Genomic DNA, 43,032 nt, shown 5'->3' with positions numbered 1-43,032 from the left:
TTCGAGCCATGTGGATATTCTGCAGCACCGCTGATCTTTCGGGAGCGAGCTTGCTCGCGAAGGCGTATTAACGGAACAACAGATTTTTAGCGACTGCATCGGCCTCTTCGTGAGCAAGCCCCCACAGGTCCGAGGTGTTTTCAGGGGTATCAGTGAGGACTAAAGACGGCTCTTCAATCCAGCCCCAAGGCCTCCAGCACCTCATCAACACCCCAGAACAGCCTATCGACGTCAGGCAACTGCGGGCGTTTGAGGATCAGGACGGGCAGGCCGCGTTCGCGGGCGACGTCGAGCTTGGGTTCGGTGGAGCTGCTGCCGCTGTTTTTGCTGATCAGTACGTCGATGCGGCGTTGTTCGAACAACTGGCGTTCGTCTTCCAGCATGAATGGGCCGCGTGCGCCGATCACTTCGCAGCGTTCGTTGCCGGGGTAGTCGTCCAGTGCCCGAAGTGTCCAGAACTGGTGCGGCGGGATTTCGTTCAGGTGCTGCAAGGGCTCGCGACCCAGCGTGAACAGCGGGCGCTTGAAGGGGAGCAGGGCAGTGGTCAGTTCTGACCAGTCAGCCACTTCGCGCCAGTCGTCCTCTGGACCTGCCTGCCATGCGGTGCGGCGCAAGGCCCAGCAGGGAATGCCAGCCAGTTTGGCCGCACGCGCTGCGTTGTGGCTGATCTGTGCGGCATACGGATGGGTGGCGTCCAGCAGCAGGTCGACGCCCTGTTCGCCCATGTACTGCGCCATGCCGTCGGCGCCGCCATAACCGCCGACCTTCATTTGGCAGGCCAGATCAGACGGCACCCGGCCCACGCCCGCCAGGCTGTAGATGTGCTCAGGCCTGAGCCTTCGCGCAATGGCCAGGGCCTCGGTGATACCGCCCAACAGCAGGATGCGTTTCATGTCATTTCTCTCTGTGAGTCAACGCCAGCCTGACCCACCAGCCCGCCCTGACGATCAATGGCGAAGACCTCCACCTGAACGCTCGCAGGCACGATGCTGCGCGCGAAATTCAGCGCGTGGCGACACACTTCGTCACCCAGTGGCACACCTGCCGCAGCGCTCATCGCCAGCGCTTGCTGGCTGGTGTTGGCTTCAAGGATCCGTTGTTGCAGGCCCGCATCCGCGCCGACATCCGCAGCCCAGTGCGCCAGCTGTGGCAGGTCGATGCTGGAATGGCGGCTGTGCAGGTCCATATGGCCGGCGGCCAGCTTGCTGATCTTGCCGAAGCCGCCGCACACGCTCAACTTATCCACAGGCACCTTGCGCAAGTGCTTGAGGACGGCACCGACGAAGTCGCCCATCTCGATCAGGGCGATATCGGGGATTTTGTAGACGCGGCGCATGGTGTCTTCGCTGGCATTGCCAGTGCAGGCGGCGATATGCCGATAGCCGTTGGTGGTGGCGACGTCGATACCTTGGTGGATCGAGGCGATATAGGCGGCGCAGGAGAACGGCCGGACAATCCCGCTGGTGCCGAGAATCGACAGTCCGCCGAGAATGCCCAGGCGTGGGTTCATGGTCTTGAGCGCCAGCGCCTCGCCGCCCTCGACGCCGATCGTGACCTCGAATCCGCCGCTGTAGCCTTGTTCTTCGGCCAGTTGCAGCAAATGCTCGGTCATCATGCGCCGAGGCACCGGGTTGATGGCCGGCTCACCGACTGCCAGCACCAGCCCTGGGCGGGTCACAGTGCCGACACCTGCACCCGCGACGAAGCGCACGCCCGCTGCCGCTTGCAGCCTGACGCGGGCAAACACCAGCGCGCCGTGGGTGACATCCGGATCGTCGCCGGCATCCTTGAGCGTTGCGGCTTCCGCGAAGTTATCCACAAGCCGGCAGAATTCCAGACGCATCTGCACCTGTTTGCCCTTGGGCAGGACGATGTCTACCGCGTCGCTGACCTGCCCGCAGAGCAGCAGTCGCGCTGCCGCCAGGCTGGTTGCGGTCGCACAGCTGCCAGTGGTCAGGCCACTGCGCAGTGGCGCAGGCTGTTCGGCGGTTTCTTCGCGCATCAGGGTTTGACTACGTCCAGCAGGGTGATCGGCAACGCCTGACGCCACGTATCGAATTCACCAAGGGGCTGTGCGTGGGCGACGTGGATACGGGTCAGCTCGCCGCCATGCCGTTCGCGCCAGGCCATCAAGGCGGTTTCGCTTTGCAGGGTGACCGCATTGGCGACCAGTCGGCCGCCTGGGCGCAGCTGTTCCCAGCAGGTTTCCAGCACGCCAGTACGCGTCACGCCACCGCCGATGAAAATCGCATCCGGGCGTTCCAGACCGCTCAGTGCCTGAGGCGCGCTGCCCCGCACCAATTGCAGGCCGGGCACGCCGAGTGCGTCGCGGTTGAATTCGATCAGTTGCTGACGGCCTTCGTCGGCTTCGATGGCCATCGCCCGGCAGGTCGGGTGCGCGCGCATCCATTCGATGCCGATGGAGCCGCAGCCCGCGCCGACATCCCACAACAGTTCGCCCGGCAGCGGTGCAAGGCGGGCGAGGGTGATGGCGCGTACGTCGCGCTTGGTGAGTTGGCCGTCATGTTCGAAGGCGCTGTCCGGCAGACCTGAAATGGGGCTTAGACGGATGGCGCTGGCGTCGGCGCGACAATCGATGGCAACCAGGTTCAGCGCGGCAATCTCGGGGTTGCCCCACTCGCTGGCCAGCCCTTCGACGCGCCGCTCGGCTTCGCCACCCAGATGCTCCAGGACGGTCATGCGGCTTGGACCAAAGCCGCGCTCGCGCAACAAACCGGCAATCACGGCGGGGCTGCTGCCGTCGTTGCTCAACACCAGCAGACGCATGCCATGGTGGAAGTGCGCGTTCAGCGCTGCCACCGGCCGGGCAACCACTGACAGGGTGACGACGTCCTGCAGCGGCCAGCCGAGGCGGGCGGCGGCCAGAGAGTAAGAGGAGGGCGCAGGCAGAATACGCATTTCGTCAATGCTGACCACGCGTGCAAGACTGGCGCCGACGCCGAACATCATCGGGTCGCCACTGGCCAGCACGCAGATCTCGGCACCCCGCTGCTCGAGCACAGGGTTCAACGAGAAAGGGCTCGGCCACGCACGTCGCTCGGCGCGAATGCACGGCGGCAGCAACGCCAGCTGGCGCGGGCCGCCGAACACCTGATCAGCGTGCAGCAGAGCGTGTCTGGCGTTCTTGCCGAGCCCCTTGTAACCGTCTTCTCCGATTCCCACGACTGTCAGCCACGGCGACATGTACCTACCTCAATCCGAACTTCCGACAGAGCGCCTTTTCATGCCTGCGGACAAAGCAGGCATAATACCGCGCCCGACGGGGTACAAGTGCTCTAATCAACGTCCGTTTCCAGCCAGTTCACATCGGGTGACCCATTGAACGAGCAGCAGTCCGCTCGCACATCCTCTGCAACGCTACGCCCCTCGGCCTGTCCGGGGTTGCTGCGTATCGTCCCGGCACTGGACGGCGGTATCTGCCGGATCAAGCTGGCGGGCGGGGTGATCAGCAGTGCGCAGGCCATGGCCGTTGCCGAGGCCGCGCGCACCTATGCACAGGGCGTTATCGAGGCCACCAACCGCGCCAACCTGCAGATTCGCGGCATTGGTGCTGATCATGACGGGTTGATCGGTGCCTTGATGGCGGCAGGGCTCGGCCCCGCCAACCCGGCCAGCGACGATGTGCGCAACCTGATGCTCAGCCCGACGGCCGGCCTGGACCCGCAGATGCTCTTTGATGCCCGGCCCTTGGCGGCGCAGATTCTCGACGCGCTGGAACATCACCCGCGTTTTCATGAGCTGTCCCCCAAGTTCGCCTTGTCGCTGGACGCTGGTGAAGCGCTGGTCATGCTCGAACACCCGCACGACGTGTGGCTGTCGGCGCTGAAACTCGACGACGAAGTGCTGCTGGCGTTCGGCTTGGCCGGCTGCCCGGCCCATGATCGACCGCTGGCCGCTGTTCCTGTGGCTGAGGGTAAGACGCTGGTTGTCGCCCTGCTGGAGCTGTTTCTCGACCTGGCCCGTCCCGAGCACACGCGGATGCGGCATCTGCTGGCCGAGGTATCGACCGCCGATATGCTGCGCGAGCTGTCGATCCGGTCCGGCTGCACAGTGCGGACCGACAAGGCGATCACCGATTGGCAGCGTCCGGCCATTCAAGGCACTCGGCATATCGGTGTTTATCCACAGGCTCAGCCGAATCAGGTGGCGGTGGGCGCTGCAGTACCGTTGGGGCGTCTCGATGCGGCGATGCTTTCCAGCGTGGCGCAACTGGCGGCGGATCAGGGCGACGGCACGCTGCGCCTGACGCCCTGGCAAAGCCTGTTGCTGCCCAACGTGCCGGTCGAGCGCGCGGCAGCGGTGCTGGGCGCGTTGCAGGCATCGGGCTTCGTCGGGGCGGCCGAGCAACCGCTGGCGCAGATGCTCGCCTGTACCGGTTCTGCCGGGTGCGCCAAGGGGCTGGCCGACACCAAGGCCGACGCCCTGCAACTGGCTGCCGGACTGGCTACCGGCCAGGCGGTGCACTTGAGCGGCTGCACGCGCTCCTGCGCCGCCGCCCACGTAGCGCCAGTGACCTTGCTGGCTGTCGCGCCGGGCCGTTACGATCTTTATTTTCGCGATGCAGCGCATGCCGGTTTCGGCGTGCTGCGCGCGCGCAACCTTACTATTGAAGCAGTCGGCGCGCAGTTGAACGCCGGCTCACGGAGCAACATGCATGATTGATTACATCCGCGATGGTCAGGAGATATATCGCAACTCTTTCTCGATCATTCGCGCCGAAGCGCGTCTTGACACGATCCCTGCCGACCTGGAAAAACTCGCCGTGCGCGTGATCCATGCCTGCGGGATGGTCGAAGTCATCGAAGACCTGCGCTTCTCGCCGGGTGCCGGTACCGCCGGGCGCAACGCTCTGGCCGCCGGAGCGCCGATCCTGTGTGATGCGCGCATGGTCTCCGAAGGCATCACCCGCACCCGGTTGCCCGCCAATAACCCGATCATCTGCACCTTGCATGATGAAGGTGTGCGGGAAATGGCCCTGGAGCTGGGCAATACGCGCTCTGCGGTAGCGCTTGAGCTGTGGCGTCCGCACCTGGAAGGCAGCGTGGTGGTCATCGGCAACGCGCCGACCGCGCTGTTCTATCTGTTGGAAATGCTTGATGCCGGTGCGCCGAAGCCTGCACTGATTCTCGGCTTTCCGGTCGGCTTTGTCGGCGCCGCCGAGTCCAAGGCGATGCTCGCCGCCGATAGCCGCGGCGTGCCGTTCGTGATCATGCAGGGCCGTCGTGGCGGCAGCGCCATGGCCGTGGCCGCTGTCAACGCACTGGCCACGGAGATCGAATGATGCAGGCACGCGGTCGATTGATTGGCCTGGGCGTCGGTCCTGGCGATCCGGAGCTGATCACCGTCAAGGCCCTGCGCCTGCTGCGCGAGTCGCCGGTGGTGGCGTATTTCGTGGCCAAGGGTAAAAAGGGCAACGCCTTCGGCATCATCGAAGCGCATCTGCAGGACGTTCAGACCCTGATGCCGCTGGTCTACCCGGTCACCACCGAGGCATTGCCGGCGACACTGTCCTACGAAAAGCTCATCAGCGACTTCTACGACGAATCCAGCCGGCACATTGCCGCGCACCTGGACGCCGGACGCGACGTGGCGGTGATCTGCGAAGGCGATCCGTTTTTCTATGGTTCCTACATGTACCTGCACGATCGTCTGGCCGAGCACTACGACGCTGAAGTGATTCCGGGCGTGTGCTCGATGCTCGGCGGTGCTTCGGTGCTGGGCGCACCGCTGGTGTATCGCAATCAGAGCCTGTCGGTGCTGTCCGGTGTGCTGCCCCACGATGACCTGAAACGCAAGCTGGCCGACGCCGACGCGGCGGTGATCATGAAACTGGGGCGCAACTTTCACAAGGTCCGCGAAGTGCTGACCGAGCTAGGGATGGCCGGGCGTGCGCTGTATGTCGAGCGCGCCACGATGAGCAACCAGAAAATCGTCCCGCTGGATCAGGTTGACCCGATGTCGTCGCCCTATTTTTCGCTGATTATCGTTCCTGGCGACAGGTGGCAAGGCTGATGACCTCCATGACTCCGGCCATCGTCATCCTCGGTAATGGCAGCCTTGCTACCGCGCGGCGCATTCAACAGCTGTTTCCCGATGCGCTGATTCATGGCCTGGCCGAACGCGTGCAGGGGGCCGACCGCACTTACAGCGACTTCGGCGCGACGCTGCGCCAGCTGTATCAACAGAACACGCCGATCATCGCCCTTTGCGCAGCCGGTATCGTTATTCGTACGCTGGCCGCCGTGCTGCTGGAGAAGGGCGCCGAACCGCCGGTGCTCGCCGTGGCCGAAGACGGTAGCGCCGTGGTGCCGCTGCTTGGCGGCCTTGGCGGGGTGAATGTCCTGGCGCGCAGCATCGCCAGCGGGCTTGGCGTTGCGCCGGCGATCACCACCAGCGGCGAGCTGCGTTTCGGCACCTGCCTGCTCAATCCGCCAAGCGGCTATGCGTTGGGCGATCTGGAGCTGGGCAAGCGTTTCGTTTCCGACCTGCTGTCCGGCGAACCCGTGCGCATCGAGGGTGAAGCCCCCTGGCTGGCTCAGGCGCAACTGCCCGAACATCCACAGGCGGCGCTGGCCATTCATGTCGGCAGTGCCCTGCGCGAGCCGTCGCCCCATGAATTGCTGATCTACTCACGTAACGTGCTGGTGGCGGTGACTGGCCTCACCGACGAGCTGGCTGAGCACGTGCGCTCGGCCCTGCACGAGGCACGTATTGCCGGGCAGTCCCTGGCCTGTCTGTTGGCGGCCGAGGAGCAGATGGCCAATCCGCACCTGCACAAGGCTGCCGCCGAGCTGGACGTTGCGGTGCGATTCGTCAGCGCCGCTGCGGCCAGCGAGATGGCCATGAAGGCTGTGCCGCAGCTGTTGCCACCGCTCTGCGTCGATGCCCACACCGCGATTGCCGTCGCGGCGCAACCGCTGGAGGTGCAGAGCATCGGCCGCGGGCGTGGCCGCGTTGCAGTCATTGGTCTGGGGCCTGGCGCTGCAGACCTGATGGTGCCTGCGGTGAAGGCCGAACTGGCACGTGCCAACGATGTGCTGGGCTATGAAACCTACGTGCGCATGGCGGGGCCGTTTCGTGCCGATCAGGTACTGCACTGCACTGACAATCGTGAAGAAATGCAGCGTGCCCGACATGCCTTCGAGCTGGCTGCTCAAGGCCGTTCGGTGGTCGTGGTGTCGTCCGGTGATCCGGGAGTGTTCGCCATGGCGTCAGCGGTGCTTGAAGCGTTGCATGAGTCGGATAATCCTCATTGGCATGCGGTCGAGCTGGAGATTCTGCCGGGTGTCTCGGCCTCTCTGGCCACCGCAGCCCAGGCCGGTGCGCCGCTGGGGCATGATTTCTGTGTGCTGTCGCTGTCCGACAACCTCAAGCCCTGGGAGATCATCGAAAAGCGTCTGGACCTCGCCTGCCAGGCCGATCTGGCGCTGGCGTTCTACAACCCGATATCGCGCTCCCGACCTTGGCAACTGGGGCGTGCGCTGGAGATCGTGCGCCAGCATCGCATCCCTGCAACCCCCGTGACGCTGGGCCGCGACATTGGCCGTCCCGGTCAGACATTGCGGGTTATCACGCTGGGCGAATTGACACCGGAGCAGGTGGACATGCGCACCATGGTGTTGATCGGCTCTTCCCTGACGTGCACCTTTGCGCGCCACGAAGGCGGCAACTGGGTCTACACGCCGCGTTGGTACGGCAACAAACCTACAGGGTGAGCGCGCACGCGTGTCATACCTGCCGCCATCCAGCGTGGGAAAGCGCTGAAGTGGCGATGTCACCTCAAGCCTGCGAGCCAGTGTTTCGACCCACAGGCTTGAGCGAATCGGCTCTCTTCAACCTTCGTCGCCCGTAGTCCGATTCCAGAAACCTCCCCGGAATCTTCGCTTACCTGCGGTATGCCGGGAGGCAGATGGCGGGTCGAGTTTGGCCCTGCGTATCGAGTTCGGTAGTCAAGTGCCCGAAAGCCATCAGAGGGCAACCGGAAAGCGCCGAAAAAAATGCCTGATTTATTTCGTTAGTCTCGATTCAGTCCATCAGGACGCATGAATTAAAGGACTAATTAAATGACACAGGACAAAACCATGAACATCACTGACAACCTCGACTACATTGCCGCCTGCGAGCTGGCTGAATGCCCACCTTCGTTGGGCGCATTCGCGGCCCCCGCAACTCCCGGATTACTTAAGGCAGGTGACGTCACTGACGCACAGTCCGGCAATGAAGGTGCGGTGGTTGCAGGCAGTGTGCTGGCATTTCCCAACGGTATGTCGGCGCAGAGCAAGCAGGACGTGATGAATTCCTTTCTGTTCGCCACCCTTGTGGCCAACAAGGCGTTCAGCTCTGAAACCCAGGGCGATCAGTGGTATGACAAATTCAACGAAGTGCTTTCCAAGGTGGGCTGGCTCTCCACCCATTGGAACTATGCGCGCTATCGTGCCACCCAGCAGCGTTTCACCATGGACGAAGTCGGTCTCGAGATCCTCGGTTCGGCCATTGCAGCTGCCGCGTTACCCGGACCTGCATCGGTACTGATGCTCAAAGTGGCTGCAGATGCCGTCGCCGCACTGCAGGCCAGGAAAGAACCCCTGCGCCTGTTCGAGAGCCAGACCAAGGCACACCGTGGCGGTAGCTTCCGTATCGCCTCCTGTATCGAATCCGAGGACAGCATCGTGAGTCTGGCCATGGCGGCAGTCAGCTTCCAGGCCGACAGTGACGTCACCAATGTGCTGTTCTGGGAATGGCAGGACACCAGTGTCCAGACCTGGAAGGGCGAGGACAACCTGTTGCTCAACACGGCCTTGTATGCGCGCCATCGCGAGCTGATCGAGCAACGGCTTGGCGACAATGTCAGTAATGCGATTGCAGAATACGAAATCTGATCGGAGTGTTGGCGGAGGCGCGGACTGCCTCCGCTTTCGGGATAAAAGGAATTCTCCCATGAAGCAGGAATTGGATGCTGTAGTCGTCAATGCGGGCTGTTTGATGTTTTTCCCCGAGCCGCAGCGGGTCGCCCTGAAAAACGATGTGCTGGACTCGATGCTGTACGTGCAGCTGGCCGCATCGAAACAACACTCGAAGTTTGCTGAAGCCGAAAAATGGAATGAAACCCGTCTCGCCGCTGCGCAGCGTTTCGGCTGGTTGCCGAGTGCCAGCGAACATATCAGCCAGCCCTTGCCGCCAGAATCTGCCGAAACGGCATGGAGTTGCATGGCGCGCGCGCTTGCACCCTTCGTCTCAGCCGATACGCTCCTGCATGCGGAGGCGTTCATGCGCAGGGCAGGTAATCAGTCCGTCGCCAGCGAAGCGCTTCATCTGCTGCGCAGTCAGACGGTACAGAGCGGTTTGAATCACGCAGGAAGATTGCAGGTCAGCGTGGTTCTGCAACTGGCTTTCGTCGACATCCGGCAAAACCTCAAGCTGGCGCAGTTTCAGTTCGCCACACGTCAGCCGTTGTCATCCGGGTTTCTTTTCGAGGTCATCGAGCCGAACAGTGTCTACGGCAACATCGCTGTGACTGTCTATGCAATGCAACTGTTCGAGCAGGTCTATTCACAGTTTCGCGATGGCATCGACACCGCGCTGTCGAGCAAGCGTGCGGGCCTGATCATGCCGCTTGGGGGCAGTCCTGATGTCTGATCCGGATAAAGCCCTGCTGACGGGTGCCAGCCTGCTGTCCTTCGCCGGCAATGTCGAACCTGATTTGCGCCAGGACATAATGGATTGTCTGCAGCATGCCCGACTGGTCGCAGATGATCGCCATTCTTCCAGGATGAACTGGCGTGCATGGCTGGATGCTTACCAGCGCTCGATTGCCGCCACCGGTGGTCCGCGGAGCGCCGGGATCAACGATGCCCGCTTGAAAATCCACAGTTTCAGTGACATCGGAAAACTGCAGCTACCCGTGGTCGATAACGCTGGCGAGCTTCGCCAGCTCTACCGCAGTTCGCTCGACAAGCTATTGAACAGTGATCATGCGACGCGTTTTTTCGGCAGTTGGTTCACGTCCGGGCGTTCTGAAAGCTTCCAGCTCATGCCCTGTGCAATGCGCAATGAGGACGAGGTGTCGATCCTTCTGTGCAGCCTGCAGATGACCACCCTGGCGCTGCGGCCCGCGCGTTATTTCTGGCAGATAGTGGGCGGCGAAATGCAGGTGCATGCCGTCACTACTGCGTTCCGCTTCAGTCGCCAGAGTTTCGAGCCTTTTCGCCAGACGGTGCGGGACGCCCTGGCTGATCGCGCTGCAGCCGAAATCATCAGTCTTTAGCAACCTGGACAAGCCCATGGAAGGGAGTAACGCACATGAATGCAGACACAGGCAACGCGGCCTATCTGGGCACTATCCCCAGTATGGTCGCGTTTTTGCCCGGGCTTTCGAGCGAGGAGCGCACGGATATTCAGAACGTGCTTCTGGACGCCCAGTTGTTCGCGGGCAGGCAGTTTGATTTCAAAACCCAGTGGGGCACCTGGATGCATTACTACCGCAGTCGCCTCAAGGCGCGCGGCATACAGCAAAAGGGCGTGGTCCTTGGGGACTCGCTGGTGGTGAGCAGTGTCGACGATTTACTGCAGGCCACGTTCAAGGTCAGTCATCCTGCGGATCGCAAGCGTCTTGGTGGCATGGTGCAGCGTGCGGTCGCGGCAATGGGGGTGGGGCAGGCCGCAGAGTCGTACTTTCAGAGCGGCTTCGACCAGGGACGGCTGGGCAGTTTTCAGATCGTACCCTGCGAAAAGTATGAACCTGGCCGGATGCTCCTGTTGCTTTGCAGTCTGCACCTGAGCATTGACGACCACGCGCCAGGAAGACGAAGACTGCTGTTTCACTTCAAGGGCGGCAGTTACATCTTTGACAGCAAGGTGTATGCAGCTCATCGTGACGAGGTGATGCGTTATCTGGACGGCAGGGCGCAGGAGCTGGTGCGGGCTGCCAGTATCTGAACCCTGTCAGGGCAGCAGGTAGCCTCTGATGCCGGTGAAAATGATTTGCGCGGCCAGCGCACAGACGAACAGCCCCATCAAACGGCTGACAATCTGCAAACCCTGATCGCCGAGGATGCGTTCGATACGGTTGGAGAGGTAGAGCACGACGCCGACGGTGAGGCTGGCCAGCGCAATACTCAGGATGGCGGTGAGTTTGTCGTCCCAGTGGGGCTGACTGACGCCCATGACCAGCAGCGCACCAATCGTGCCGGGGCCGACGGTAAGCGGGATGGTCAGAGGAACGATGGTTACATCCTGCTGGATATTGTCGGTCTGCACTGCCGACTTGCCTTGGGCCATGCCCAGTGCCGATATGAACAGCACGCTGCCGGCACCAATCCTGAACGCATCCACGGTGATGCCGAATACATCGAAAATCACGCGTCCGAACAGATAGAGCAATACGCTGGAAACCAGTGTCGCCAGTGCCACCTTCCAGGCCAGGCGCCGCTGTTCCTTGCGCGAGTGACCACGCGTCAGGCTGATGAAGCAGGAAAGAACGAAAAACGGGCTGTAAAGCACCAGCATTTTCAGATAGACGCTGAACAACACGTGAAGCATGGCTTCGACTCACAGCAGCAGGTGGATGGCATCGCCAGTCTATCAGGCCACAGGCCTTTCCCGTCGCTGTCAGTTTTGTCGATAGTGTTCGCCTTCCGACGTCAGCCCGCGGGCCTTGTCACGATGCGCTACCCAGTGCTCGACCAGTTCGCGCAACTGGGACAGTTCGATGGGCTTGGCCATGTGGCCGTCCATGCCGGCCTGGCGTGCCCGGTCCTTGTGCTCGGTGAGAATGTGCGCGGTCAGTGCAACGACCGGGGTGCGTACACGCTGATTGCCGACTTCCCAGGCGCGCAATTGCTCGGTGGCCGAGAAGCCGTCGAGTATCGGCATCTCGCAGTCCATCAGCACCAGGTCATAACGCTGCGCCTTCATGGCTCGCAGCGCTTCTTCGCCATTGCTCGCGGTATCGGGGTTGAGGTTGAGCTTGCCGAGCATGCCGCGGATGACTTTGGTCGAAATGCTGTTGTCTTCGGCCACCAGAATCCGGAAGTCGCCGGGGACGTTGACCGGCGGCGTCACGACCGGGCCGGGCTTGCTCGACACAACACCCTTGTTCAACTGGGTCAGCTCATCTGCCAGCGTGGTCTTGAGCGTATAGCCTGCCACCGGTTTGGCCAGAATGCGCTTGATGCCGGAGTTGCGCGCGATGATCTTGCTGGGCGCATTGCTGATGCCGGTCAGCATGATCAACAGAATGTCGTGATTCAGGCTCGGGTCTTCCTTGATCTTGGCGGCCAGTTGCATGCCGGTCATGCCCGGCATGTTCTGATCGAGCAGGACCACATCGAAATAGTCGCGCAGGTGCGCCTTGGTTCTGAGCAGGGCCAGTGCCTCCTTGCCGGACGCCACTGCGCTGACATTCAGGCCCCAGGCGCTGCATTGCTGGACCAGGACCTTGCGGCACGTGTCGTTGTCGTCGACCACCAGCACCCTGGCATCTTTCAGCGGGCTGTCCAGATCGATGGTCGGCTGTTCGAGCAGCTTTGCATCCAGCGGCAGGTTCAGCCACAGCGTATTGCCTTGCGCCCCACTGTTCTGAATGCCGAACTCGCCGTCCATCAGTACGATCAACTGACGAGCGATCACCAGCCCGAGGTGGCCGCCGAGCCGGCTGCTCGCCAGGAAGTTACGGCTGTGCAGTTCGGCGTGCAGCAGCTCTTCACGTTCTTCATCGGAAAGCGATTCGCCGCTGTCCTGAACCGAAATACGCAACCGCGTATTGCCGCTTTTCGAGGACTCAAGGGCGACGGCCAGAAGAATTTCACCTTCGTCGGTCTTCTTCAGGGCATTTTCCAGCAGGCTCAGCAGTGTCTGGCGCAGACGGGTCGGGTCGCCATTGATGACACGTGGCACCTGAGGCTGAATCTGGCTGATCAGCTCGACCTGTTGCTGCTCGGCCTTGGCGCGGAAGATATTCAGGCAGTCCTCGACCAGCGCGCCGATGTCGAACTGCACGTCGTCGAGTTCGATCTGCCCTGACTCGAGCTTGGTGATGTCGAGAATCTCGTTGATCAGCGTCAGCAGTTCGTTGCCGGCACTGTGGATGGTCTGCACGTAGTCGCGCTGCTTGACCGACAGCGGGGTGCCGAGCAGCAGTTCGGTCATGCCCAGCACGCCATTCATCGGGGTGCGAATCTCGTGGCTGATCTTGGCCAGAAACTCGGCCTTGGCGTTGATTTCGGCAGTGCTGGCCGCCTGATCGCGGCTGATGCTGAAACGGTCTTCGGTGATGCTGCGATGGCGTTCGCTGAGCGCCAGGCTCATCAGCAGGCCGCTGATGCAGAACACGCTGAGCAGCGCCAGAATCAGCCATTGTGGCGGCACCAGGCTCAGCCACAGCAGGCCGGGCAGAACCACCATGTAGCCGATATTGAAGGTGATCATCCCCAGGACAAACAGGCGCGCCGAACGATAGCCCTTCTGCCAGTGCCACATCGACACCGCCAGAATGCTCAATGTCGTCAACGAGACCAGGCCGAACGTCAGGAAGTTGATCGGCAGCTTTTCGTCGAACAGCACCAGCAAGGCGCCGATCCCCATGAGCACTGCGTTGCCCAGCAACAGACGATCGAGTTTGCGGGCATTGCGGTGGACGAAGAAACAGTAGGTGTAGATCAGGCCTGCGACAGCGGCCAGCAGCAATGCCAGGTGTGCGCTCGGGGTTTGCGCGATATTCCACGGGTCGATCGGGCGCAGCAGGTTGAGGAGCAACAGGGCACTGAGCCCGAGTAACGATTCGCAGGCGGCCAGCCACAGATTGCTGCGCGATCGGGTGTGTCCGTAACGTGTCAGGTTCTGCACGATCAGCATGGACAGCGCGCCAAACAGCAGACCGAACAGCAGCGGCTGGGTCTCGTTGGCGGCGCTCTCGATGGCCGGTTCAAGGGTGATGCTGGGGCGCATTTTCTGCGCGGAGACCAGCCTCAGGTAGATATCCAGCGGGGCCGAGCTTTGCGGAACCGGTAGCAGGAAATCATTGGACGGCAGTCGCTGATCTTCAATCGGCACGTCATTGCCGGTGCGCACATGGTCAATCTGTCGATCGCCGTCCATGACATACATATCGGCGCTGGACAGGTCCGGGGCGAAGATACGCAGCAGTTGTTCGTGCTGGGTGGGTTGCAGGCGGTAATGCAGCCACACAGCATCGTCGCGATCCGCTGCAGCGACCCGTTCCAGTTCGGTGGGGCTGAATTGATTCTGATAGCGCGCCGAGCGGATTTCATCCAGCGTCAGATGGGCCTTTTCGTCGAGCAGCGTCGACCAGCCTGCACCATGCTCGGCCTGCGCCGAAAGCATGAACAGCAGGGTCAGCAGTCCGACGGTTGAGGCTATGGCAATCCTGAGCCAGCGCACAATGAAATCCCTTCGTGAGTGAATGCCTGGTAAAACCGCGAATACCGGAGCAACCGGCCAGCCTCTGGTTGAAGAGGCCGGTCCGATCGATTATTCCTGGTCTTCGCCACGCTCACGGGCAATGGCACGATAGCCAATGTCCTTGCGGTAGAAACACCCTTGCCAGTCGACTTTTGCGGCCAGCGCGTAGGCATTTTCCTGCGCGTTGCCGACGCTGTCACCCAGCGCTGTGGCACACAGTACACGACCACCACTGGTCACGACACGCTCATCCTGCAAGGCCGTGCCTGCATGGAAAATCTTGCCTTCGAGCTGTGCCGCTGCGTCCAGACCCTCGATGACTGCGCCTTTGGCGTAGTCGCCAGGATAGCCTCCGGCGGCCAGCACGATACCCAGGCTCGGGCGCGGGTCCCACTGTGCTTCGATCTTGTCCAGCGCCTGCGCCAGCGCAGCTTCGACCAGCAGTACCAGGCTCGATTGCAGACGCAGCATGACCGGCTGGGTTTCCGGGTCGCCGAAGCGGCAATTGAACTCGATGACTTTCGGGTTGCCCGCTTTATCGATCATCAGACCAGCATAGAGGAAGCCGGTGTAAACGTTGCCTTCATCGGCCATGCCCCTGACGGTCGGCCAGATCACCAGGTCCATGACACGTTGATGAACTTCGGCGGTGACCACCGGGGCAGGGGAGTAGGCACCCATTCCGCCGGTGTTCGGCCCGCTGTCGCCGTCGCCGACGCGCTTGTGGTCCTGGCTGGTGGCCATAGGCAATACATTCTTGCCGTCGACCATGACAATAAAGCTGGCCTCTTCGCCATCGAGAAACTCTTCGATGACAACGCGCGAACCGGCGTCGCCAAAGGCGTTGCCAGCCAGCATGTCACGTACGGCGTCTTCGGCTTCTGCCAGGCTCATGGCGACGATCACGCCCTTGCCCGCGGCCAGGCCGTCGGCCTTGATGACAATCGGCGCGCCTTTTTCACGCAGATAGGCCAGGGCAGGCTCGATCTCGGTGAAGTTCTGATAGTCGGCGGTCGGGATCTTGTGACGCGCCAGGAAGTCCTTGGTAAACGCCTTGGAGCCTTCAAGCTGCGCAGCACCGGCGGTCGGACCGAAGCAGTCCAGGCCACGGCTGCGGAACAGGTCGACGACGCCTGCAACCAACGGTACTTCGGGGCCGACGATGGTCAGCGCAACGTTCTTTTCAGCGAAATCCGCCAGTTGCTCCAGTGCCAGAACGTCGATGGCCACGTTTTCGCATTTGGCCTCGATCGCCGTGCCCGCATTGCCCGGTGCGACAAACACCTTCTGCACGCGTGGGTCCTGGGCGACTTTCCATGCCAGGGCGTGTTCACGACCGCCGCTGCCAATGATCAAAACATTCATTTCAAAAACCTCGATGACGCTGATTCTGGAGTACGCGGTGTGCCTGAGGCGGCCCAGCCCGCAGTACGAGGCCGCACTGACGCCGCAGACACCTGCGCCAGTGCGGCCGTTTTTCTGATTAGTGCCGGAAGTGACGCATGCCGGTAAACACCATTGCGATGCCGGCTTCGTCGGCCGCAGCGATCACTTCATTGTCACGCATCGAGCCGCCTGGCTGGATGACAGCGGTGATGCCGACCTTGGCCGCGTTGTCGATGCCGTCACGGAACGGGAAGAAGGCATCGGAGGCCATGACTGCGCCCTGAACCTGCAGGCCGGCATGCTCAGCCTTGATGGCAGCGATACGCGCGGAGTTCACGCGGCTCATCTGGCCAGCGCCGACGCCGACGGTCTGGCGGTTGCGGGCGTAGACGATGGCGTTGGACTTGACGTACTTGGCGACTTTCCAGGCGAAGATCAGGTCATGCATTTCCTGTTCGGTCGGCGCACGCTGGGTGACGACCTTGAGGTCGGCCTCGGTGATCATGCCGATGTCACGGCTCTGTACCAGCAGGCCGCCATTGACGCGTTTGTAGTCCCAGGCAGGCAGGCGCTCGCTCCACTGGCCGCTGGTCAGCAGGCGCACGTTGGCTTTGCTGGCGACGATGGCGCGGGCTTCGGCGCTGACGCTCGGTGCGATGATCACTTCGACGAACTGGCGCTCGACGATGGCCTTGGCGGTTGCAGCGTCCAGCTCGCGGTTGAAGGCGATGATGCCGCCAAATGCCGACTCTGAGTCGGTGGCGTAGGCCAGTTCGTAAGCCTGACGAATGCCGCCTTCATCATCCGGGCAGACCGCGACACCGCACGGGTTGGCGTGCTTGACGATCACGCAGGCCGGTTTGACGAAGCTCTTGACGCATTCCAGGGCGGCATCGGTATCGGCTACGTTGTTGAACGACAGCTCTTTGCCCTGCAACTGGGTGGCCGTGGCAATGCCGACCTCGGCAGGTTTGGCTTCGACGTAGAACGCCGCACTCTGGTGCGGGTTCTCGCCGTAGCGCATTTCCTGAGCCTTGACGAACTGGGTGTTGAAGGTGCGCGGGAACTGGCTGCGGCCTTCGGTACTGAGGGTTTCGGCAGTCTGGTCGACGCCGCCCAGGTAGTTGGCGATCATGCCGTCGTAGGCGGCGGTGTGTTCGAACGCCTTGAGCATCAGGTCGAAGCGCTGAGCGTAGGTCAGGCCACCGGCCTTGAGGCTTTCCAGGACCTGGCCGTAATCGCCGGCATTGACCACGATGGCGACGTCCTTGTGGTTCTTCGCCGCGGAGCGGACCATGGTCGGGCCGCCGATGTCGATGTTTTCGATGGCGGTCGGCAGGTCACAACCCGGCTTGGAAACAGTGGCTTCAAACGGGTACAGATTGACCGCAACCAAGTCGATCGGCTTGATGCCGTGCTCGGTCATGATGGCGTCGTCTATGCCGCGACGACCCAGAATCCCGCCATGGATCATGGGGTGCAGGGTCTTGACCCGGCCGTCCATCATTTCGGCGAAGCCGGTGTAGTCAGCCACTTCGACTGCCGCGACACCGTTGTCCTTGAGCAGCTTGAACGTACCGCCAGTGGAAAGAATCTCGACGCCCAGCGCTTCAAGCTCGCGGGCAAACTCAAGGATTCCTGTCTTGTCGGATACGCTGATCAGAGCGCGGCGGATCGGCAGGCGGGTAGTCTGGTCGGTCATCTCGATTTCCATCAAAAGCAAAAGAAGTCAGCAAAAAAAAGCGACCGCGGTGCAAGGTCGCCTTTTCTGTTTTGAATGCTTTAAAGCAGATCGTACTGTTTGAGTTTCTTGCGCAGCGTCCCGCGATTCAATCCCAGCAGCTCGGAGGCCTTCGTCTGGTTGCCCTTGACGTAGTTCATCACGCTTTCCAGAAGCGGAGCCTCGACTTCCGACAACACCAGGTTGTAGACGTCAGTGACGGATGCGCCTTCGAGGTGGGCGAAATAATTGTGCAGCGCCTTCTCGACACTTCCGCGCAGGGTCTGACCCTCTTCGCTCGGCGTGTTGAGGTGCTGTTTCAAATTGACGTTGTCGCTCACGGGTGTTGTTCCACTCACTAAAGTCTCGGTCATCATCGTCATGCGGCCACCTCTTTATCATTCTCGTTATCCGGGCCCTTGCAGCCTTGGCTGAAGAACTCCCGGACGTTGGCGCACTGTGCTTCCGTATCTTCCAAACGATTGAAGTGGGCGCGAAACTCTCTGGCGCCCGGCAGGGTTGCGAGATACCAACTGACGTGTTTGCGTGCAATGCGCACGCCCATCACGTCTCCATAGAAAACGTGGAGCGCTGCCAGATGCTCAAGCAGAATGCGTTCCACTTCACTCGACTGCGGCGCCGGGAGTGTCTCTCCGGTGCGCAGGAAGTGTTCTATCTCGCGAAAAATCCAGGGACGCCCCTGTGCGGCCCTGCCAATCAGTAATCCGTCTGCACCGGTGGCTTTCAGCACGTGCCGGGCCTTTTCCGGTGAATCGATGTCGCCATTGGCAAAGACCGGTATCGACACGGCCTGTTTGATCTGGGCGATGGTGTCGTACTCGGCCTCGCCGGTGTACAGGTCGGCACGGGTTCGCCCGTGTACCGCCAGTGCCGTGATGCCCGCCTGCTCGGCGATTTTCGCCACTGTCAGGCCATTTCGGTTGTCGCGATCCCATCCGGTGCGGATCTTCAGCGTGACCGGTACATCGACTGCAGCCACGACGGCCTGCAGGATGTCGTTGACCAGTTGCTCATCCTTCAACAGCGCCGAGCCTGCTGCCTTGTTACAGACTTTCTTGGCCGGGCAACCCATGTTGATGTCGATGATCTGGGCGCCCAGTTCGACATTGGCACGTGCTGCGTCTGCCAGCATCTGCGGATCACCACCGGCGATCTGTACCGAGCGCGGCTCGGGATCACCCTCATGGATCATGCGCAGACGCGATTTGCGGCTGTTCCACAGGCTCATGTCACTGGTGACCATCTCCGAAACCACCAGGCCGGCACCGAGTCTTCGGCACAGCTGACGGAAAGGCTGGTCGGTGACGCCCGCCATCGGGGCGAGAATCAAGCCGTTTTGCACTGTATATGGGCCGATGCGTACTGCCGACATAGCCTTACCTGTTGTGGAGGCCAAATCATCCGCAGGCCGTGTAAAAAACTGTTTCACTCGGTCTGCAACGGCTCATCCCGCCAGCCGCATGCGCCACCGTCAGATCGAACCGAGAGTTTGAAAAAGGGTTGGCATGATACCCGCTCTCGATGACTGGATAAAGGCTGAATTGGATAAAATCTGAACAGTTCTTGCCGGGGCTCGACCACCTCGACAAGAGGGTATTTTGCAGCGAAATTTCTGCGATCGTGTAGCGTTCTTTGATGAAATTAACGTGTAAAGAAGCAGTCTTGACCGACGCTTCAGCGTCGGGCGTGTCATTCCGGCGAGCGGAAGTTCAGGCTGTAGTTCACCGCCTTGGCGCCTGGATCAAGGATATCCAGCGCGATATGGATCGGCGTCTGCGGCGGCATCTCTTCCTTGCCGGCCATTTCGCCGCTCAGGTATTCACTGGGCTTGAACCGACGACTGGCAATCAACTGACCGCCGGTATCGGAAAAACGCAGCTCCAACAGGGGAAACGGCTGGGAAAACGAGGCGCGGTTGTAGATGATCGCATCGACCACCAAGGCCCCCTGAAACTCCGGGTGACTGCGCACGACCAGGTTGCTGCTCTTGAGCTGGGAAATGTCGACCTTGCTCGGCACCTTGCAGCCAACCTGCGGGCAAATCTGCTGAAACAGCGGGCGGTACTGGTCCTGGCGTGCCAGCTGATCGAAGTGGTACCACACGTACTGTCCTGCCAAACCCGCCAGCGCCAGCACGATCAACAAACCCCAGGCCAGGCGTCGGCCCCAGCGTGGTTTGGGCCGTTGCCAGTCCAATTGCAGAGGGTCGTCGGTCAGGTCGAGAAGTGTCTGGTCGCGCACTGCCGGTTCGTTGCGGCTGCGCTTGCCCCGGGTTTCAGGCTCCGGCTCATGGTCGTCGTCCTCATCATCGTCATCCACCGCCGACCAGCGCTCGACCTTCTCGGCAGGCGGGGCCTTGCGCTGGATGATGACTGGCATCGGTGGCTCGTCATCGTCCAGATCCTTGTCCAGTGACAGCGACGGCTCGGTGCGTTTGTCGTCCTCCTGCGGCTCGGCAGCTTCTGCAGCGTCTGTATCCGGGATAACTTCTGCATGCAACTCGGGCAGTTGCTCGACATCGTCGTTATGCAGCGTATCGACCCAGGCAGCCTCATCGCTCTGCCGACTGTCACGCTTCGCCGTCAGGCTCACAGCGTCGTTGTCGTTGCCGATGTCGCTGACCGGGCGGGCAAAGGTATCAGGCCTGCGCGTCTCGCGTTGTTCGAGGCGGGCCAGTTCTTCGTCCAGATTGAGATTGTCCAGATCCAGTTCACTGACCCGCCAGGGGTCGTCCTCTTCGGGCGTCTTTTCCGGTTCCGGTTCCGGCTGTGGCTTCAGCTCGGGCTCGGGCACTGGCGTCGGCAGGGGCTCCGGTTCGGGCAGGGCTGCGACCACCGGCGAAGCGGGCAGGGCCTCTTTTTCGGCGTCATCGCTGGCGCGTTGCTCAAGCAACTGCCGCGCTGCGTTGAACACCTGCAGGCAGGCTCCGCACCGCACCACGCCACGGGCCACGCTCAGTTGAGCGTGACTGACTCTGAAACTGGTCTGGCAGTGCGGGCACTGAGTGACGAAACTGTCGGTCATGCGGCTGTCCGGTTGAAGCGGCGGTTAACGGCGGCGACCCGTGATGCGTACCCAGCCATCTCGGTTTGCGATCGGGTCCAGATCAAAACTGTCAGCATAGGCTGCCGCGACTTCCTCACCCTGTTCGGCAAGGATGCCTGAGAGTGCCAGGCGTCCGCCGGCTCTGATCAGGGTAGCCAGTTGCGGCGCCAGGGAAACCAGCGGGCCAGCCAGAATGTTGGCGACCAGCACATCGGCCTGCTGGTGTGGCAGATCCTCGGGCAGGTACAGCGGGAAGCGTTCGGCGGCGATATTGTTGCGTCCGGCATTGTCACGAGAGGCTTCCAGGGCCTGCACGTCGATATCGGTGCCAACGGCCTGTTCGGCACCCAGCAGCAGTGCGGCGATGGCCAGAATGCCCGAGCCGCAGCCGAAATCCAGCACGTTGCAGCCTTCGAGGTCCTGGCCGTCCAGCCACTCGAGGCACAGCGCGGTGGTCGGGTGGGTCCCGGTGCCGAAGGCCAGGCCTGGATCGAGCAACAGGTTCACGGCGTCCGGTTGCGGTGCGGCGTGCCAGCTCGGCACGATCCACAGACGCTTGCCGAAACACATCGGCTGGAAGTTATCCATCCAGCTGCGTTCCCAGTCCTGATCTTCGATGACTTCGGCGCTGTGCTCGGGCAACTCTTCGCCGGTCAGCAGGCTCAGGTGCGCCAGGGCCATCTCGGCATTGGTGTCGGCTTCGAACAGCGCCAGCAGGTGGGTGTGTGCCCACAGCGGCGTGGTATTGAGTTCGGGCTCGAAAATCGGCTGGTCTTCAGCGTCCATGAAGGTCACGGACACGGCGCCGACTTCAAGAAGGGCGTCTTCGTAGGTTTCGGCTTGTTCTGGGCTGATGGCGAGACGGACTTGCAGCCAAGGCATGGCGGATTACCTTCGATTTGGAAATAAGTGCGGCTTGTAAGGCCAGTGCGGCCGCAGGAAGCGGGCAAGTTTACTGCTATGCGCTGCAAACAACAAAGCCGCATCACTGCGGCTTTGTCGTTGTGAAGCAGACTGGCTTATTGATTGGCCAGTTTGTGCTCCAGGTAGTGGATGTTGACTCCGCCTTCGCAGAAGCCTTCATCGCGGGTCAGGTCGCGGTGCAGCGGGATGTTGGTCTTTATCCCGTCGACCACGATTTCGTCCAGGGCATTGCGCATGCGTGCCATGGCTTCTTCGCGGGTCGCGCCCCAGGTGATCACTTTACCGATCAGCGAGTCATAGTTGGACGGTACCTTGTAGCCGCTGTACAGGTGCGAATCGACCCGTACACCGTTGCCGCCCGGCGCGTGGAAGTGCTTGACCAGACCAGGGCTTGGCACGAAGGTCTTCGGGTCTTCGGCGTTGATCCGGCATTCCAGCGCATGACCCTTGATGACCACGTCATCCTGGGTGTACGACAGTTTGTTGCCGGCGGCGATGCTGAGCATCTCCTTGACGATGTCGATGCCGGTGACCATTTCCGAAACCGGGTGCTCCACCTGAACACGGGTGTTCATTTCGATGAAGTAGAAACGACCGTTCTCGTACAGGAACTCGAACGTACCCGCACCGCGATAGCCGATATCGATACACGCCTTGACGCAGGCAGCCAGAACATCCTCGCGCGCCTTTTCGTCGATGAACGGTGCCGGCGCTTCTTCCAGAACCTTCTGGTGACGGCGCTGCAGCGAGCAGTCGCGATCGCCCAAGTGGATGGCCTGGCCCTGACCGTCGGAAATCACCTGGACTTCCACGTGACGTGGGTTGGTCAGGTATTTTTCCAGGTAGACCATCGGGTTGCTGAACCAGGCGGCTGCTTCGGCACGGGTCTGGGACGCGGCTTCGATCAGGTCTTCTTCGCGATGAACCACACGCATGCCGCGACCACCACCGCCACCGGCGGCCTTGATGATCACCGGGTAACCGACTTCACGACCAATGCGCAGAGCGGTCGCTTCGTCTTCCGGCAGCGGGCCGTCGGAACCGGGAACGGTCGGCACGTTGGCCAGCTTCATGGCGTCCTTGGCGGAAACCTTGTCGCCCATCAGGCGTATGGTGTCTGCTTTTGGACCGATGAAGGCAAAGCCCGATTTTTCGACCTGTTCGGCGAAGTCGGCGTTCTCGGCGAGAAACCCGTAACCCGGGTGGATCGCCGTGGCGCCGGTCACTTCGGCAGCCGAAATGATCGCCGGAATGTTCAGGTAGGACAGATTGGCCGGTGCCGGACCGATGCAGACGGTTTCGTCTGCCAGGCCCAGGTGCATCAGCTCGCGATCTGCGGTGGAGTGTACAGCGACGGTCTTGATGCCCAGTTCTTTACAGGCACGCAAGATGCGCAAGGCAATTTCGCCGCGGTTGGCGATCAGAACTTTTTCCAACATCGCAGGCTCTCCCCGGGTCAAACGATTGTGAACAGCGGCTGGTCAAACTCAACCGGCTGACCGTTTTCTACCAGGATGGATTCGATCACACCGCTGGCTTCTGCCTGGATGTGGTTCATCATTTTCATCGCTTCGACGATGCAGATGGTGTCGCCTTTCTTGACGGTCTGGCCGACTTCGACGAATGCAGGCGAAGTAGGCGCCGGGGTACGGTAGAACGTACCGACCATTGGCGACTTGACCACAAAGCCGTTCAGTTTCGGAGCCGATGGCGCTTCTGCAGCGGCCGCAACCGGTGCTGCTGCCGGAGCCGGAGCGGCTGCAGGTGCGGCAACCGGAGCCGGTGCGTAGTAAGGCTGTGCCGGAGTCTTGCTGTGGCGGCTGATCCGTACGGATTCTTCGCCTTCACGGATTTCCAGCTCGTCGATGCCGGACTCTTCCAGCAATTCGATCAGTTTCTTGACTTTGCGAATATCCATTAATCAACTCCCAAGGTTCTGTAAGGGCAATGTATCGGCCGGCTCAAGCCATATGGTCAGCTTCAGGCTGGACTCATCATGGCTTGGCACTGGCGGCCAGTTGTTCCAGGGCGGCTTCCAGGGCCAGTCGGTAACCGCTGGCGCCAAGGCCGCAGATCACTCCTACAGCGACATCTGAAAAGTAGGAGTGATGGCGGAAAGGTTCGCGTTTGTGCACGTTCGATAAATGCACTTCGATGAATGGGATGCTCACTCCCATCAGCGCGTCACGTATTGCAACGCTGGTGTGCGTAAAAGCAGCCGGATTGATCAAAATAAAATCCACACCCTCACCGCGGGCGGCGTGAATGCGATCGATCAGTTCGTACTCGGCGTTGCTTTGCAGATACATCAGATGGTGGCCGGCATCGCGAGCGCGCTGCTCCAGGTCCTGATTGATCTGAGGCAGGGTGATAGTGCCGTAGACCCCGGGTTCCCGAGTGCCCAGCAAGTTCAGGTTGGGTCCGTGAAGGACCAGGATGGTCGCCATTGCGTGTTCCTTTTATTGTCTGCGAGCGGTTTACGCCCGGCGACTATGCCGGAAGGGCAATGGACTGTCCAGTTAACAACAGTAGCCAGCACAATGAGCGATATTCGCGCAAAGTTTATGACTCAGGTATCAGTTTTGGTCATTGGCGCTGTTCAGACGCTCTATCAGGCCTGCTGCGTCGATTTCGCCGACGACCCGGACAGTTTGCAGTTCTTCGCCGTTTTTATCGAAGAAAAGCAGCGCTGGCGGGCCAAACAGCTTGTACCGGTCAAGCAGGGCGCGTTGCTCTGCGTTGCTGTCGGTCATGTCGAAACGCACCTGTTTGTAACCCGACAAGCGAGCGACCACGCCCGGGTCAGGCAGGACTTCGTGTTCGATGACCTTGCAGCTGATGCACCAGTCGGCATACCAGTCGAGCACCAGCGGCTTGCCCTCGCTTCGGGCTTCCTGCATCACACGGTCCAGTTCGGCGGAGGTGGTGATCGTTTGCCACTGTGATGCGGCCGGAGCTGCCGCCCCGTTATTCGCCGTGGCGTACTCGCGGCCCAGCGGGCGCATGGGGTCGGTCTGCCCGGACAGCGCGCCGTACCAGCACGCCAGCGCGTAGACCAGCAGCGCGAGCCCCAGCAACTGGGCGAGTTTCTGGCGTGTGGTTTTGAGGTTGAATTCCAGCGCGCCGAGAAACAGTGCGACACCGGCCGACAGCAGACCCACCAGCAACAACGTGATCTGCCCTGGCAGCACACGGCTCAGCAGGCCGATTGCCAGCCCCAGCAGCAGCACGCCGATGGCATTTTTGACCGTCACCAGCCAAGGGCCGCTTTTCGGCAGCCATGTGGCACCACCGGTTGCGATCAGCAACAGCGGCGCGCCCATGCCCAGCCCCAGCGCAAACAGTTTCAGAGCACCGCCGAGCGCATCGCCGCTGGCGCTGATATACAACAGCGCACCGGCCAACGGCGCCGATACGCAAGGTGACACCAACAGGCTGGAGACCACGCCCAGCACCGCTGCACCCCATAAGGAACCGCCCTGGGTCTTGCCGGCGATACGGTCCAGACGAGAGCTGATGGACTGAGGCAGGCGCAGTTCGAAAGCGCCGAACATGGCAATGGCGAAGATCACGAAGAATGCCGAGAACGGCACCAGTACCCAGGCCGATTGCAAGCGCGCCTGCAGGTTAAGGCCTGCACCGAACACGCCCATCAGCGCGCCCAACAGGGCAAAGCACGCCGCCATTGGCAGTACGTAAGCCAGAGACAGGCTCAGGCCGCGCAATCCGCCCACCTGACCGCGCAGTACCACGCCGGACAGAATCGGCAGCATCGGCAGTACACACGGGGTAAAGGTCAGGCCTACGCCGGCGAGAAAAAACAGCGCCAGTTCTTTCCAGCTCCAGGCTGCTGTGGCGGCGGGTGGGGTGGCAGAGGCCTGATTGGCCGGGCTGGCGGCCACATCACCGATGCTCAGACGCTCGGTTTCAGGTGGGTAGCACAAGCCCTTGTCGGCGCAGCCCTGGTACGTGACGGCGAGGGTGAAGGGGCGCTGTTCGCCGGGTTTGCGTGGCAGGTCGATATCGAGAATGCCGTGGTAGACCTCGACATCGCCAAAGTACTCGTCGTGTTTCTGCTCGCCCTTGGGCAGTTGCGCTTCGCCAAGGCCGATGTCGGCAGGCTCGGTGCGGAACTGGAAGCGGTGGCGATACAGGTAGTAGCCATCGGTGGCGACCAGCCTCAGCTTGATCGACTCCGGCGTCGTTTCGATCAGGCTCAACTGAAAGGCCTGACGCACAGGCAGGAAGTCCTTGCTGTTATCCAGCGAGCCGCCGCCCAGGGTGGATGAAGGTCGGCTATCCAGCAGGCCGGCGCCGGAGGCGGGCAGGGCCAGGATCAATAACAGCAGGCATAACAAACGGCGCATGGCAGTCTCGAATATCGAAAGTCCGCGCATGATAACGGAGTGCCCGGCGGCGTGCCGAGGGCAGGTTGTAAGAGTGGGTGTCAGCAGGCCCACGACCGTGCCGGAATTATTTCTTGCCCGAGGAAAAGCTGCCACCAGCCTCCTGATCGTAAAAATCCGGGATCTTGTACTTATACGTGTCCAGCCAGCGTTGCAGGCTGAGGTCGCGTTCTGCCGCGGTATTGACCTGCGGCGTCGACGAAGCAGCCTTGCCGCTGGCCTGAAGCTGCAGCCAGGTCTCGGTCTGCCGGGTTTCAGAGGCCGCAGTTTCGTTGTTGTCCGCCCAGGCGTCACCTGCGCTCAACAGCAGTACACACCCGGTGAATATGATGCGCTTCATGGTCGTACCTCCTGGGACTGACGATCATTTTGTCCTGCCAGGCTCGCAATGGGCCGTGCAGATGCTCGAGGGGCGGCAGGGCGCTTTCGCAATTGCTCGGCGCGCGCCTGGGCATCGGTCACCTGCTCAGGCGTCAGCCCGGCCCGCGACGCCAGTTCGGCGGCTTGCGTCCAGTTGTTCTGATAGATCAGCAGCGTGGCCAGGTTCACCGCCGCCAGCGAGTCCGATTGTTTGAGCTCCATGGCCGTCAGGAACTGAAAGCGTGCCTGTTCCAGTTTCAGCTGGTTGAGGTAGACGACGCCCAGGTCATTGCGGATCTTTTCATCGGTCGGTTGCAGCTTGCTGGCCATCAGCAGGTGTTGCTGTGCCAGCGCGTTGTCACCACGCGCTGCGGCCAGTTGCCCGAGGCCATGCTCACCCTCGGCTGCCCGGCAGGTGCCCAGCAGGCTGCGGTACAGAGGCTCAGCCTCGTTGCTGCCCAAAAGCCGCAACACCCGGGCCTTGCGCAGGCGAACCTCGCCCAGGCTGTCGGGCAGGCTTTCCAGGTTGGCAAGGCTGGCATGCAGGCGGCCTTCATCGGCCATGTTCTGAGCCAGATTCAGGGAGAACTCCTGATCCGAGGTCAGCTTGGGGCACTGGCCCGGCTGAGCCGTGGTCTGCGTCCAGAGGGGGCGACCATCACTGGCGCATCCGCCCAGCAACAGCAGCCCGAATAATATGATCGCTGGTTTCATTGCAATGCGTCCTTTCGTGCACGGGTAACACCGGGTCAACTGCCCAGTGCGCGGCTGATGGCCATAAATCCTGGCCCGGCCAGCACAATCAGCAGGGCAGGGAACAGAAACACCATCATGACCACCGACATCTTTGCCGAGAGTTTGGAAATGTATTCCTGCAGACGGGTCAGGCGTCGGTCATCGATCAGTTGCTTGAGCGTGAGCAGAGACTTCAATGCGCCGCCGCCCTGATGAATCAGTTGATTGAGGATCACACAGGTGTCGCTCAGCTCGTCGACGTCCAGCAGGGCGGCGGTTTTTCTCAGTTCTTCGCCCAGTTCCAGGCCGGAATCAACGCGCATCAGCACCACGCGAATTTCCTCGGACAGCACCGGCAGCAGGTCTTTGCCTTCGTTGCTGAGCACCCGAAGCGCCTGCTCGACCGCCATGCCGGACTCGAACAGGATGCGCAGCAACGGGATAAAGGTAGAGATTTCCACCACCACTTGTTTCTGACGGCGCCGAGCCACGGCTGCCAGGATCCGCTTGGGCAGCAGATAGCCGACGCCCAGGGCAAAGATCGGCGCGATCAGCGGTTGCTGGATGCCTTTGAAAAACAGCAGTTGGCCGAGGATGACAATGACCATCAGGCCGACCGGGACGCCGACCTGGCAGGCCGCGAACAACGAGCGTTTGCTGGCGCGCCGCCAGCCGATGCGGTTGAGCAGTATCTGGGTTTCCGAATCCAGGCTGATGCTGCGTTGACCTATGCGGGTGTCACCGAGCAACCGCAACAGGCTGCCGATGCGGCTCTCGCGGATCACCTGGCCCCTCAAGCGTCTGGCCACCAGGCGTTCATTACTACGTTGACGGGCTATGCCTGACAACAGCAGAAATGCGGCAGCGGCAAGCATCATGGCGGCGAATAACAGTTCCATCTCAAATGCTCCTCAACATGCGCCACAACACCACGCACCCCGTGACCTGCAGGGCGAAGGCCACGCTCAGCATGATCTTGCCGCTTTCGTCGTCCCACATATGCAGCAGGTAGCTGGGGTTAACCGCCAGAAAGTAACCGGCCATGCTGATCGGCAGCAGGGCCAGCACTACGGCAGTCATTCGGGTTTCGCCGGTCATTGCGCGCAATTGGCGACCGGCCTGTTCCCGATCACGAATCAGCTTGATCAGGTTTTCCATCAGCTCGCTGGCATTGCCGCCGTAGCGGTGGTTGACCCGCAAGCCGATGGCGAACAGGTGAAATTCGTCGCGCTCATACAGTTCGGCAAAGTCCCTTGCCGCATCCGGCAGACTGACCCCCAGTTGTACGTTGCGCTCGATCCGGCTCATGCCGTCCTTGAGCGGCTGGTCGGTGGCGTCGATGCCGTGCAGCACCGCGTCGGCCAGGGTTCTGCCGGACTTGAGGCTGCGCACGGTATGGTCGAGCAATTGCGGCAGTTGCTGGATCATGCGGCGCACGCGGACCTCATAGCGCCACGATACGAACACACGCAGTGTCAGAGGCACCGCCAGCAGCACGCTGAGCGCACCGACGACGCCGGCCGTTGCGTAGCCGATCAGTATCAGCAGCGCATACAGCGACAAGGCCAGGCCCATGCGTTTGGTCGGCTGTCCCAGCCCGGCGCGCAAAAAGGCCCGATCCAGGTAGCTCCAGCCGGTCTTTTCGGCCACGGGCTGCACTTGCCCGGCCATCAGCCGCTGCCGGACCCGTTCACTGGCTCCCTGATTGAGCGCCAGGTAGAACATGCGAATGGACGCAATAAACAGCAGCAAGGAGATCAGGCCCAGTACCAGAGACGCACTCATGCCGACTCCTTGAGCATGTCAGTAGCCAGGCCGCAGCTTGTCGCCAGCGGCGTGGGCCGCTTCGCGCATGAAGCCGACCCCGGTGCGGCGATCAACGCGAAACAGGGTATTGGTGACGTAGATGTCATCGCGGATGCCGACCACTTCCACCACTTCACTGACACAGCGGCGCCCGTCAGGCAGGCGCGTCAGCTGGATAATCACATCCAGTGCCGCGCAGACCATCTGGCGCAGGGTCTTTTCCGGGATCAGCCGCCCGGTCAGGCCCACCAGCGTTTCCAGACGCAGCAGGGCATCCTGTGCATTGTTGGCGTGCACGGTACTCATCGAGCCGTCGTGGCCGGTGTTCATCGCCGTCAATACGTCCAGCACTTCGACGCCGCGAATCTCACCGAGGATGATGCGGTCCGGGCGCATCCGCAGCGAGTTGCGGATCAGGTCGCTGGCGCGCACCTCGCCATGCCCTTCGGCGTTGGGCGGGCGGGTTTCCAGGCGCACCACATGCGGGTGACTGAGCTGCAGCTCGGCAACGTCCTCGATGGTCACCAGCCGCTGATTGCTGTCGATCAACTGGCTCAGCACGTTGAGCATGGTGGTCTTGCCCGTGCCGGTGCCGCCGCTGACCAGAATGTTGCAGCGTTTGCCGACGGCCTCCTGGAAGAACTCGAAAATCGACTGATCGATAGTCTGCATGGCCACCAGGTCGGCGCTCTTGAGCATGTCCTTGCGAAATTTCCGGATCGACAGACACGGGCCGTCCAGCGCAATGGGCGGAATGATCGCGTTGACCCGGCTGCCATCGGGCAGGCGTGCGTCAACCATCGGTGAAGACTCGTCCAGGCGGCGCCCGAGTGGTGCCAGGATGCGTTGCATGACGCGCTCCACGTGGTGCGAATCGATAAAGCGCAGGTCGGTGTGGTGCAGCACGCCATCGCGCTCGACAAAGACCTTGCCTGGCCCGTTGACCAGAATTTCCGTCACCGAGGTGTCGCGCAGCAGCACTTCCAGCGGGCCGAAACCGGTCAGTTCGTCGACCAGTTCTTCAGCCAGGCGCTCCATTTCGTAACGCGAGATGGCCAGCCGCAGCCGTGCGACGTATTCGGCCACCTTGTCGATGACAAATTGCGCCAGGGCCGGTCGTGAGCCTTCGAGCAGGCTTTTGCCGCTTTCTTCCATGCCGTCGATGATGTAACGGTGCAGCACCAGTTTCAGGCCTTGCCCATCGTCAGGCTTGCCTTGCGTGCGCGATGAGACGCCAAACAGTTTCTCCGCCATTACCGGTTCCCCCACAGTCGAGCGAGCCAGCCCTGATCGGCTTTCTCGCGAGCCTCGGTATGCCGTGCCAGATGCTCGCCAAGCCGCCGCAGCCCGGAGCACAGCGCGTCGCGTGACGCCAGTTCGAACAGCGTCACGCCCTGATTCTTGGCGTTCAGGCGCAACTCCGGTGCAAGCGGCAGCACCGCCAGCACCGGCAGGCCGAAGGTTTTGCTCACGGTTTCGGAATTGGGCGCGACCGAGCGCTGATAACGATCGACCAACAGGCCGGCATGCTGCATTTTCATGCCCTTTTCGCGCCAGTTGTTGAGCACCGTCAGGTTGCGTCGACAGCCCAGCACGCTCTGGTCGGTGTACCACAGCAACTGATCGCAATGGCTGACCAGCGAGCGCAAGGCTTCGCTGTCCGGCTGCCCCACCAGGTTCACGACCACATGCTGAAAATGCTGGCGCAGCGCGCTGAGCAGCATATAAAGCTCGGCGGCACTGGACTGTTCCAGATGATCGTCGGCTTCGCTGTAAGCCAGAATGCGCAGGCCGCTTTCGCTGGTGGTGAAAGCACTGTCGATCAGCGTTGCATCGAGTCTGCGCAAGTGGCGCAGGGCGTCACCGAAGCTGAAGGTCGACTCAAGACCGAGCATCAACAGGCTGTCGCCGCGTGGCAGGCCTAGGTCCAGTAGCAGCGTGCGCTGCCCGCTCTTGTGCACGACCATCGCCAGGTGCGTCGCGATCAAGGCCCCGTCGTCATCGCTTTGTACGCCGTACAGCACCGACAGGCCGCTCATGTTCGGGTTGGGCGTCACGGCGGGCAGGCGCTTGCTCAGGCGTCTGACCAGACCGGCGACCTCACTGGAGCGAGAGCCATAGGCAACGAAATCCCTGGCTCCGGCGCGCATGGCATTGAGCACCAGCTGGTTATCCATGCCATCGCCGAGCGCAACGATGGCCAGCATCGGTTTGGCTTCCAGCGCACTTTCGATCAGGGCGCTCTGGGTCATCAAATGCTCACGGTCCAGGCCGACGAACACCACGCTGGCGAACGTCACGTCCACCAGCGCGAGCAGGTCGTCGAGGCTGCCCGTGCCGGCACTGACCACCTGGCCCAGCGAACCCAGGGCACTTTGCAGCCACTCCAGGTCGGTGTTGTTACGGGTGATTGCCAGGAAGGTCTGGCTCAGGCTCTGGCTCATTTGGATAACCCGTCGCGGCGGTCGAAATCGCCGCTTTCCAGAAAATACAGACGCGGGAAGCTCGGGTCATAGGTGCGCAGTGCCTCACCCGGCAGCGACGGTAGCCGGGCGTTGGCGGCCAGTGGCTGGACCAGATGCGGAGTGACGATCATCAGCAGTTCGCGCTCGTCGCGCTGGATTTGCGAGCTGCGAAAAAAGGCACCGAGAATCGGGATGTCGCCGAGGCCGGGAAACTTGTCCACCGAACCGCTGTTGCTGGAACTGATCAGGCCGCTGACCACGAAGCTCTCGCCGTCGGCAAGCGCAATGCTGGTGTCGGTACGGCGGATGTTCAGCGCTGGCACGGTGGTCCCGGCGATGGTGATACCGGCCGAGAAATCCAGCTCGCTGACTTCCGGCGCGACCTTCAGCAGAATCCGGTCCCGGCCCACGACAGTCGGGGTCAGGGTCAGGCGCACGCCGAACTCCTTGTACTCGATGGAGATACCGTTGCCTTCACCATTGGGCACCGGCACCGGGAATTCGCCGCCGGCCAGAAAGCTCGCGCTTTGCCCGTTGAGGGCGACCAGGCTGGGACGTGCCAGGGTGTAGGCGTAGCCGCTGTTTTCCATGGCATTGATCATGCCCAGCACCTTGCTGCTGCCACCGCCCCAGACGATATTGAAGTTGCTGTTGTTCAACGGAATGTTTGGCCTTGTGCCGCTGACGGTGCCGGGCGTGACGTTGACACCCGGCACTGTGCCGGGCGCGCCAAACAGAAAGTTGTTCGAGCCCTTGCCGAAGATCGAGGTACTGGCCTCCTTGAGCTTGGTGCGGCTGACTTCGATAAAGCGGATGTCAGTCTGCACCTGGCTGGGTAACTGCGCATCGGCAGACGGCGCGGTGACACTCTCGACCATGGCGGTCGTCGCCCGGCCACGCACGAAGACCATGCTCTGGCGCGGCGCACTTGCGCAGGCCGTCCAGACCATCAGGCTGGTCGTCCCCTGCGCGACACCAGTCAACAGAAAACCGTCGGTGCCGTTGACGTGCACATCGGCGATTTTCGGATCACCCACGGCGATGCGGGTGATGGGCACCGCTGAGCGGACCTCCTGTTGAATGCCCTGGTCGATTTCCACGGCCGCCGGCATCGCGGCAAGGCCGGCACAACTGCCCGAAGCGGCCCACGCGCCTGGTGCGCACAGTGCTGCGATGACTAACGCCAGCAAACGGGGTTTTATAACTGGCACGGAACAACAGCTCATCAAATGCAATCCTTGCTCAATCAGGGAGTTTGTTGCGTGATCTGGTTACCGCGTATGACCTCGACAGCGCGAGACGTACGCGGGGTTGCGCCTGCTGTTGGCGCGCTGACCGGCCCCAGGCTCAGTTGTCTGAAGCTGACCAGTTGGCGGTTGGCTGAATCGAGTCGCTCGGCAGCGTCAGGGCCGCTGGCTTCGTTGGCCCAGTAATCCTGCAGGTTGCCCTCGTCGGCGCTGCGCACGGCCAGACGCAGGACACCGGTTTGCGACGCCAGCATCAGGCGCGCCACCAGGGCTTGCGGCACCGCGACCGTGACGGTCCGCGCGTTGATTCGCTGCTGCTCCTGTTTGAGGCGTTCGTCAGCGTTGATGTTCTGCACCGGCTTGCCGTTGCGGTCCGGACCGAGCAGCCCGCCAACGCCGAGAATCCGCAGGGCAGGCACCACGACCTGGCTCGACCGATTCGGATTGCTCACGTCCTCAGGCAGGTAAAGCAGCACATCCACGTAGTCGCCGGGGCTGAGTTGCCCGGAGGCGCCCGTCACTTCATCGACCTGTAATGCCAGGGCCCGCTCGTGTGGCCGGATCATTCGCGCCAGGGTGCCGCCTGCTTCGAAGTTGCTCTCCGTAAGCCAGCTTCCGGCGGTCAGCGTGCGCCAGCTGCTGCGCCCGACGATCTTGTCGATCGCTTCAAAGCTCCCGGGTGGGGCGACCTTGAGGCGCTCGATGGTCAGGTCATCAGCCGTGATTGCGGTGTAGGCAGGGATATCCCTGGTCAACACCACGACGTTGTGACGCAGAGCGTCCTCGACGGGAGGAGTCGGCGCAGGCGGGGTGGTTTGTTCGGTGGTTACAGGTGGCGCCGATGGTGGGGGTTCAACAGGCACCTCAGTTGGTCTGCCGACAACAATTCCCAGATATCCAGCGATTAACGCACCCAGCAAAAACAGTACAGCGAGCACCATGGTGACACGACTGCTCATGGCAAGTTTCCCTTTGTCATCGCAGGATATTCTCGAACCGGTGCATCAACTTTAAACACAGCAACGGTGAACGGCATAACGGCTTTTAATGACATTAGCTCATTCATTCAAAAGCGCCATTGTGCTTTGGTATATAAGGGTTTTTTACTGACGAGACGCCGTTTGAGTCCTTTGTTTTTTTGGGTAGTGTAGGGACTATAACTTTCCGGTTAATACTTTGTTGCGATTGTGGGTTTATGGATTGCAGACAATGCTGGAGGGGCACACAGTTTCGCATGTGTCATGCATGTTCGCGTCTCGGAGGCGCAAGGAGAAATGAGATGTTCCTGACCAAGATTTACGTAGGCGCCTATACCCGGATCAGTTGTTTTTTGAGAGATCGTGAAGCGGCTTCGGGTATTGAATACGCTTTGGTGGCAGCGATGGTTGCTGTTGCGTTGATTGCCTTTGTTCCAACGATAAGCGCAAGTGTGGGGGCGATTTTCACAAAGATTCAGACTGCCTTGACGGGTACTACGACAGGGGCCTCCACACCTGCTGCGGGGTAGTCTATGATTGCGACATGAGTTCACCCTGTTGAGAGAACCACATGGCTGTCCACCCCATCCGCCAACAACTGCTTCTGGTTGATGACGAAGAGGACGCGAACGAGGAATTGGCAGAACTGCTCGAAGGTGAGGGGTTCTGCTGTTTCACGGCGTCTTCCGTCAAGATGGCCTTGCACCAGTTGACCCTCCACCCGGATATCGCGTTGGTGATCACTGACCTGCGGATGCCGGAGGAAAGCGGCATCCAGCTGATCCGTCACCTGCGCGATCACACCTCACGCCAGCATTTGCCCGTTATCGTCACCTCCGGCCACGCCGACATGGATGACGTCAGCGACCTGCTGCGTTTGCACGTGCTCGACCTGTTTCGCAAACCGATCTATCACGTGCGTTTGCTGGAAACCCTCAACAACCTGTTTCCCGAGCCGAAGGTTTTTCAGGTTCAGTGACGACAGGCACCGCGCCCTGCAGCATGCTCACGCTGGAGTATGGGCACGAAGTCAAAGGCCTGTCGTTCTTCACGCTCGAGTGGGAATGCCTTTCTTGACGCTCTGCGTCACACCCGTCTGCGTTCACTCCACCACGCTGAATTCAACCCGCGCCGTCTGGCCGCTCTCGTCCAGCACGCTTAACTGATAACGCCCCGGTTTACTCAGGGTGGGAGTGAAGTCTTGCCGGGTGTCGGTGTCTGCCAGAGGTTTGCCATCGATAAACCACCAGCGGTGGCCACTGCCGCCGAGTGCCGAGAGTGTGAGGCGTAAAGCCTGACGACTGGCGGCAGGCAGGCGCAGGTTGTCGCCTTCGCGCACACCGACAATGCTCAGCGGGGGCGCCAGGTTCAGGTTCTGTGGCGGGCAATCCGGGTCAGCGGGCGGCAGGCGTGCATCACGCCGCTCTGCTCTGGGTAGCCAGGGCTCCAGAGGCGCAGGCCACAGCGCGATGTCCTGCGCTCGGGCGTCCGGACAATTGGCCGCGACGCGCAACCCCTTGGCATTGACCCAGACACGCTCCTGCAAACCCAGCCCGAGCGGTTGGTCGGCCGCTTGCAGGGTGGGCGGCGTGGTGCCGTCCAGCGTCCAGGCGAAACGTTGGCGCCGGCAATTAGGGTCGCTTTTGCTCATCGGTTGACCCAGCGGCCAGCAGATGGCGGCCACACCGACGTTCTGCGGCACGGGTTGCACCGGTGCGGCGATCCCGCGCTGACTGTCGCGATTGACCAGCACATCGTGCACCTGAAGCATCAGCGGCGCCGCCGAAGCCAGCCCGAACTGCCCTGGCACCGGTGTACCATCCGGCCGGCCGATCCAGACACCCACCAGGAAACGCGGCCCGACGCCAATCGCCCAGGCATCGCGGAAGCCATAGCTGGTGCCGGTTTTCCAGGCCAGTTGCGGGCGCTGTACCAGCTCGGCGCGCGGGTCGATGTCCGGGCGCGACTGACCACTGAGAATGCGTCGAATGATCCACGCAGCGCCCGGTGACATCATGCGCCGCTCGCGCAGTCGGTCCTGCGGTTGCAGTCGAACATCGGCACTGCGCCCGCCGCGCGCGAAGGCGCTGTAGCCTGTCACCAAGTCCTCTAACCGACTGCCTGCGCCGCCAAGAATCAGCGCCAGACTCGGCTCCGCCAGCGGCGGCAGGGTCAGGGGCACGCCGCCATTGCGCAGTTCGGCGGCGAAGCGCTTCGGCCCGTAGACCTCCAGCAATTGCACGGCAGGCAGGTTGAGGGACATCGACAGCGCCGAACTGGCCGCCACCGGCCCGCCGAAACCGCTCGAAAAGTTGCCCGGTCGATAATCGCCATAGCGCCGCGGTACATCCTGCATCAGGGATTCGGAGTGGATCAGCCCGGCGTCCATGGCCATGCCGTACAGGAACGGCTTGAGCGTCGAGCCCGGCGAACGCAGGGCGGTGACCATGTCCACATGGCCGAAGCGCTTGGCGTCATTGATGTCCACCGAGCCGACGTACGCGCGCACGGCCATGTTTTCCGCCTCGACCACCAGAATCGCTGCCGACGTTCGTTCCGGGAGGCGTGCGCGCCAGCCCATCAGCAGGTCTTCCATGCGCCGTTGCAGTGAGGCGTCCAGCGTGGTGCGGATCAGTGGCGGGCTGTTGGGGCGATTCAGGCGTCGGGCCAGCAACGGCGCCAGGCTCGGTTCCTGTCGCGGTGCCAGCCATAAAGGCTCTTCCAGTGCTTCGTTCACGCTTGCTTGCGGCCACACCTGAAACTCTGCCAGACGCCTCAGCACCTTGTCGCGGGCCTGTTGCGCGCGCTGCGGGTGACGATCAGGACGCAGGCGGCTTGGCGCCTGTGGCAGCACCGCTAGCAATGCCGCCTCGGCGCGGGTCAGGTTTTGCGGCGACTTGCCCAGATAAGCCCAACTGGCGGCTGCGACGCCTTGCAGTGTGCCGCCGAACGGGGCGCGATTGAGGTACAGACTGAGGATCTGATCCTTGGACAGGTGCCACTCAAGTTGCAGCGTGCGCCACAGCTGGCGAAACTTGCCGGATAGCGTACGCGAATGCGGATCGAGCAACCGCGCCACTTGCATCGACAATGTGCTGCCGCCCGAGACTACACGGGCACCGCTGAGGTTTTGCCAGGTGGCGCGTAACAGCGCCAGCGGATTCACCCCGGGATGGCTGTAGAACCAGCGGTCTTCGTAGGTCAGCAGGGCTTCGAGGTAGTAGGGCGAGACCTGCTCATTGCTGACCAGGTAGCGCCACACGCCATTGGCGTCGGCAAAGCGCCACAGTGGCGTGCCGTCCTCGGCCAGGACGACGCGAGCCAGATCGTCCCTGGGCAGTGGCAGCGGCCAGAGTCGGTCGGCCAGCCAGAGGAGGGCGATCAGCAGCATGATCGCGCCCGCCAGCCACTTGAATGTTCGTGGCAGGCGCAGAAGAAATTCAGGTTTCAACGCAAAGAGCCTTTATGATCCACGGAACCTGACACGCATTGCGACAGCCAAAGCGGACAGACCATTTTCTTCACGACCCCAATCAGGACGTACATATGCAGGTAGAAGGCTTTTTTGAATGGCTCGGGCAGGCCATCGGCGCGATCATTCGCTTCTTTGTCGACGGTCTGGCGTGGTTGTTCAACGGGTTTACCCATGCTGGGGGAAATTTTGTCGATGGCTTGTCCCGCACGCTGGGCATGGACACCTCGCTGATCAGCATCATCGCACTGGTCATCGGCCTGATGCTGCTGTACTCGGCGGTCCGCGCCTTCATGCGCGCTTCGATCATCCTTGGCATCATCTGGCTGGCGCTGGGCCTCTGGTTGCTGAGCTGGATCATTCATTGATGCGTTGAAAGGCTAGCCTGCCGCCATGGTGGGTGAACGGGGCGACGCCTTCGCGAGCAAGCTCGCTCCCACTGGATCTGCGGTGTGTCGGGGCAGTTGTGTATGGTGCCTCGATCGTTTCTGTGGCGCACATCTGAGACACTTTTTACTTTTGTAGGAGCGAACTTGTTCGCGAAGGCTCTGGTACGGGCGATACATCTTCAGCGGATGTACCGGCCCTTTCGCGAACAATGCGGATCGCCGCCCCGGTCGCTCCTACTGGATCTGTGGTGCGTCGGCCCCTTTGTGAGCAAGCTTGCTTCCACTGTCATGCATTCCAATCAATTGGCGATCATTTCCCCTTCACCACCATCTGCGCTGGCGCTTCGCCCAGGGCTTGCCAGTTCGGGCGGTACATGGATTCGACCTGCGGCGGCGGTACGCGGTAGGTGCCCGGGGTGACGGCTCGCGCCAGGTAGAGCAGGTGCACGGTGCTGCTGCCCTCGATGTCCAGGGCTGCCACGTAGCGGTCGCCACGATATTCCTGATGTTTGATCCCTGCGTTTTCCATCGACTCGCGGATGGTTTTCACCTCCTCGCTGGCGTCTTCCAGGCTCGCCGCGCTTTGCGCCAGGTTCTGGTTTTCCAGCTCCAGGCCTGCAGGCAGCAGGTCCACCACCAGCGCATCCGGCACGCGCTGTTTGGCACCGATTTCCAGGTGCACCAGCACCAGTTGCCCGGTTTTCAAGGCGCCGATGTTCAGCGGTGCGCCGCTCAGGTTCAGGTACTCGCGGCGAATGCTCAGGTTTTCGCCACCCGCTACAGGCGCCTGGGTGGGATAACCGGAGACGGTCAGTTGCTGGTAAAGCGCTTCGCTGCTCTGGTTGTGTACCGAAAGCGGCGAGGCCAGCAACGAACCGTCCAGCTTGAGGCCCGGCTGCCGGTTGCTCAGCTCGCGGGTTTGAGTGCCGCTGGCGATGCTGGCGGTCCAGTCCTTTTCCGGTTTGCCCAGCAGGTTACGGCCAGCCATGAACAGTGAATTGCTTTCCTGCGTGGACAGGTAACGATTGGCGGCCACCTCATCGGCCAGGGCAAACAGGCGCTCATCACGCTTGTCTTTGGCGAGGTCGTTTTCTTCCAGCAGTGCCAGTATCAACGCCTGATCACGCAGCGAGCTGCCGTAGTCAGCCAGCCATTCATTCTTGCGGCTGGCGGCCAGACCCGCCATCAGGGCCTGGTCGGCGCGGGGTTTGTCGCCCATCTTCTCCAGCGCGACTGCCAATTGCACCAGCGGCAGGCCGGAGCGCGCGTCGCTGCGGCGGTCGAACAGGCTGCGCAAGGCGGCGAGCGGTGCCTGCTGACTGCGCGACAGCACCAGCCCGGCATAAGCTTGCACAGCGAAGCGCGTATGTTCGGCGTTCTGGCTGTAATTGACCTGAATCTGGCCGGCATCCTGCAGATAACGCAGCAGGCGTTCACTGGCTTTCTTCAGCGCATCCGGCGGCACGGCAAAGCCCTGATCGCGGGCGCGCAGCAGAAAATCGGCGACATACGCCGTCAGCCAGTATTCCTCGTCGCTGTCCGAGCCCCACAGGCCAAAACTGCCGTTGTAACGTTGCATGCCCAGCAGCCGCTCGATGCCGATCTCGACCTTGCGCTTGCGTTCGGCATCCGTTTCGCCGGTCAGGCCCAGGCGCTTGAGGGTTGCGGCATCGGCATACAGCGACGGGTACAGGCCGCTGGCGGTCTGTTCCAGGCAGCCGTAAGGGTAGGCTTTCAATGCGCGAATCTGTTCGCCGAGGTTCAAGGGCGGACGGCTCGACAACGACAGCAGCGCCTCGCGACCGGCTGGTTCGAACGCTTCCAGCGCGCCCTCCGGCAGGCTCCAGGGCTGATCATTGAGGGTGGCGCGGTAATGCTTGAGCATCGCCGGGTAGGCCGGGCGCACACCGACGGTCCATTCGCGGGTAAAGGCCGGCAGGTTTTCGCCCGGCAGGTCCAGACCTTCGACCAGCACCTTGATTTTGCCCTGACCCAGGCCGCCTTGCGCCAGCACCGGAACCTTCAGGGTGACGCGCTGGCCCTCCTTGAGCTGCAGGGGCTTGCTCTGGTCGCCGCCCGGAAGGCTCAACTGGCCCTCAGCGCTGATTTTCACGTCCAGCTTCTGTGCCTTGCCCGACAGGTTGGAGACGTCGAGCGCCACGCTGGTCTGGTCGCCGCCGGCAAGAAAGCGCGGCGTCGACAGTTCGGCGATGATCGGCGCAGCAACCACAGTTTTCGCCTCGGCCATGCCGTAGCGGTCGTCGGTCCAGGCTTGAGCCATGATTCGTAGCTCGCCGTTGAAGTCCGGGATATCGACGCTGACTTCACCTTCACCGGCGTCATTGAGCGTCACCGGCGCACTTTGCAACGCCACGATGGTGACGCTGGTGTCCGGACGTTTGCCGCCCTTCGCCAGTGCATCGCCACCGAACGCCATGCTTGCCAGGCGCCCCTGGCCGGCTTCGATCAGTTGACCATAGATGTCCAGTTGGTCTGCTCCGTACTGCTTGCGGCCAAACAGGCTGGCAAACGGATCGGGCGTCGCGTAGCTGGTGATGTTGAGGATGCCGACGTCCACCGCCGACACCAGCACGTGGACCTGTTTGGGTACGCTGCCGTCAGCATTTTTGGCGGCGACCTTGAGGGTCAGGGGTTGTCTGGGACGCATTTTCTCCGGCGCGGTGACCGTCAGCGCCAGCTTGCGCTGCGCCCGGTCCAGCGGCAGGTGCAGCACGCCCACCGCGCGCTTGGGTGTGACATTGGCCTTGCGTTCACCGGGACGTATCACCAGAGCGGTGACGTACAGGTCGTGGCGCGCCCATTTTTTGTCCAGCGGGATGTCATACGATTTGCCTTCGGCAGGCACGTCGATTTCCTGCCACCACAGCGGGCCTTCACTGGACTCGACCAGCAGATAACCCTTGCCCGCAGCAGGCGGGGTGACAGTGATTTTCGCGGTGTCGCCATCGTTGTAGGCCGGCTTGTCCAGCGCCAGCTTGACCTGATCCGGTCTGACCGCGCCGCCGTCAGTGTTGTCCTGCCAGCGATAACCGGCCCAGAAGCGCAGGCTGCTGACCATTCCGGTGGACGGATCTTCCACCTCGACACGGTAAGGACCCCATTCGACCGGGAAGCTGACTTTGGCGGTGGCGTCCTTGGTGATGCTGACAGTCTCTTCGTTGAGGTTGAGGAATTTCTCGTTGAAGTGGTAACTCCAGCCGTCGTCGGCCGAGTAGTTCCAGTAGTAATCGCGGCGCTCGCGGATCAGCCGGACTTTCACGTTGTCAGCGGCCAGCTTGTTGCCAGCCGCGTCGGCCATGACGATTTCAAAATCGGCCGGGCCGTCGCCGTTGGTCTGCGCCTCGCCCTTGGCCTCGTTGTCGTAGTCATCACCACCCGTGCTGCTGCCGAACAATGCACGCACGCCGGGCAGGTGTTCGGCAGGCCAGATCGGCTGCACCAGACGACGGGTGATCGGCCGCCCGCCAGACTCTTGCAGGCTGGCTTGAAGAATCAGTTGCAGCGGCGATTTGGCCTGCGCCCACTCGCTCTGCACGGCGAGCGTCGAACGACCTTCGGCATCGAGGGTGACGGGCTCAAGCTCCAAATCATGCTTGAGGTCTTCTTCGGTGATCGAGCCGAACTGATAACCCGGCAGCTTCGGCACCGCCTCGCGCAGCGGGCGGACATAGACCTGACCGGTCAGCGTATTGCCCGAAGCGGGGGCGCCGTACAGATAGCGGCCAGTGATATCGAATTGCGGGTTGTCAGCAGGCGCCACCGGCGTGTCGCTGCCCTTGAGCTCCAGCGCCAGACGCTCGGGCAGGAAGTCCTCGACCTTGAACTCGTAGAGCTGCGGTTTGCCGTCGCCCAGGTCGAACACCAGTTGCCAGCGTCCGGTGGGCGCTTCGTCGGCAAGCGGCAATTGATACTGGTAGAAACCGTTGCTGTCGGCTTCCCAGACGAATTTGCGGCTGACCTGATCATCGGGACGGCGCACTTCGACGGTGACGGGCTGCGGCTTGACGGTGTTGCCGTCGCTGTCGCGCAGCAAGCCGTTTAGCAGCACGGTTTCGCCGGGGCGATACAGGTCGCGCGGGCCGAAGATGAAGAACTGCAGCGGGTGAGCCTGCGGGCCGGAGATATCGAACTCGGCCAGGTCCAGCGCCGAGCTGTTGAGGCGCAGCATGCTGGTCTGTTCGTCCTTGTGCGCCAGTACCACGGCAGCCTTGGCCGGCAATGGCAGTTGCGCGTGGCCGTCGCTGTCGGTCTTGCCCTGGGCGACGACCTTGCCGTTGTCGTCATACACATCGACGCTGATATCACCCAGGGCCTTGCCACCCTCGAGCGCTTGAGTGAAGACGTCCAGACGGTTGCTGTAACGATGCACCGACAGGCCGATGTCACTGAGCGTCAACAGGGTGGCCGGCTGCGAGTAGCTGTAGGTGCCCGAGGCGCGCATCACCGCCAGATACACACCTGGCTGTTGCAGGGGCTTGATACCGGCTATCGGCAGCAGCAGGGTTTCACGGGTGTTGCGCGCGGGCTTGAGGTCGAAGCGGCCGCTGTAGATCAGTTCGGCCATGGGCAGCAGTTCTTCGGAACTGTAGCTGGACAGGCTCGACGCGCCGTCCCACTGGGCGAGGAAGTTCGGCATCGAATCGGGTTTGACCCGGAAGAACTCGACATCCACCTTGTCGACGTTCAGCGCGATCACCGGCAGGCCCTCGGCCAGACGGGTCGGCAGCAGGCTGCCACGGCTGGCAAAACCGACAGAGGGCTGCAAGTCGCGGGTTTCCAGACGGCTGATGTATTCGGCGGCGAGTTTGGCCTTGTTGACGGCCAGCAAACCGGCATCGACGGTCAGGACCAGTTTGCGCTGCGGCTCCAGGTGGCGCAGGCGCAATTCCATGAGGTTGTCAGATAGCTCCCAGGCACCGTCGACCTTGCCGCTCTTGCTGTCCACCAAGTGAAGTTTTTCGTCGAATTTCTGCTCGGGGTCGAGCGGTACCGAGAAGCTCACCGACAGGGTGCTTGCGCCGTCGACCTGGATTTCCGACACGTCGATGACCGTCAGTTCGCGGCCTGCGTAGCGCTTGCTCAGCGCGGCGAGGTCGACTGCGGGTTTGGGTTTTGTGTCGGTGACCGTTGCCTGGGTCGTGGGGGCCGTGGCGGGCGCGGGTTTATCCGTGGATGAAGAATCACAGGCGCTCAGCAGCACAAGCGCGCAAGCCAGAAACAATCCTTTGTTTAACATGGGGGCACTCATCGGCAACGGTAGAGAGGATGCGACTATATAACAGTCGTGATGACAAGTATTACTGTCAGATTGACCAGTAAGGTTACATATCGAACGGACTGACTATCGTGCAATTGCGCGTTGGCATGCAGCGGGTGACGCAGAGCGTCACGAAATGCATTCCCAGGCTGTGGACTGACCCCAAAAAGTTAGACAGTTGACTATCGTTCCTCACGCTCTGCGTGGGAATGCCGTTCGTGACGCTCTGCGTCACACGGCGGTTTTTCTTTGTCAGGTGGATTTGGGTTCGGCTCAGGTCACCTTTTCGCCCCTCGGCGAGTCACTTTGATGGGGCCAAAGTGACCAAAGCCCCTGGCTCCGTTTCCGGCCCGACTTCGTCG

General features: G+C 61.8%; 36 protein-coding genes. 11 read left to right on the top strand and 25 right to left on the bottom strand.

The window, feature by feature from the left end:
* Nucleotides 1–173: 173 nt before the first annotated feature.
* The 3 genes from GE543_RS26635 to cbiE are packed head-to-tail and all read right to left on the bottom strand — an operon-like array spanning nt 174 to nt 3,204.
* Nucleotides 174–893, bottom strand: a complete 720-nt coding sequence (locus GE543_RS26635; RefSeq protein ID WP_153222742.1) for a cobalt-precorrin-6A reductase — start codon at nt 891–893, stop codon at nt 174–176.
* The gene (locus GE543_RS26630; protein ID WP_153222741.1) at nt 890–2,002 is read right to left on the bottom strand and encodes a cobalt-precorrin-5B (C(1))-methyltransferase; all 1,113 of its coding nucleotides are present in this window, start codon (nt 2,000–2,002) and stop codon (nt 890–892) included. The genes GE543_RS26635 and GE543_RS26630 overlap by 4 nt, the downstream gene beginning before the upstream one ends.
* Nucleotides 2,002–3,204: a precorrin-6y C5,15-methyltransferase (decarboxylating) subunit CbiE gene (gene cbiE / locus GE543_RS26625; protein ID WP_153222740.1), complete on the bottom strand. Its 1,203-nt coding sequence runs from the start codon at nt 3,202–3,204 to the stop codon at nt 2,002–2,004. Before cbiE ends, GE543_RS26630 begins: the two co-directional genes overlap by 1 nt.
* 135 nt (nt 3,205–3,339) lie before the next feature.
* Here cbiE and cobG point away from each other — a divergent pair, with 135 nt between their 5' ends.
* The 8 genes from cobG (at nt 3,340) to GE543_RS26585 (ending at nt 10,956) form a co-directional block, all read left to right on the top strand.
* Complete coding sequence (gene cobG / locus GE543_RS26620; protein ID WP_153222739.1) at nt 3,340–4,683, top strand: precorrin-3B synthase; 1,344 nt, start codon at nt 3,340–3,342, stop codon at nt 4,681–4,683.
* Entirely contained in the window at nt 4,676–5,302 is a 627-nt protein-coding gene (locus GE543_RS26615; protein WP_003368856.1) for a precorrin-8X methylmutase, read from the top strand. The genes cobG and GE543_RS26615 overlap by 8 nt, the downstream gene beginning before the upstream one ends.
* A complete protein-coding gene (locus GE543_RS26610; protein ID WP_003399679.1) occupies nt 5,302–6,033 on the top strand; it encodes a precorrin-2 C(20)-methyltransferase in 732 nt (243 codons plus the stop codon). The genes GE543_RS26615 and GE543_RS26610 overlap by 1 nt, the downstream gene beginning before the upstream one ends.
* Nucleotides 6,033–7,736: a precorrin-3B C(17)-methyltransferase gene (cobJ, locus tag GE543_RS26605; RefSeq protein WP_153222738.1), complete on the top strand. Its 1,704-nt coding sequence runs from the start codon at nt 6,033–6,035 to the stop codon at nt 7,734–7,736. Before GE543_RS26610 ends, cobJ begins: the two co-directional genes overlap by 1 nt.
* A gap of 348 nt (nt 7,737–8,084) precedes the next feature.
* Complete coding sequence (locus GE543_RS26600) at nt 8,085–8,900, top strand: hypothetical protein (protein ID WP_153222737.1); 816 nt, start codon at nt 8,085–8,087, stop codon at nt 8,898–8,900.
* Nucleotides 8,901–8,958: 58 nt separating this feature from the next.
* Nucleotides 8,959–9,657 carry a hypothetical protein gene (locus GE543_RS26595; RefSeq protein WP_153222736.1) on the top strand — a complete coding sequence of 233 codons (699 nt, stop codon included), beginning with the start codon at nt 8,959–8,961 and terminating at the stop codon, nt 9,655–9,657.
* On the top strand, nt 9,650–10,285 hold the full coding sequence (locus tag GE543_RS26590; RefSeq protein ID WP_153222735.1) for a hypothetical protein: 636 nt from the start codon (nt 9,650–9,652) through the stop codon (nt 10,283–10,285). Before GE543_RS26595 ends, GE543_RS26590 begins: the two co-directional genes overlap by 8 nt.
* Before the next feature lie 35 nt (nt 10,286–10,320).
* Complete coding sequence (locus GE543_RS26585) at nt 10,321–10,956, top strand: hypothetical protein (RefSeq protein WP_004412010.1); 636 nt, start codon at nt 10,321–10,323, stop codon at nt 10,954–10,956.
* 6 nt (nt 10,957–10,962) lie between these two features.
* Here GE543_RS26585 and GE543_RS26580 read toward each other — a convergent pair whose 3' ends face one another.
* From GE543_RS26580 to cpaB, 20 genes are all read right to left on the bottom strand, one after another.
* A complete protein-coding gene (locus GE543_RS26580) occupies nt 10,963–11,559 on the bottom strand; it encodes a MarC family protein (protein ID WP_003313945.1) in 597 nt (198 codons plus the stop codon).
* 69 nt (nt 11,560–11,628) lie between these two features.
* A complete protein-coding gene (gene retS / locus GE543_RS26575) occupies nt 11,629–14,418 on the bottom strand; it encodes a hybrid sensor histidine kinase/response regulator RetS (RefSeq protein WP_003419424.1) in 2,790 nt (929 codons plus the stop codon).
* Nucleotides 14,419–14,508: 90 nt separating this feature from the next.
* Nucleotides 14,509–15,804, bottom strand: coding sequence for a phosphoribosylamine--glycine ligase (purD, locus tag GE543_RS26570; RefSeq protein WP_103688837.1), 1,296 nt, complete (start codon nt 15,802–15,804; stop codon nt 14,509–14,511).
* A 118-nt stretch (nt 15,805–15,922) separates the two neighbouring features.
* Entirely contained in the window at nt 15,923–17,527 is a 1,605-nt protein-coding gene (purH, locus tag GE543_RS26565; RefSeq protein WP_003341009.1) for a bifunctional phosphoribosylaminoimidazolecarboxamide formyltransferase/IMP cyclohydrolase, read from the bottom strand.
* Between the two features lie 80 nt (nt 17,528–17,607).
* Nucleotides 17,608–17,928 carry a DNA-binding transcriptional regulator Fis gene (gene fis, locus GE543_RS26560; protein ID WP_002555375.1) on the bottom strand — a complete coding sequence of 107 codons (321 nt, stop codon included), beginning with the start codon at nt 17,926–17,928 and terminating at the stop codon, nt 17,608–17,610.
* Nucleotides 17,925–18,938 carry a tRNA dihydrouridine synthase DusB gene (gene dusB / locus GE543_RS26555; protein WP_003419414.1) on the bottom strand — a complete coding sequence of 338 codons (1,014 nt, stop codon included), beginning with the start codon at nt 18,936–18,938 and terminating at the stop codon, nt 17,925–17,927. Before dusB ends, fis begins: the two co-directional genes overlap by 4 nt.
* Nucleotides 18,939–19,255: 317 nt before the next feature.
* Nucleotides 19,256–20,590 carry a DUF3426 domain-containing protein gene (locus GE543_RS26550; protein WP_153222734.1) on the bottom strand — a complete coding sequence of 445 codons (1,335 nt, stop codon included), beginning with the start codon at nt 20,588–20,590 and terminating at the stop codon, nt 19,256–19,258.
* 24 nt (nt 20,591–20,614) lie between these two features.
* Nucleotides 20,615–21,493, bottom strand: a complete 879-nt coding sequence (gene prmA, locus GE543_RS26545; RefSeq protein WP_003313937.1) for a 50S ribosomal protein L11 methyltransferase — start codon at nt 21,491–21,493, stop codon at nt 20,615–20,617.
* 137 nt (nt 21,494–21,630) lie between these two features.
* A complete protein-coding gene (gene accC, locus GE543_RS26540; RefSeq protein WP_003399697.1) occupies nt 21,631–22,974 on the bottom strand; it encodes an acetyl-CoA carboxylase biotin carboxylase subunit in 1,344 nt (447 codons plus the stop codon).
* 17 nt (nt 22,975–22,991) lie between these two features.
* Nucleotides 22,992–23,453, bottom strand: coding sequence for an acetyl-CoA carboxylase biotin carboxyl carrier protein (gene accB / locus GE543_RS26535; protein ID WP_003368836.1), 462 nt, complete (start codon nt 23,451–23,453; stop codon nt 22,992–22,994).
* Between the two features lie 76 nt (nt 23,454–23,529).
* Nucleotides 23,530–23,982 (bottom strand): type II 3-dehydroquinate dehydratase, encoded by a 453-nt coding sequence (aroQ, locus tag GE543_RS26530; protein WP_002555369.1) that lies wholly within the window; start codon nt 23,980–23,982, stop codon nt 23,530–23,532.
* A gap of 129 nt (nt 23,983–24,111) precedes the next feature.
* Entirely contained in the window at nt 24,112–25,902 is a 1,791-nt protein-coding gene (locus GE543_RS26525; protein WP_256664805.1) for a protein-disulfide reductase DsbD, read from the bottom strand.
* A 106-nt stretch (nt 25,903–26,008) separates the two neighbouring features.
* A complete protein-coding gene (locus GE543_RS26520; RefSeq protein WP_153222732.1) occupies nt 26,009–26,281 on the bottom strand; it encodes a DUF3613 domain-containing protein in 273 nt (90 codons plus the stop codon).
* Nucleotides 26,278–27,015, bottom strand: coding sequence for a hypothetical protein (locus GE543_RS26515; RefSeq protein WP_153222731.1), 738 nt, complete (start codon nt 27,013–27,015; stop codon nt 26,278–26,280). Before GE543_RS26515 ends, GE543_RS26520 begins: the two co-directional genes overlap by 4 nt.
* A gap of 35 nt (nt 27,016–27,050) precedes the next feature.
* The gene (locus GE543_RS26510) at nt 27,051–27,935 is read right to left on the bottom strand and encodes a type II secretion system F family protein (RefSeq protein WP_153222730.1); all 885 of its coding nucleotides are present in this window, start codon (nt 27,933–27,935) and stop codon (nt 27,051–27,053) included.
* A gap of 1 nt (nt 27,936) precedes the next feature.
* Nucleotides 27,937–28,821 carry a type II secretion system F family protein gene (locus tag GE543_RS26505; protein WP_003419403.1) on the bottom strand — a complete coding sequence of 295 codons (885 nt, stop codon included), beginning with the start codon at nt 28,819–28,821 and terminating at the stop codon, nt 27,937–27,939.
* An 18-nt stretch (nt 28,822–28,839) separates the two neighbouring features.
* Complete coding sequence (locus GE543_RS26500; protein WP_003313926.1) at nt 28,840–30,096, bottom strand: CpaF family protein; 1,257 nt, start codon at nt 30,094–30,096, stop codon at nt 28,840–28,842.
* Nucleotides 30,096–31,286: a pilus assembly protein CpaE gene (locus tag GE543_RS26495; protein ID WP_003399727.1), complete on the bottom strand. Its 1,191-nt coding sequence runs from the start codon at nt 31,284–31,286 to the stop codon at nt 30,096–30,098. Before GE543_RS26495 ends, GE543_RS26500 begins: the two co-directional genes overlap by 1 nt.
* The gene (locus tag GE543_RS26490) at nt 31,283–32,533 is read right to left on the bottom strand and encodes a type II and III secretion system protein family protein (protein ID WP_032699785.1); all 1,251 of its coding nucleotides are present in this window, start codon (nt 32,531–32,533) and stop codon (nt 31,283–31,285) included. The genes GE543_RS26495 and GE543_RS26490 overlap by 4 nt, the downstream gene beginning before the upstream one ends.
* Nucleotides 32,534–32,553: 20 nt before the next feature.
* On the bottom strand, nt 32,554–33,513 hold the full coding sequence (gene cpaB / locus GE543_RS26485) for a Flp pilus assembly protein CpaB (protein WP_153222729.1): 960 nt from the start codon (nt 33,511–33,513) through the stop codon (nt 32,554–32,556).
* A gap of 320 nt (nt 33,514–33,833) precedes the next feature.
* On the opposite strand from cpaB, the gene GE543_RS26480 reads away from it, so the two are divergent.
* Complete coding sequence (locus GE543_RS26480; protein WP_058398697.1) at nt 33,834–34,061, top strand: Flp family type IVb pilin; 228 nt, start codon at nt 33,834–33,836, stop codon at nt 34,059–34,061.
* A 41-nt stretch (nt 34,062–34,102) separates the two neighbouring features.
* The gene (locus GE543_RS26475; protein WP_003340978.1) at nt 34,103–34,510 is read left to right on the top strand and encodes a response regulator; all 408 of its coding nucleotides are present in this window, start codon (nt 34,103–34,105) and stop codon (nt 34,508–34,510) included.
* 123 nt (nt 34,511–34,633) lie between these two features.
* On the opposite strand, the gene pbpC is transcribed toward GE543_RS26475, so the two are convergent.
* On the bottom strand, nt 34,634–36,982 hold the full coding sequence (pbpC, locus tag GE543_RS26470; protein WP_153222728.1) for a peptidoglycan glycosyltransferase PbpC: 2,349 nt from the start codon (nt 36,980–36,982) through the stop codon (nt 34,634–34,636).
* Between the two features lie 95 nt (nt 36,983–37,077).
* Here pbpC and GE543_RS26465 point away from each other — a divergent pair, with 95 nt between their 5' ends.
* Nucleotides 37,078–37,371: a hypothetical protein gene (locus tag GE543_RS26465; protein WP_003307908.1), complete on the top strand. Its 294-nt coding sequence runs from the start codon at nt 37,078–37,080 to the stop codon at nt 37,369–37,371.
* A gap of 331 nt (nt 37,372–37,702) precedes the next feature.
* Here GE543_RS26465 and GE543_RS26460 read toward each other — a convergent pair whose 3' ends face one another.
* Nucleotides 37,703–42,649, bottom strand: coding sequence for an alpha-2-macroglobulin (locus GE543_RS26460; protein ID WP_153222727.1), 4,947 nt, complete (start codon nt 42,647–42,649; stop codon nt 37,703–37,705).
* Between the last annotated feature and the right edge of the window lie 383 nt (nt 42,650–43,032).

The organism is Pseudomonas sp. SZ57, assembly GCF_009495975.1.
Taxonomy (GTDB): Bacteria; Pseudomonadota; Gammaproteobacteria; order Pseudomonadales; family Pseudomonadaceae; genus Aquipseudomonas; species Aquipseudomonas syringae.
The sequence above is the reverse complement of the archived record's forward strand: the minus strand, read 5'-3'. Positions and strand labels throughout refer to the sequence as shown.

Coding starts and splice junctions, on each gene's coding strand:
- GE543_RS26635 (WP_153222742.1), bottom strand. CDS start 893: ATGAAACGCATCCTGCTGTTGGGCGGTATCACCGAGGCCCTGGCCATT.
- GE543_RS26630 (WP_153222741.1), bottom strand. CDS start 2,002: ATGCGCGAAGAAACCGCCGAACAGCCTGCGCCACTGCGCAGTGGCCTG.
- cbiE (WP_153222740.1), bottom strand. CDS start 3,204: ATGTCGCCGTGGCTGACAGTCGTGGGAATCGGAGAAGACGGTTACAAG.
- GE543_RS26615 (WP_003368856.1), top strand. CDS start 4,676: ATGATTGATTACATCCGCGATGGTCAGGAGATATATCGCAACTCTTTC.
- GE543_RS26610 (WP_003399679.1), top strand. CDS start 5,302: ATGCAGGCACGCGGTCGATTGATTGGCCTGGGCGTCGGTCCTGGCGAT.
- cobJ (WP_153222738.1), top strand. CDS start 6,033: ATGACCTCCATGACTCCGGCCATCGTCATCCTCGGTAATGGCAGCCTT.
- GE543_RS26600 (WP_153222737.1), top strand. CDS start 8,085: ATGACACAGGACAAAACCATGAACATCACTGACAACCTCGACTACATT.
- GE543_RS26595 (WP_153222736.1), top strand. CDS start 8,959: ATGAAGCAGGAATTGGATGCTGTAGTCGTCAATGCGGGCTGTTTGATG.
- GE543_RS26590 (WP_153222735.1), top strand. CDS start 9,650: ATGTCTGATCCGGATAAAGCCCTGCTGACGGGTGCCAGCCTGCTGTCC.
- GE543_RS26585 (WP_004412010.1), top strand. CDS start 10,321: ATGAATGCAGACACAGGCAACGCGGCCTATCTGGGCACTATCCCCAGT.
- GE543_RS26580 (WP_003313945.1), bottom strand. CDS start 11,559: ATGCTTCACGTGTTGTTCAGCGTCTATCTGAAAATGCTGGTGCTTTAC.
- purD (WP_103688837.1), bottom strand. CDS start 15,804: ATGAATGTTTTGATCATTGGCAGCGGCGGTCGTGAACACGCCCTGGCA.
- purH (WP_003341009.1), bottom strand. CDS start 17,527: ATGACCGACCAGACTACCCGCCTGCCGATCCGCCGCGCTCTGATCAGC.
- fis (WP_002555375.1), bottom strand. CDS start 17,928: ATGACGATGATGACCGAGACTTTAGTGAGTGGAACAACACCCGTGAGC.
- dusB (WP_003419414.1), bottom strand. CDS start 18,938: ATGTCGGCAGTACGCATCGGCCCATATACAGTGCAAAACGGCTTGATT.
- GE543_RS26550 (WP_153222734.1), bottom strand. CDS start 20,590: ATGACCGACAGTTTCGTCACTCAGTGCCCGCACTGCCAGACCAGTTTC.
- prmA (WP_003313937.1), bottom strand. CDS start 21,493: ATGCCTTGGCTGCAAGTCCGTCTCGCCATCAGCCCAGAACAAGCCGAA.
- accC (WP_003399697.1), bottom strand. CDS start 22,974: ATGTTGGAAAAAGTTCTGATCGCCAACCGCGGCGAAATTGCCTTGCGC.
- accB (WP_003368836.1), bottom strand. CDS start 23,453: ATGGATATTCGCAAAGTCAAGAAACTGATCGAATTGCTGGAAGAGTCC.
- aroQ (WP_002555369.1), bottom strand. CDS start 23,982: ATGGCGACCATCCTGGTCCTTCACGGACCCAACCTGAACTTGCTGGGC.
- GE543_RS26525 (WP_256664805.1), bottom strand. CDS start 25,902: ATGCGCCGTTTGTTATGCCTGCTGTTATTGATCCTGGCCCTGCCCGCC.
- GE543_RS26520 (WP_153222732.1), bottom strand. CDS start 26,281: ATGAAGCGCATCATATTCACCGGGTGTGTACTGCTGTTGAGCGCAGGT.
- GE543_RS26515 (WP_153222731.1), bottom strand. CDS start 27,015: ATGAAACCAGCGATCATATTATTCGGGCTGCTGTTGCTGGGCGGATGC.
- GE543_RS26510 (WP_153222730.1), bottom strand. CDS start 27,935: ATGGAACTGTTATTCGCCGCCATGATGCTTGCCGCTGCCGCATTTCTG.
- GE543_RS26505 (WP_003419403.1), bottom strand. CDS start 28,821: ATGAGTGCGTCTCTGGTACTGGGCCTGATCTCCTTGCTGCTGTTTATT.
- GE543_RS26500 (WP_003313926.1), bottom strand. CDS start 30,096: ATGGCGGAGAAACTGTTTGGCGTCTCATCGCGCACGCAAGGCAAGCCT.
- GE543_RS26495 (WP_003399727.1), bottom strand. CDS start 31,286: ATGAGCCAGAGCCTGAGCCAGACCTTCCTGGCAATCACCCGTAACAAC.
- GE543_RS26490 (WP_032699785.1), bottom strand. CDS start 32,533: ATGAGCTGTTGTTCCGTGCCAGTTATAAAACCCCGTTTGCTGGCGTTA.
- cpaB (WP_153222729.1), bottom strand. CDS start 33,513: ATGAGCAGTCGTGTCACCATGGTGCTCGCTGTACTGTTTTTGCTGGGT.
- GE543_RS26480 (WP_058398697.1), top strand. CDS start 33,834: ATGTTCCTGACCAAGATTTACGTAGGCGCCTATACCCGGATCAGTTGT.
- GE543_RS26475 (WP_003340978.1), top strand. CDS start 34,103: ATGGCTGTCCACCCCATCCGCCAACAACTGCTTCTGGTTGATGACGAA.
- GE543_RS26465 (WP_003307908.1), top strand. CDS start 37,078: ATGCAGGTAGAAGGCTTTTTTGAATGGCTCGGGCAGGCCATCGGCGCG.
- GE543_RS26460 (WP_153222727.1), bottom strand. CDS start 42,649: ATGTTAAACAAAGGATTGTTTCTGGCTTGCGCGCTTGTGCTGCTGAGC.